The following is a 42430-nucleotide window of genomic DNA, read 5'->3' as shown; positions in this document are numbered from 1 at the left end:
CGGTACCGATACGGCCGGTACCGATACGGCCGGTACCGATACGGCCGGTACCGATACGGCCGGTACCGATACGGCCGTTCACGAGCCGGTCGCTCCCCCGGCTCCCCCGGCTCCGCCGGCCCCCGAGTCCGGTGAGCCCAAGCAGCCCTTCGTCCGCAGACTGTGGCGGGGCCGGCCCGAGGACCCGCGCTGGGCGCGCCCCTCGTTCCTGGGCCTGCTGCTCGCGACCGCCGCGCTCTACCTCTACAACCTGAGCGCCTCCGGCTACTCCAACTCCTTCTACTCGGCGGCCGTCCAGGCGGGCAGCAAGTCCTGGAAGGCGATGTTCTTCGGCTCGCTGGACGCGAGCAACGCCATCACCGTCGACAAGCCCTCGGCCTTCCTGTGGCCGATGGAGATCGCGGCCCGGATCTTCGGCCTGAACTCGTGGACGATCCTCACGCCCGAGGTCCTCATGGGCGTCGGCACCGTCGCGGTCGTCTACGCCTCCGTGCGCCGCCGGTTCAGCCCCGGGGCCGGTCTGATCGCGGGCGCCGTGCTCGCGCTCACTCCGGTCGCGGCGCTGATGTTCCGGTTCAACAACCCGGACGCGATGCTGGCGCTGCTGATGGCGCTGGCCTGCTACTTCGTGGTCCGTGCCCTGGAGGACGGCCGTACGAAGTGGCTGGTGTGGGCCGGTGTCGCGATCGGTTTCGCGTTCCTCGCCAAGACCCTGCAGGCCTTCGTGATCCTGCCGTCGCTGGCGATCGTGTACGCGGTCTGCGCGCCGGTGAACCTGAAGAAGCGCTTCGGCCAACTGGCCCTCGCGACGGGCGCGATGGTCGTGGCCGGCGGCTGGTGGGTGGCGATCGTCGAGCTGTGGCCGGCGTCGTCCCGCCCGTACATCGGCGGCTCGCAGAACAACAGCTTCCTGGAGCTGACCTTCGGCTACAACGGCCTCGGCCGCATCAACGGCGAGGAGACCGGCAGCGTCGGCGGCGGCGGAGGCGCGGGCGGCACCGGACAGTGGGGCGAGACCGGCTGGGACCGGATGTTCAACTCCGAGATCGGCGCCCAGATCTCCTGGCTGCTGCCCGCCGCGCTGATCCTGCTGGTCGCCGGTCTGGTGGCCACCCGGGGGCTCAAGCGGACGTCCGTGACCCGGAGTTCGTTCCTGGTGTGGGGCGGCTCGCTGCTGGTCACCATGGTGGTCTTCAGCTACATGGCGGGCATCTTCCACCAGTACTACACGATCGCCCTCGCTCCCTACATCGCGGCCGTCGTCGGCATGGGCTCGGCGACCCTGTGGGAGAAGCGGTCCGAGATGTGGGCGTCCCTCACGCTCGCGGCCGCGGTCGTGGCCGGCGCCGCCTGGGGATACGTCCTGCTCAACCGCACCCCGGACTACCTGCCCTGGCTGAAGTGGCTGGTGCTGATCGGCGGTCTGGTCGCCGCGCTCGGCCTGGTCTTCGTGGCCAGGCTCGGCCGGCAGCTGGCGCTCGCCGCGGCGGGCCTGGGCATCGTGGCCGCGCTGGCCGGCCCGGCGGCGTACACGCTGAGCACGGTGAACTCCGCGCACACCGGCTCCATCCCGACGGCCGGTCCGGCGGGCGCCAGCATGATGGGCGGCCGGGGCGGCGCTCCCGGCGGTGGCGGCATGGGCGGCGGCTTCCCGGGCGGCGGCCAGAACCAGCAGAACGGCAACGGGAACACGCAGGGCGGCAACGGGAACACGCAGGGCGGCACGCCCGGCGGCGGCACCGGTACGTTCCCCGGCGGGGGCACGCCCGGCCAGAACCAGCAGGGCAACGGCGTCCCCGGCGGCGGCCGGACCGGCGACGGCGGTCGCATGGGCGGCGGCGGAGGCATGGGCGGTCTGCTCAACGGCGCCACCGTCACCGACGAGGCCAAGAAGCTGCTGGAGACCGACGCCGACCAGTACACCTGGGCCGCGGCGGCCATCGGCGCCCAGAACGCCGCGAGCTACCAGCTCTCCACCGGCGACCCGGTGATGGCGATCGGCGGCTTCAACGGCACCGACCCGTCGCCGACGCTGGCCCAGTTCAAGCAGTACGTGACGGACGGCAAGATCCACTACTTCATCTCGTCGGGCACCGGCGGCGGCATGGGCGGCAGCAGCGACGGCACGTCCTCGCAGATCACCACCTGGGTCGAGGCCACCTTCAAGAAGGTGACGGTCGGCTCGGCCACGTTCTACGACCTGACGCAGAAGGCGTAGCAGAGGCGTAGCAGAGGCGTAAAGGACCGGATCGGCGGGGAAGGGCGGTGGCCGCGGCCACCGCCCTTCCCCGTATCTCTGTATCTCCGTTGTACGCCGTATAGGAACTGTTCTACGGTGTACAGCATGACGACGTCCCCCCAGGAACAGACCCCTGCGCAGACGCAACAGACGGGCGGCCACCCCCAGCGCTGGCTGATCCTCGGTGTCATCTGCCTCGCACAGCTCACCGTGCTGCTCGACAACACCGTCCTGAACGTCGCGATCCCCTCCCTCACCCGGGAGTTGGGCGCGGCCACCTCCGACATCCAGTGGATGATCAACGCGTACTCGCTGGTGCAGTCCGGCCTGCTGCTCACCGCGGGCAGCGCCGCCGACCGCTACGGCCGCAAGAAGATGCTGGTGGCGGGACTGGTCCTGTTCGGCGTGGGCTCGCTGGTGGCCGGCCTCGCGGACTCCACCGCCCAGTTGATCGCGGCGCGGGCCGGCATGGGCGTCGGCGGCGCGCTGCTGATGACCACCACGCTCGCCGTGGCGATGCAGATCTTCGCCCCCGAGGAACAGCCGAGGGCGATCGGCATCTGGGCCGCGGTGAACTCGCTGGGGTTCGCGACCGGACCGCTCATCGGCGGCTTCATGCTGAACCACTTCTGGTGGGGAGCGATCTTCCTGATCAACCTGCCGGTCGCGGCGCTGGGCCTGGTGGCGGTCGTGGCACTCGTCCCCGAGTCCAAGGCTGCAACTTCCCGGGGGACGACCCCCGGACCCCCGGTGCAGGGCGACCGGCCCGACCTGCTGGGCGCCCTCCTGTCGACCATCGGCATGGCCTCGCTCGTGTTCGCGATCATCTCCGGGCCGGAGCACGGCTGGACCTCCGGCCGGGTGCTGATGACGGCGACCGTGGCGGTCGTGGTGCTGGCCGCCTTCGGGTACTGGGAGAGCCGGATCCCCTACCCCATGCTCGACATGCACTTCTTCAGGAACCAGCGCTTCACGGGAGCGGTCGCCGGCGCGGTACTGATCACCTTCGGCATGGGCGGGTCGCTCTTCCTGCTCACCCAGCACATGCAGTTCGTCCTCGGGTACGGCCCCCTGGAGGCGGGGCTGCGTACGGCACCGCTCGCCCTGGTGATCGTGGCGCTGAACTTCACCGGTGTGTCGGCGAAGTGGTCGACCAGGCTGGGCACTCCCGTGTCGATCGGGCTGGGCATGACGGTGATGGCGGCGGGCCTCGCCTCGATCGCCACGATCTCCTCCGGGGGTTATGGCGGGACGCTGCTGGGGTTGCTGCTCATCGGTGCGGGGGCCGCGATCGCCAGCCCTGCGATGGCGCACGCGATCATGAGTGCGATACCGCCGGAGAAGGCCGGGGTCGGGGCGGGGATCAACGGCACGGTGGCGGAGTTCGGGCAGGGGCTGGGGGTTGCGGTGCTCGGGGCTGTGCTCAACTCCAGGTTCGCCGCGTTGATTCCGGTAGCGGCTTCCTCGTTGCCGGCCGCGCTTGCCTCGGCGGGGTCGGCTGAGGAGAAGGCTCGGATCACGGATGCGTTTGCCTCCGGGCTGGAGAGCAGTCAGTTGGTGGGGGCGGTGGCTGTGTTGCTTGGAGGGGTGGTCGCGGCGGCGTTGCTGCGCAGGGCAGAGCGGGCAGACTCCGCCTAAGAGCTCGGATGGTTCCGTTGTCGGGCGGCTGCGGGTCCGTTGTGGCTGATCGCGCCCACGCGGCGGAGCCGCACATGTCACAGCCCCGCGCCCCTGGAGGGGCGCTTAGCATGACCGGCAATTAGTAAGTCTAGGAAGGTGCGCCATGGCGAAGACGGCCCGGGCGGCGGCGCGGACCAGCGTGTGGCTGGAGGGCAGGGCGCGTCGCGGCGGGCGGGGCGGTGGGCAGCCCTCCGGGCTCGACCGCGACCGGATCACCGAGGTCACCGTGCGGCTGCTGGACGCGGAGGGGCTGGCCAAGTTCTCCATGCGGCGGCTGGCCGCCGAGCTGAACGTCACGGCGATGTCCGTCTACTGGTACGTCGACACCAAGGACGACCTCCTCGAACTCGCCACGGACGCGGTGATGCGGGAGTTGGAGCTGCCGGATCCGGCGGCCGACGAGGACTGGCGCGGCCAACTGCGCACACTGGCCCAGGGGTACCGGGCCATGCTGGTCCGCCACCCTTGGCTGTCCCCGCTGGCCGGACGCTTCCTCAACATCGGCCCCAACTACCTGGCCTTCTCCCGGGTCGTCCAGCAGGTCATCCGCAAGACAGGTCTGCCCGTGCACCGGCTGACCGGGGCCATCTCGGCCGTCTTCCAGTTCGTCTACGGCTACGGCACGCTCGAGGGCCACTTCTACAGCCGCGTGACGGACACCGGCATGACCCCGGACGAGTACTTCCGGTCCGCCGTGAACGAGGTCACGAAGTTCCCGGGCGCCACCGAGGTCATCCAGGAGTCGACGGAGATCATGGAGGCCCGAGGCGGCGACACGGTCCAGGAGATGATGGAGCGAGACTTCCAGTTCGCCCTGGACCTGCTGGTGGCGGGAATCGAGGCGATGGTGAAAAGGGCCGATGACCAAACGCCCTAACGGGCGCGGGGCTGTGACATTCTGCGGCTCCGCCGCGTGGGCGCGAGCAACCCCACACAACCCGCAGCCGCCCGACAACAGAACCCCCCGAGCTCCTAGGCGCCGTCCCCCGAAGCAAGCCGAGCCGGAAAACCGCCGGTGGCAACCGGCCCCCACCGCTCCGGCGTCACCCGGATGATCGACTTCCCCTGCTTCAGCATCGCCGCCCGGTACTCGTCCCAGTCCGGATGCTCACCGGCGATGTTCCGGTAGTACTCCACGAGCGGCTCGACGGACTCGGGCGGGTCGATGACCTCGGCCGTGCCGTCGATCTGGACCCACGCCCCGTCCCAGTCGTCGCTGAGCACGATGAGGCTGACCCGGGGATCCCGCTTGGCGTTGCGGGTCTTGGCGCGCTCGGGGTAGGTCGAGACGACGATCCGTCCCGAGTCGTCGACCCCGCAGGTCAGCGGCGAGCCCTGGGGGCTGCCGTCGGACCGGCGGGTGAGCAGGATGGCGTGGTGCCGGGGTCGTACGAAGTCCAGCAGCTCGTCCAGTGATACGGCCGTGTTGGTCGCGATGTTCGGTGCCATGGGCCCAGCCTAGGACTCCGGGCCGCCGCGCCCGGGACGCAGGCTCACCTCTCCAGCGCCTCGGCGAGGTTGTCGTACACCGGAACGTCCCGCCGCACCCCGGTCAGCTCCAGGACGCGGCAGGCCACCCCGTGGGGCGCTGCCACCACCCGGACCCGCGTCCGGGGCTGGAGGACGCGGCGCACCTCGTCGACGAGTCGGACGCCCTGGGAGTCCATGAAGTGGGTCCCGGTGAGGTCCAGGACCAGCAGCCGCAGGCGGTCGGCGCGGGCGTCCGCGGCGGACATGATGCGGTGGTACAGGTCCTCCGCGTTGCAGAGGTCGATCTCCGGGGGCAGGGCGATCACGGTGCAGCCGGGCAGATCACGCAGCTCGCACGGATTCGGGATGAAGGTCACGGCAACTCACCTGGCAGACGTCCGTCCGGATTCCGGGGAGGCCACTTCCTGACCTGTCGCCCCCCATTGCATCACGCGGACGAGGGCGCCCGAAAGTGCCTGCGCCCCGGCTTCAGCCGGGCGTCACCTCGACGCAACAGAGCAGATAAAGTGCTGTCCGTCCTGTGCTCGCAGTCGGGAATGTGCTGCGGAGCTCTCCTGCGCACGGCCGTCGGTCGTGCATGCCGAAGAGGTTCGTGGTGGCTGCGTCCGAGTTTCCTGATTTGCCCCGTTTTCCTGCCGGTTTCGAGTTGGCGGAAGCCCTGACGGTGGCGGCTCAGCAACTGCACGACACCATCACTCCGCACAGCACGATGCGTGCCGCGGTCCGGCTGGCCGTCCACATCCTGCCCGGCGCCGAGCACGCGGGCATCTCCGTCATGGAGCGCACCCAGCACCGCCGTACGGTCGCCTGGACCGACGAGGTCGTGCGCGCGGCCGAGTCCGGGCACCCGGGCCGCGAGCAGGACCCGTACTGGGAGGGCCTGTGGACCGCGCCCGTCCTGCGGGTCGAGGACAGCGAGGCCGACGACGGCGGGACCGTGCTGTCGGAGCTGGGCCTGCGCTCGGCGCTGTCGCTGCGGCTGCGCGCCGACCGCCGCCGCCTCACCGTGCTCACGGCGTACGCCCGCAAGCCGCGCGCCTTCGACGAGGCCGGCGTCCGCATCGGCCGCCTGTTCACCGCGCACGTCAGTCTCGCCCTCGACTCCGCGACCGTACGGGAGCAGTTGACGGAGGCCATGCGCACCCGGGACCTGATCGGACAGGCCACCGGGATCCTGATGGAGCGCATGGACATGGACGCGGCGGAGGCCTTCGAGTCCCTGGTCAAGGCCTCGCAGCGGGAGAACGTCAAGCTGCGCGACCTGGCCCGCCGCATCGTCGATGCGAACAACACCCCATGAGCGGCCGGAGCGGCCAGGCGTTAACGGGCGTTGACGGGATAACCGTACGTCCATGAGCCCTGACACGCCCGACACGCTGGAAATGGCCATCGTGCGCAGCAGCGGCCTCGACACGCTGCTGCGCGATCTGACCGACCGTGCCGTCGAGGCGGTGCCCGGCGCCGCCGCCTGCAGCATCACCGTGCGCCGGGCCGACCGCCTGCTGACCCTGGCGGGCAGCCGCGGTCTGCCCAGCGGCCTCGACCAGCGGCAGTACGAGAACGGCTCGGGGCCGTGCGTGGAGGCCGCCGAGACCAACGCCGAGCAGTACGCCCCCGACCTGGAGACGGAGACGCGCTGGCCCACCTACACGTCGTACGCCCTCTCCGCCGGCGTGTGCTGTGTGCTGGCGCTGCCGATCGACGTCGAGGGCGAGAGAGGCGCCGCCCTCAACCTCTACGGCGTCCAGAGCGGCGCGCTGGGCCGGGGCCGGGACGCGGCCCGGGCCTTCGCCGCCCGGGTGGGCGACGCGATCAACGTCGCCCTGCGCGTCGAGCGCCGCCGCGAGTCGACCGCCGACGTGCGCACCGCCCTGCTCTCCCGCAGCGTCATCGACCAGGCGATCGGCATCCTCATGGCCCAGGAGCGGATCGACGCCCGCATCGCCCTGCAACGCCTGCGCCGCGTCTCCATGGACCACAACGTCAAACTCCGGGACCTGTGCACCGACTTGGTGGCACGGGTGAGCGGCGGCGACGGCCGCAGGCCCTGACGCCTTCCGGCAGTTCGCCCGGACACCTGCGGGGCCCCGCCCGCACCGCCTAGCGTGAGCCGCATGAGCGCGGAAGAGCTCAACCCCGAGGAACAGTGGCCGCTGCCACCCGCCTGGATGTGGGACTGCGCCGAGTGCATCCGCCGGTACGAGGCGATGAAGCACGTGCAGGCCGTCATCGCCGGGCTGACCGCGGAGGATCCCGGCGTCGACTGGGACGTCACGGACAGCATCGTCGCCACGCAGACCGACCTCAGCCGGCACCTCGCCGACGCGCACCGCGAGTCCCTGCCGGACTGGGACCCCGCGTGCGAGACCTGCGCCGACCACCAGGCGTCCGTGGAGCGGCTGGAGAAGCGGTCGCCGGATCTGCTGCCGGGCGCGGTGATGGCGGCCGAGGAGCACCGGGCCCGCCATCTGTTCGCGCCGCCCCGCATCGTCGGCCTCATGTGACCCGGCGCGGCTAGGGCCTGTCCGGCGGATCATGCCGCAGACGCGGGGTCTGGTGCGCCCATCTGCGGCGTTGTCGTCGGTTGTCGACTCCCCCACGCTCGAACAACCTCGCGCGGGGGGACCCCCGTCGCGTCGACGCCCTCCTCCGCCTTGCAGCTGGACGCACCAGACCCCGCTCACCTGCGTTGATTAGGCGCCGCCGATTTCCTGCGACCTGATCCGCCGGACAGGCCCTAGGCCTGCGGGAGCGAATCGCCCTGCACCGCCTGGATGTCCAGCTCCACCTTGAGCGTCGTACCGATGGCCGAGATGCCCGCCTGGACGACCTGGTTGTAGTCCATGGCGAAGTCCTCGCGCCGCAGTTGGGCCGTTGCCCGGAAGGCCGCCCGGGTGCCGCCCCACGGGTCGGATCCGGTGCCGAGGTAGGCCAGGTCCAGGTCGACCGGGCGTACGACTCCGTGCAGCGCCAGCTCTCCGTGGACCGTCCAGCGGTCGGAACCGGCCGCCGTCAGCCCCGCGGAACGGTAGGTGATCTCCGGGAAGCGCTCCACGTCGAGGAAGTCCGCGGACTTCAGGTGGGTGTCCCGCATGCCGTTGCCGGTGTCGATGGACGCGGCCCGGATGACCGCCTCCACCCGGGACTTGGTCACGTCGTCGGGGGCGACCTCGATCGAGGCCGCGAAGTCGGTGAACCGTCCGTGCACGCTGGAGATGCCCAGGTGCTGGGCCACCGCGGCCACACTGGAGTGCGCGGGGTCGACGGTCCAGGGTCCCGGCGGCGGCAGCTCGGTGCCGCCCTGCCGGGCCAGTGTCACCGTGCCGACCTCGGCCCGCCCGCTCGCGGTCACGAGGGCGCTCGCGGCGGCGGGCGCGTACCCGACCGCGGTGACGATGACGGTGTACGCCCCCGGCGTGAGCGCGGTCGCGTCGCGCACGACGCCGTCCCCGTCGGCTTCGGCACGCAGCACCTGCGAGCCGGTCATGTCGGTCACCGTGACGACCGCGTGCGACACGGCCCATCCGTCCCGCGTACGGATCTTCGCGGTCAGTCCCATCGTGGGCAACTCCTCACAAGAGACCGGCCCGTGGGGGTGCGCACCTCCGCTCAGAGCGCGCACACCGCCACGGGCCGGAGCTGAACTACTCGCCGGGGTGCGCGAGTTCGATGTCGTGGTCGTCGACCCCGCGGCCGTCGACCGTCAGGGCGGTCGCCACCGGCGGGTACCCCGTCGCGATGACGGTGTAGTCCCCGCCGTCCAGGTCGGTGAAGGCATACGCCCCGTCCGACCCGGTGGTGGCGGTGCCGACCACGTTGCCCGCCGCGTCCACGAGCGTGACCCGTGCGTCGGCGAGGGGACCGTGCGGCGCCCGTACGACACCCTGGAGCTGGGCTCCGGCGTCGAGGTCGACCTCGATCCGGGTGACCCCGGTGCCGCCGACCTCGACGGGCAGGGCACGCGGCCGGTACCCGGCGGCGTTCACGGCGACGGTCACCGTCCCGGGAATCAGCTCGGCGAAGGAGAACTCGCCCTGCTCGCCGGTGGAGACGGTGGCCAGCAGGTCACCGCGCACGTCCGTCACGATCACCATGGCGTCCTTGACGGGCAGCCCGCTCTGCGCGGCTCGCACGACCCCGCCGAGCCCGCTGGTGCCGCTGAGCAGGATGTCGTACGGCACCGGCTCGTCGCCCACGACCACGGTGGACGCCTGCGGCTGGAACCCGTCGGCGGAGGCGATCAGGACGTACGACCCGGTACCGGGCGCGTCCACCGCGTAGGAGCCGTCGGCCTGCGCGACCGACCGGCCGAGCTGGCGTCCTCCCAGCGAGATCAGCGTGACGGCGGCCTGCGGGACGGGCGCGCTCTCGGCGCCGCGGACATGGCCGTGGACCGGAATTCCACCGGACACCGGTGCGGACTCCCTTTCCATGGTGGCGACGGCCGTGAGCCTCTGCGTGCCCTGCGGACCGGCTTCGGTGCTCGTCTCGGCGACGGCGGACCGGCTCGGGATCCTCTCCCCGGCCGGGGCCTCGACCGCGGCCGGGGCCACCGGAACCTCGGTCTCGGCCTTGGCCGCAGCGGCCTGGGCCAGCCCGCCCGAGGTCCGCAGCGGGACCTCCTTGATGAACAGCGTGACGAGGAAGGCGAGCAGCGCGAGCGGCGCGGCGATCAGGAAGACGTCCGCGATGCCGTGGCCGTACGCGCTCTCCATCACGGTGCGCAGCGGACCGGGCAGGCTGTCCATGTCCGGGATGCTGCTGCTGGAGCTCGAACTGGCGGCGGCGGCCGCGTACTTGGGGTCGAGGGTGGTGAGGCCGTCCTTGGCGTAGTCGGTGATCCGGTTGGCCATGACCGCGCCCAGCGCCGAGACGCCGACCGCACCGCCGAGGGACCGGAAGAACGTCACCGTGGAGCTGGCGGCGCCGAGGTCGGACGGGGCCACCTGGTTCTGCGTGCACAGCACCAGGTTCTGCATCATCATGCCGACGCCGAGGCCGAGCAGCGCCATGAAGATCGCGACGTGCCAGTACTCGGTGTCGTAGCGGATGGTGCCGAGCAGACCGAGCCCCGCCGTCAGCAGCACACCACCCGCGAGCAGCCAGGCCTTCCAGCGGCCGGTCTTGGTGATGACCTGCCCGGAGACCGTCGACGCGAGGAACAGCCCGCCGATCATCGGGATGGTCATCACACCGGACATCGTCGGGGACTTGTCGCGGGCCAGCTGGAAGTACTGGCTGAAGAAGACCGTGCCGGTGAACATCGCGACACCCACGAAGAGCGAGGCGATGGAGGACAGGGTGATGGTGCGGTTGCGGAACAGCCGCAGCGGGATGATCGGCTCGGCGGCCTTGGACTCGACGAGCACGAACAGCAGCCCGAGCACGACCGAGCCGCCGACCATCGCGTACGTCTGCCACGACAGCCACGCGTACTTGTCACCGGCGAAGGTGACCCAGACCAGCAGCAGCGAGACCGCGGCGGAGATGAGGAACGCGCCGCCCCAGTCGACCTTCACCTCCCGCTTCACGACGGGCAGGTGCAGGGTCTTCTGCAGCACGATCAGCGCGATGACCGCGAACGGCACACCGACGTAGAAGCACCAACGCCAGCCGAGCCAGCTGGTGTCCGTGATGACACCGCCGAGCAGCGGGCCGCCGACGGTGGCGATGGCGAAGGTCGCGCCGAGGTAGCCGGAGTACCGTCCGCGCTCACGCGGGGCGATCATCGCGGCCATCACGATCTGCGCGAGGGCGGAGAGCCCGCCCACGCCGATGCCCTGGACGACACGGCAGGCGATCAGCATGCCGGCGTTCTGCGAGAGCCCGGCGGCCGCCGAGCCCAGCACATAGATGATCAGGGCGATCTGGACGAGCGCCTTCTTGCTGTACAGGTCGGAGAGCTTGCCCCACAGGGGCGTGGCCGCGGTCATGGAGAGCAGCGCGGCGGTGACGACCCAGGTGTAGGCGGACTGGCCGCCGCCCAGGTCGCCGATGATCTCGGGCAGGGCGTTGGTGACGATGGTCGACGACAGGATCGCGACGAACATGCCGAGCAACAGCCCGGACAGCGCCTCCATGATCTGCCGGTGCGTCATCGGCGCGCCGTCGGAGGACCCACCTCCGTGCTTGGCGTGAGCCCGCACACCGGCTGGTGTGGTCGTTGCCATGGGCTTCCTTCTCTTACGTGGTGGTCGCGGGTGTACGGGGGGACTGCTCGAGCACGGGAGCGGTGGGTGGCCGGGGCTCGGTGTCGGAGGGGAGCGGGGCGTGCGGGGCGTGCGGGACGCGGCAGTCGTCGAAGCTGGCCCTGAGCCGTGCCATCAGCACGGTCAGCTGGGCCACCTCGTCGTCGCTCCAGTCGCTCAGCCGCTCGGCGAGCATCCGGCAGGTCCGCCGGGACATCTCCGCCAGTTGTGCGCGACCTTCGGGGGTGAGGCGCAGGATGCGGGAGCGCTTGTCCGCCGGGTCGGGGGAGCGGTCGATCCAGCCGCGCTCGGCCACATGGGCCACATGCCTGCTGGTGACCGACATGTCCACGGCGAGCAGTTCCGCGAGCTTGCTCATGCGCATGTCCCCGTGGCGGCCCAGCAGCGTCAGCACGGCGGCGGAGCCGCTCGGGCAGTCGGACGGCATGATCCGCCCCAACTCCCTCTTCACAGCGCCGAAGGCGCTGAACTGACGGATCAGCTCCTCGTACTGCGCCTGCTCGGCCATCACACCTCCCGTATTCGTTGCTTAGGGCAACCATAGAAGTGGTTGGTTGTTACAGGCAAACGAGAAGGGGGTGGTCGCGGCCAAAAACTTGGCAAAGGCAAGTATTACGAACGTAAACACACAGGTAAGGGGATGCGGTGCGGACCCGGAGCCCGCACTTGGGCCACACCCCCGGATTCGCTAGGGTCTCGGGGCATGGCTAACACGCAGGGCCCCCAGGGCAACCACGACCCCGCCGGCAGCACCCAGATGTTCCGCGCGTTCGTCGACGAGGCCCCTCAGGGCCGGCAGCAGCAGGCGGCAGCATCGGGCGGTCCCCGCCTCGGCCTGATCATCGGGATCGTCGCCGCGGTGGTGATCGTCGCGGCGGTGGCCTGGCTGGCGCTGAAGTAACGCAGGCAGGGCGAGCGGGGCCAGGCCCTCCTCCCCCTGGACTACTTCCACTGGACGGACACGTCCCGCGTCTCCACATGCATGCCCCACGGCACGCGCCAGGCGTCGACGCACACGGTCCAGGTCTTTTCCCTGCGCACGCCGGCCCCGATCGGCACCGGAAGCTTCTCGGCGGACTCGATCGTCGCCCAGTCGACACCGAGTGCGCCGATGACGTGCGTCCCGAAGGTCACGGTGCCCGAACGCACCGCGCTCTGCCCCGTGTTGTGGAGGGCGAGGGTCACGTCCTCGCACCAGCGCTTGTCCGTGGCCTGGCGCACGGGTTCGCCGACGCGGAGTGCGGCGGGGCCGTTCGGTGCCGTGGGGCGCACGGTGGGCGTCGATGACACCGATGGACCGGCCGTCGTACGACCGGACTTGGCGCCCTCGGCCGAAGGCGCGGGCGGGCTGCCGCTGCCCTCCCTCGGGCCGACCGGGAGGGTGGTCCCGGCACTCTCCGAAGGGGTGCGCACGGCAGGCGAGTCGGGGCCGGACGGCGTCTCGTCGAGCGGTACCAGCGTCACTTCACCCGTCGGCGCCACCGCCGTACCGGAGCCCGGGGGCGGACCGCCCGCCGCGCCCGTGGCGACATAACCGCCACCACCTCCGCCCCCGCACGCGGCCAGCACCGCGCCCAGACAGACGACGGCCGCCGACGCGCCCAACAGGGCGCCCCGACGGCCATGTGTCCATCCGGAACGTGTCGCTCGAAGCATCGCGCCATGGTGGCTGACACCCCGTCAAATAGGAAGCCTCGTGCGGAGCTTCCGTCAGTCCGAGATCAGGCCTTCCCGCAGCTGCGAAAGCGTCCGCGTCAGCAGCCGGGAGACGTGCATCTGGGAGATGCCGACCTCCTCGCCGATCTGCGACTGGGTCATGTTGGCGAAGAACCGCAGCATGATGATCCGGCGCTCGCGGGGCGGCAGCTTGGCCAGCAGGGGCTTGAGCGACTCCCGGTACTCCACGCCCTCCAGAGCCGTGTCCTCGTAGCCGAGGCGGTCCGCGAGGGAGCCCTCGCCGCCGTCGTCCTCCGGTGCCGGGGAGTCGAGCGAGGAGGCGGTGTACGCGTTGCCGACCGCGAGGCCGTCGACGACGTCCTCCTCCGAAACGCCGAGCACGACGGCGAGTTCGGGGACGGTCGGGGAGCGGTCCAGCTTCTGGGAGAGCTCGTCGCTGGCCTTGGTGAGGGCGAGCCGCAGTTCCTGGAGGCGGCGCGGGACGCGGACCGACCAGGAGGTGTCGCGGAAGAACCGCTTGATCTCGCCGACCACCGTCGGCATCGCGAACGTCGGGAACTCGACGCCCCGTTCGCAGTCGAAGCGGTCGATCGCCTTGATCAGGCCGATCGTGCCGACTTGGACGATGTCCTCCATCGGCTCGTTGCGGGAGCGGAAGCGGGCGGCCGCGTAGCGCACCAGCGGGAGGTTGAGCTCGATGAGGGTGTCCCGTACGTACGCGCGCTCGGGGCTGGTCTCGTCGAGTGCGGCGAGCCGCAGGAAGAGGGAGCGGGACAGGGTGCGTGTGTCGAGAGCTCCCGAGGTCGGGAGGGCCGGGGCCGGCGCGGCCTCGACGGCCGTTACGTCGTCGAGCGCGGGCGCGGGCTCGCTCTTCGTGAGCGTGAGCACCTTCGAGCTGCCCTGGTCTGCGGACATGCCACCCCCTTTGGGTCGCGGGACGGTACGGCGAACGCTCCGTCGAGGAACATCAGCCTTCACCTGAATACCGGAGCCGAAGCCACGGCAAACGCTCTTCCGGCAGAATGTCACATGTCGGCAACACGCTGTAGTGACATGTCGACATGCGAGACGCGAATACGCCCTGGATGAAGGGGGTCTGACGGTATTTCGGAGCACAAAGGCCGGGATCCGCGCTGGTGAGCGATTCAGCCCTGCCGGTGACGACTCGATCCTTTACTCGATTAGGCGTCGATCAGGCGTCGATCCGGTTCGCGGAACGCAGTCGCTGGAAGCTACGCGCGAGTAGCCGCGAGACATGCATCTGGGAGACGCCGAGTTCCGCGCTGATCTGTGACTGGGTGAGATTGCTGTAGTAGCGCAGCAGCAGAATTCGCTGTTCCCGCTCCGGCAACTGCACCAGCAGATGCCGTACGAGATCCCGGTGCTCCACGCCGTCCAGGGCCGGGTCCTCGTAGCCGAGCCGGTCCAGCAGCCCCGGCAGCCCGTCGCCCTCCTGGGCGGCCTCCAGAGAGGTGGCGTGGTACGACCGTCCGGCCTCGATGCAGGACAGCACGTCCTCCTCGGTGATGCGCAGCCGCTCGGAGATCTCGGCGGTCGTCGGGGTGCGCCCGAAGGCGGTCGTCAGGTCCTCGGTCGCGCCGTTGACCTGCACCCACAGCTCGTGCAGCCGGCGCGGAACGTGGACCGTACGGACGTTGTCGCGGAAGTACCGCTTGATCTCGCCGACGACGGTGGGCATCGCGAACGTCGGGAACTGCACGCCCCGGTCCGGGTCGAAGCGGTCGATGGCGTTGATGAGCCCGATGGTGCCGACCTGGATGACGTCCTCCATCGGCTCGTTGCGGGAGCGGAAGCGGGCGGCCGCGTAGCGCACGAGCGGGAGGTTGGCCTCGATGAGCGCCCCGCGCACCCGGGTGTGCTCCGGCGTGCCCGGCTGCATGCCCTTGAGCTGGCCGAAGAGCACCTGCGTGAGCGCCCGGGTGTCGGCGCCGCGGCTGCGCTGGGGTGCGGCCGGCGTTGCTTCGACGACCTCGACGACCTCGACGACTTCCTGGGGCGGCGCAGTACTGGCCGACACGGTCAACGCCACCTCTTCATCGGTCTGCATCGGACTTCATCGATCAACTCATCCGTCAAAAGCGGTCATAGCATCACAAGACATGTGCACTGTGTGCAAGCACCCCATAACGCCGTGTTGAGGGAAGGATCGGTGCACAAGACGCGAAAGAGCCCCCCGCCGTTCCGGCGGAGGGCTCACAGAGGCGAGGGCTCAGTACTCGTAGTCGGCGATCACCCAGGTGGCGAACTCGTGCCACAGGGTCACGCCCGCCTGGTGGTCCGGGTGCTCGACGTACCGGCGCAGCGCGGCCACGTCGTCGAAGCCGGAGTTGATGGCGAAGTCGTAGGCGATGGGGCGGTCGCTGAGGTTCCAGCCCAGCTCCCAGAAGCGGATCTCGGGGATCCTGCCGTCGAGTGCGCGGAAGGCCTCGACGCCCTTCACGACCCTCGGGTCGTCGCGCTCGACGCCCTCGTTGAGCTTGAAGAGGACGAGGTGGCGGATCATGTGCGCTCCCAGCTACTTGGCCCCGTCGGCGAGCCACGTGAAGAAGTCACCGATGGACTTGGCGGCGTCCGATATGCCCTCGAAGGCTATCTGGACGTAGTCGGCCGCCTTCTCCGGGTCCGTGATGATCACGTAGAGCACGAAGACCACGAGACCGTAGACGGCGACCTTCTTCGCATTCACCGCCATCGCGGCCTCCCTGTTCCCCTGTCACTGTTGCGCCGACGAGCGCACATGATCGCACGAAGGGCCCCGTCTGACGACGGGGCCCTTCTGAAGCGGTAGCGGAGGGATTTGAACCCTCGGTGACTTGCGCCACACTCGCTTTCGAGGCGAGCTCCTTCGGCCGCTCGGACACGCTACCGAGGGAGACCTTACAGCAAGGTGCGGCGTGGTTTGAAATCCGTTTCCCGGTCCGCTCCCGGGCTCACGACGCCCGTCAGCGGGAACGGAAGAAGTCGGTGAGGAGCCCGGCGCACTCTTCGGCGAGCACGCCTTCGATCACCTCGGGGCGGTGGTTGAGCCGCCGGTCGCGGACGACGTCCCAGAGGGAGCCGGCCGCGCCCGCCTTCTCGTCGCGGGCGCCGTAGACCACCCGGTCCACACGGGACTGCACGATCGCGCCCGCGCACATCGTGCAGGGTTCCAGCGTCACGACGAGGGTGCAGCCGGTCAGCCGCCATTCGCCCAGCTCGGCTGCGGCCCGGCGGATCGCCAGCACCTCCGCGTGCGCGGTCGGGTCGCCGGTGACCTCGCGTTCGTTGTGTCCGGCCGCGAGCACGGTCGTGCCGTCCGGGCCCAGTACGACCGCGCCCACCGGCACGTCCGGGCCGGCCCGCCCGGCCTCGTCCAGGGCGAGCCGCATCGCGGCCCGCCAGCGGTCGCGTACCGGGTCGGGTGTCGTTCCCGCGGTCGGTGAGGTCAGCGGACGGCCTCCAGGACCTCCGAGGCGCCGAGGGCCTCGGCGATCTCGGTGACCGCGTCCTGAGACAGCGACTTCAGCTCCTTCTCGCTGACGCCGAGGTCGTCCAGGATCTGGATGTCGCCGACGGGGCCGTGCGGCACGAGTTCGCCGGGGCCGGCGGTCGCTGCCTCCTCCTCGTCGTCCTCATCCTCGTCCTCGCCGTCCTCGGTGCCGTCGAGGTCGAGGGCGTCGAGGTCGGGCTCGTCGTCGTCCGGATCCCTGCCGAGCAGTTCGTCGGTGAGCAGGATCTCGCCGTACGAACTGCGGGCGGCGGCTGCGGCGTCCGAGACGTAGATACGCGGGTCCTCCTCACCGTCGATGCGGACGACGCCGAACCAGGCGTCCTCCTGCTCGATCAGCACGAGCACCGTGTCCTCGTCGGGAGAGGCTTCCCGGGCCAGGTCGGCCAGATCCGACAGGGTCTCCACATCGTCGAGCTCTGTGTCGCTCGCTTCCCACCCGTCTTCGGTGCGCGCGAGCAGTGCGGCGAAGTACACCGTGACTCTCCCACTGGTCATAGGCGTGCCGGTTGGGGGTCCCCCCGGCGGAGGTTGCGGGCGGGGAGAGCTGTGCTCCGAGCCCACCCACTCGGAATCGTGGCAGAAACATGGCGCTCAGGGGACGTCTTCGGCTCCCTGTGTGTCCGGCTGCCGCCGATCTCATGGCAGCCGAGGGCCCGTCGAGGTCTCACCAGCGCACTCGTTGCCGCCAACAGCGGATCGTACGCGGCCTTCTTGAGCGTCCGCGCACGGCCACCCGCACAACGCGCGACGGCCCCGCGATCTTCCAACTCGGCTGCCCGGTCGGCGTGTCCCTGCCCTTGCCGAGGGCTTACCGGGGCCTTACCGGCACCCGTCTACCAGCGGAACGTCCGCATCCGCATCGCGTGCCGCAGGCGGGCCGTCTTGGCGCGGCGGGGCTGGACCCGGTCCCGCAGTTCCCGGGCCTCGGCGAGGTCGCGCAGGAACTGGGCGCGGCGGCGTCGGCGCTCGGCGTCGGTCCGTTCGGCCGACGCGTCCTGTCGGGTGTCGCGGTCAGGCAGGTCAGGCATAGGTACACCACCCTGGTACGTCCTTTCCACGTTCCCCCTGATGGGGGGTTTGATGCCGACGCACGGGTTAACGGAGCGCGGCACTGTTCCCGGTTACTGTTAGCGCCATGCGCCTCCACGTCGTCGACCACCCTCTGGTCGCCCACAAGCTCACCACGCTGCGCGACCAGCGCACCGACTCCGCGACCTTCCGCCGTCTCGCCGACGAGCTGGTCACCCTGCTCGCCTACGAGGCCACGCGTGACGTGCGTACCGAGCAGGTCGACATCACGACACCGGTCGCCTCGACCACGGGCGTCAAGCTCTCCCATCCGCGCCCCCTGGTCGTCCCGATCCTGCGGGCGGGCCTCGGCATGCTGGAGGGCATGGTCCGGCTGCTGCCCACCGCCGAGGTGGGCTTCATGGGCATGATCCGCGACGAGGAGACGCTCCAGGCCTCCACGTACGCCACGCGCATGCCGGAGGACCTCTCCGGCCGCCAGGTGTACGTCCTGGACCCGATGCTCGCCACCGGCGGCACCCTGGTCGCGGCGATCCGCGAGCTGATCAAGCGCGGCGCGGACGACGTCACCGCCGTGGTCCTGCTCGCCGCCCCCGAGGGCGTCGAGGTCATGGAGCGCGAGCTCGCGGGCACCCCGGTCACGGTCGTCACCGCCTCGGTCGACGAGCGCCTGAACGAGCACGGCTACATCGTGCCGGGCCTGGGCGACGCGGGGGACCGGATGTACGGGCTGGCCGACTAGGTCTCCAGCACGTCGTTACGTAGTTACGTCGTTAATCGGTACTCCGGTACGACCCTCAGCAGCTCTTCTTCGACGAGGTGGACGTCGGCTGGGGCGCGGCCAGCTTGGCCAGCGCCCTGTCGGCGTCCGCCTTGCTGTTCAGGTCCTTGAAGGCGTTGCCGATGACCAGGTCGAGCTCGGTGCCCTTGCGGGCGGCGTCCGTGCGGCGCTCGGCCGTGGAGAGCTGGGTCGCGAGGACCGGCAGTGAGGTGTTCAGGGAGGAGGCGGGGCCGAGGAGTACCCCGGTGCCCTTGACCTTCTTGTCGTACTCCTTGGGCGCGTTGCCGACGTCCCCGATCTTGAAGCCGCGCTTCTTCAGCTCGTCCGCGGTCTTCTTGGCGAGGCCGCTGCGGGGCGTCGCGTTGAACACGTTGACCGTGATCCGGGAGGGCCTGACCGCGGCCGCGGCGCCGGCGGACGCGGAGGCCGACGGGGTCGCCCGGGTGGCGCAGTCCGCCTTGGAACCGGCCGCGGCGGCCTTCTTGCCGCCGGTGAAGACGTCGATGAGCTGCAGGGTGCCCCAGCCGACCAGTCCGAGCGCGGCGACGCAGGCCACCAGCCCGATCAGGAACCTGCCGCGCCGCCGGGGCCGGCGCATGCGGGGGTACTTGTCTCCCTTGATCCGGTACTGGCCGCCCATGCCGGGGGGAGTCAGCATGCTCATGAGCGCAGCGTAGTGCGCTCGGGCGATGATGCCTACTAGATGATCATTGGACGCGGTGCAGGAGGACCCGAAAGGGCCAACCCGTTACCGGCAGGCGGCTCAGTCGAGTTCGAGCACGCGCGCGTGCAGCACCTGGCGCTGCTGGAGAGCCGCGCGCACCGCGCGGTGCAGGCCGTCCTCGAGATACAGGTCGCCCTGCCACTTCACGACGTGCGCGAAGAGGTCGCCGTAGAACGTGGAGTCCTCGGCGAGCAGGGTTTCCAGGTCGAGCTGGCCCTTGGTCGTCACCAGCTGATCGAGGCGGACCGGGCGCGGTGCGACGTCCGCCCACTGCCGGGTGCTTTCCCGGCCGTGGTCGGGGTACGGCCGGCCGTTTCCGATGCGCTTGAAGATCACACGGAAAGCCTACCGGTCATGACCTTCCGGGCGCAGCCATGGAGACGGAGTGCGAGGCTGGAAAAGACGCCGTAAAACAGGTCAAACGGGAACAGGGGCCTGAGATGAGTGACAGCGAAACCGTTTCTCCTGCCGCCGCTTCCGAGGCGCCGGGGAGCGCTCCCGCCCTCCCGGCCGAGGCTCTGAGGATCGCCTCCGGGTACGCCTTCACGGGCCCCGCCCTCGATCTGGGCGCCCTCCTCTGGGACGGGACCTGTCTGCCGGACGCGCAGATCCGCATCCCCTTGCCCATGCTCAACCGGCACGGCCTGGTCGCGGGCGCCACCGGCACCGGCAAGACCAAGACTCTCCAGCTGATCGCCGAGCAGCTGTCGGCGCAGGGTGTGCCCGTCTTCCTCGCGGACATCAAGGGCGACCTCTCGGGGATCTCGGCACCCGGGGTCGAGAACGACCGGGTCCGCTCCCGCGCCTCGGAGGTGCACCAGCGGTGGACGCCCTCCGGCTTCCCCGCCGAGTTCTACGCCCTGGGCGGACTGGGCCACGGCATCCCCGTGCGGGCCACGGTCACCAGCTTCGGCCCCGTGCTGCTGTCCAAGGTGCTCCGGTTGAACCGGACCCAGGAGCAGTCCCTCGGCCTGGTCTTCCACTACGCGGACCAGAAGGGCCTGGAGTTGGTCGACCTCAAGGACCTGCGGGCCGTCGTCGCCTTCCTCACCTCCGACGAGGGCAGGCCCGAGCTGAAGAGCATCGGCGGGCTGTCCACGGCGACGGCCGGCGTGATCCTCCGGTCCCTCACCGCCTTCGAGGCGCAGGGCATGGCCGACTTCTTCGGGGAGCCCGAGTTCGACACCGGCGAGTTCCTGCGGACGGCCGCGGACGGCCGCGGGACGGTGTCGGTCCTCGAACTGCCCGCCGTACAGGACAAGCCGCAGCTCTTCTCGACCTTCCTGATGTGGCTGCTGGCCGACCTCTTCCACGACCTCCCCGAGGTCGGCGACGCGGACCGGCCGAAGCTGGTCTTCTTCTTCGACGAGGCGCATCTGTTGTTCGACGACGCGTCGGAGGCGTTCCTGGACTCGATCACGCAGACCGTACGGCTCATTCGTTCGAAGGGCGTCGGCGTCTTCTTCGTGACGCAGACGCCGAAGGACGTCCCCGCCGACGTGCTCGCCCAGCTCGGCAACCGCGTCCAGCACGCGCTGCGCGCCTTCACCCCGGACGACCAGAAGGCGCTGAAGGCGACGGTGAAGACTTTCCCGAACTCCGCCTACGACCTCGAGGAGCTGCTCACCGGGCTGGGCACGGGGGAGGCCGTGGTGACGGTGCTGAGCGAGAAGGGCGCCCCGACCCCGGTCGCCGCCACCCGGCTGCGCGCCCCCGAGTCCCTGATGGGCCCGGTCGAGGCGACGGCCCTGGACGAGGCGGTCCGGTCGTCGGCGCTGCACGCGCGGTATGCACAGGCTGTGGACAGGGAGTCGGCGTACGAGAGGCTGAACGCCGCGCGCGGGGCGAAGGGCCCCGACGAGATGCGCGCCGCGCCGAAACCGAAAGCCAAGGCCGAGGCCAGGGCCAGGGCCAGGGCCAGGGCCAGGACCGAGGGCAGGACCGAAACCGAAAGCAGGCCCGAGGAAGCACCCTCCGTCGTCGAACAGGTCGTCGGCAGCGGCATGTTCAAGTCCCTCGCCCGCTCGGTCGGCACCCAGATCGGGCGCGAGATCACCCGCTCCCTCTTCGGCACGGCACGGCGGAGGCGGTAGGACTTCGCGAGACCTCCACCTCCGCCGACGGGTCAGCGGCCCTGTTCCTTCGGGGGCCGCTGCGGCTTCGGTTCCTTCGCCTCGGGTTTCGGTGCGTTGCGGGCGGCCTCGGCGCGCAGGAGGGCGCGCAGGACCGCGTACGGGTCGATTGCCATGTCGGTGTTCCTTGTTCCTTGCGTTTCTCGGTTCTCGGTTTCCTTGCGTCGTGCTGATGGACCGGAGGGCGGGAGCCGGTTCTGTCAGCAGCGCAGGACCACCGAACGCAGGGCGCGGAGAGCGGGCGGGGTGCGCGGCGGGACGGGCAGGAGCCGGGCGGCCGGGGTGGCGGGCACCGCGTCCGGGAAGGGCGCGGGCCGCAGCGGTGCGACGGGACGGCCGGATCCCCGGGTGACCGGTCGCAGCACGGTGTCCAGGACGTCGTACTCGAAGACCGCCGAGCCGACCTCGGCCGCCACCGCGGAGGCGGGCATCGCCTGTGCGCCGGCGTGCGCGCCCGGCACGAACAGGGCGAGCAGCAGGACGAGCACCCGCGGCCAGGCACGCCGACGGGCGGGTCCGAGGGCTGTTCCTGCGGCGGTGCTCACGGGAAGTCATCTCCCCGCGCGGCGCACGCGATTCATCCCGCCGGCGGCGAGAACCACCCGCTCGGCCTACACCCCGGGCCCGCCGGGCCACCCGGATGGCGGCTACTTCCCGGCGGCCTTCGCGGCCTTCGCCGCCGCCTTCATCTCCTGCTTGTGCGCGCGGACCTTGGTCAGCGACTCCGGTCCGGTGATGTCGGCGACGGAACGGAAGGACTTCGGCTCGCCGTAGGCGCCCGCGGCCTCGCGCCAGCCCTTGGGCTGCACGCCGAGCTGCTTGCCGAGCAGGGCGAGGAAGATCTGGGCCTTCTGCTTGCCGAAGCCGGGCAGCTCCCCGAGGCGTCGCAGCAGTTCCGGCCCGTCGGCCACGCCCTTCCAGACGAGCTCGGCGTTCCCGTCGTAGTGCTCGACGAGGTACTGGCACAGCTGCTGGACGCGCTTGGCCATCGACCCCGGGTAGCGGTGCACGGCCGGCTTCTCCGACAGGAGCGCGGCGAAGGCCTCCGGGTCCTGCGCGGCGATCTCGTGCGCGTCCAGGTCGTCGGCGCCGAGCCGGTCCGCGATCGTGCGGGGTCCCTTGAACGCCCACTCCATCGGAACCTGCTGGTCCAGCAGCATCCCGACCAGCGCGGCGAGCGGGGAGCGCCCGAGGAGTTCGTCGGCCTCGGGGTCCTGGGCGAGATGAAGAGTGACGTCCATGCCCCGATCATCGCGCGTGCGCGGTCAGCCCGCCCGCCAGTACCCCAGCGCGTGCACCCGCTGCTTGGGCAGCCCGAGCTCCTTGCGGACGTACGACGACAGGGTCCGGGTCGTCGCCGTGTCGCAGGCGATCCAGACGTACGGCTCCGGGCTGGCCTTCAGGAGGTCGGGCAGGGTCTCCTTGACCTGGGCGACGAGGTGGGCGCCGGAGTCCTGCCGGGGCACGGGGCGTACGTCGTGCCGGGCGGGGGCGGTGCGGAAGGGGAGGCCGTCCAGGGCCTCCGTGCTCTCGAACCAGACGGTCGCCGGGGCGGGAGCGAGCGCGTCGAGGAGGGAGTTGAGCGCGGGCAGCGAGGCCGGGTCGCCGATCGCGAAGACGTGCGAGGGCTCGGGGTCGGGCCGCCGGAAGTCGGTGCCGTGCACGGTCGCCTCGATGGTGTCGCCGGGCTTCGCCGTGCGCGCCCAGTCGCTGGCGCACCCCTCGTGGAGCGCGAACTCCAGGCTGAAGGTGCCGGCCGCGGGGTCGGGGTCGACCAGGGTGTAGGCCCGCTGGTGCGGTGTGCCCGCGTTGTCGAACCAGAGCCGCACCCACATCGTCGGGTGGACGCCGGTCGCCGCCAGCATGCCGCCGTCGGTGAGGTGGACGCGACGGTAGTGCCCGGTGACGTCCTCCGCGCCGGTCACGGTGAAGACGAAGTCCTTCGCACGCAGCAGTTTGAGGACCGCGCCCTCCCAGCCGTGCCCCTGCCCCATCGCGTCTTCACCCTTCGCGTACGATTCCATCACCATTTACTTAGGCAAGCCTAACCTAAAGACAGAAGGGGCACAGGGGTGATCACCGAGATCTACCGCGACGCCTGGGGCATCCCCCACCTCCGCGCCGGCAGCGCGCGTGCACTCGCCCGTGCCCAGGGCCTGGTCACCGCCCGCGACCGGGCCTGGCAGCTGGAGGTCGAGCGGCACCGCGCACAGGGCACCTCGGCCGCCTTCCTCGGCACCGAGGCCCTCGCCTGGGACCGGTTCGCGAGACGGGCCCGCCTCGACGACACGGCCGCACGCTGCTTCACCGCACTGGAGAGACAGGACCCGGAGACGGCCGACTGGGTGCGGGCGTACGTCGAGGGCGTGAACGAGGGGCTCGCGCGCACCGAGGCACCCGAGTTCGCCCGGGTCGGCCTCGCTCCCGGCCGCTGGGAGCCCTGGACCCCGCTCGGCGTCTGGCTCGCCACGCACATCCTCTTCGCCGGCTTCCCCGCCAAGCTCTGGCGCGAGCAGGTCGTCCGGCACCTGGGAGCGGACGCCGTCCGGCTGTTCGCCACCGACGGCCCCGGCACCTTGGGCAGCAACGGCTGGCTGGTCGGCGGCGAGCGCACCACCACCGGCGCGGCGGTCATCGCCGGCGACCCGCACCGCTTCATCGAGGACCCCGGCGTCTACCAGCAGATCCACCTGTCCTGCCCGGAGTTCGACGTCGTCGGCCTCGCCGTCCCCGGTATCCCCGGCATCGCCCACTTCGGCCACACCGGCACGGTCGCCTGGGCCATCACCAACGCCATGGCCGACTACCAGGACCTCTACCGCGAGCGCCTGCGCCGCACCGGCGCCGGCATCGAGGCCCTCGGCCCGGACGGCGTCTGGCGCCGGGCCGCCCGGCACACGGAGACCGTGGAGGTGGCGGGGGAGGAGCCGGTCGAGGTCGAGGTGATCGAGACCGACCGCGGGCCGGTGATCATCGGCGGTCCCGAAGGTCTCCCGGAAGGCCTCGACGACGGTGTGCTCGACGACTCCGGCGCGCTGGACGACTCCGTCACGCCCCTCGCCGTCAGCCTCCGCTACCCGCCCCGCGTCACCGGGGACCTCGGCTTCGGCGCCCTGCTCCCCCTGCTGCGGGCCCGCACGGTGGGCGAGGTGGACCAGGCCTTCGACGGATGGGCCGAGCCCGTGAACGTCGTCCAGGCCGCCGACACCGAGGGCGGCCTGCTGCACCGCGTCGCGGGCCGGGTGCCGCTGCGCTCCGAGGCCAACCGCACCCGCCTGGTCCCCGCCTGGGAACCCGGCCACGACTGGCTCGGCCGGCACGAGACGCCCCGCGCCGGTCTCACCGACGGCATCGCCGTGATGGCCAACCAGCGCGGCCCGGCGGCCCCCCTCGGCGTCGAGTTCGCCGCGACCCACCGCGCCGACCGGATCACCGCCCTCCTCAGGGAGAAGGACCGCTGGTCGCCCGCCGACATGCCGGTGATCCACATGGACACCCATCTCGCCTCCGCCGTACCGCTGCTGGACCACCTGGAAGCGCTGGACGGCCTGACCCCCGAGGCCGCGGCCATCCGGGACGCCCTCCTGCGCTGGGACCGCCACATGGACGCCGGCAGCGGCGACGCGGCCGGGTACGCGGCGGTGCGCGGTGCGGTCGTACGGCATCTCGCGGCGCACCCGGCGTTCGCCGCGCTGACCTCTCCCCCTGCCTACCCGGAGGTCTTCCTGCCGTGGCTCGCGCTCGTCCCACGGGTGGGCTTCGCGCTGGAACACCTGCTGCGGGCCGAGGAGTTGTACGGCATCGACCGCGCGGAGGTCGTGCGCGCGGCCGTGGAGGAGGTGGCGGCCTCGGGCGACCTGCCCGCCACCTGGGGTGACACCCACCGCCTGGCCCCCTGGCGGGCGCTGACCGGCACGTCGTACGAGGAGCCCGGCCTGTCCGGCGATCACGACTGCGTGCTGTGCACCTCCCCCGTGCCCGGCTGGACCGATCTGAGTGCGCGCGGCCCGGCGGCCCGTTACGTGTGGGACCTGGCCCGGCGCGAGGACAGCCTCTGGGTGGTCCCGTTCGGCGCCTCGGGCGTCCCCGGCTCGGCCCATCACCGTGACCAACTCCCCTTGTGGCTCAAGGGTGATCTCGTACCGGTCGTCACCGACTGGACCCTGATGAAGAAGGAGACCGATGTCTGAGGCGTACGCCCCCACCCGCGAGCCCGTCCACGAGCAGACCGTCGACGGCTTCGGCACCGTCCGCCTCCTGCCCCTCGACGCGCACGCCGACGCCGAGGTCGTCCACGCCTGGGTGAGCGAGGAGCGGGCCTCCTTCTGGGGCATGACCGGGCTGAGCAAGGAGCAGGTCGAGGAGATCTACGCGCACCTGGACACCCTCGGCACCCACCACGCCTACCTGGTGGAGAAGGACGGCGAACCGGTCGCACTCCTCCAGACCTACGAGCCGGAGGCGGACCGCGTCAGCGAGTGCTACGAGGTGCGGCCCGGCGACATAGGCGTCCACGTGCTGCTGGCGCCCGCCGGACAGGAGGGCGCGCGTCCCGGCTGGTCCTCGGCGCTGCTGACCGCCGTCACCTCGTACGTGCTGCTCGGCCTGGACCGCACCCGGGTCGTCGTCGACCCCGACGTGCGCAACGAGAAGGCGATCGCGCGCTTCCTGAAGCAGGGCTTCGAGGCGGGCCCGGTCGTCGTCCTGCCGGAGATAGACATCCCGGACGTGTTCCTGTCCGAGAAGCACGCTCAACTCGCCTTCCTGAGCCGGGAGGTAGCCTTCCCGGCATGACACCGGACGACCTCGTCGCCCACTACGGTCTGGAGCCCATCCCCCGCGAGGGCGGGCTCTTCCGACGCACGTGGGCAGGACCGGAAGGCACGGACGGCCGCCCTCAGGGAACGGCGATAGTCGTCCTTCTGACCTCGGACGACTACTCGGCCCTGCACCGCCTGCCCCACGACGAGATCTGGCACTTCTACCTGGGCGCCCCGCTGGAACTCCTCCTCCTGGCCCCCGACGGGACGTCGAGCACGCCCGTCCTGGGCCCGGACGTCCTCGGCGGCCAGCACCCCCAGTTGACCGTCCCCGCTGGCACCTGGATGGGCGCACGGGTGGCCGCGGGCGGCGAGTGGACCTTCTTCGGCTGCACGATGGCCCCCGGATTCACCTACGAGGACTACGAGCACGGGAACGCGGCCGAGCTGACGGCGCGTTACCCGGCCGAGGCCGCCCGGATCGCGGGACTGTGCCGTCCATGAGACTCCTCGAAGGGCATGTGGCGCTGGTCACCGGCGCGGGCGGCGGCATCGGACGGGGCATCGCCCTGCGGTTCGCCGAGGAGGGCGCGGCGGTGGCCCTGCACTGCCGTACGGCGGTGCAGGCGGCGAGTGACGTGGCCTCCCGCATCCGGGACCTGGGCGGGCGGGCCGTCGTGCTCCAGGCGGATCTGGCCGACGAGGACGCCTGCCGGGGCCTGGTGCGGGAGGCCTCGGAATGGGGCGGGGGCCGGCTGACGGCCCTGGTCAACAACGCGGGCGTCCAGCCGACGCGGGCGCTGGCCGGGATGACGGTGGCTCAGTGGCGGGCGGTCGTGGACACGAACCTGTCGAGCGTGTTCGCGTGCACGCAGGCGGCGGTGGAGGTGATGCGGGAGTCGGGAGCGGGAGGGGGAGGGGGAACGGGAAGGGTCTCCGATTCCGGCTCCGGTTCCAGCTCCGGCTCCGGTTCCAGCTCCGGCTCCGGTTCCAGCTCCAGCTCCAGCTCCGGCTCCGGTTCCGGCTCCGGCTCCGGCTCCGGTTCCGGCTCCGTGACGCATATCGCGTCCATCGAGGCGAGTCACCCGGCCCTCGATCACGCCCACTACTCCGCCTCCAAGGCGGCCGTGGTGATGCACGCCCGGGCGGCGGCCCTCGAGTACGGCCCCTACGGCATCCGCGTCAACACCGTCTCGCCCGGGTTGATCGACCGGGAGGGGCTGGCCGAGGCCTGGCCGGAGGGCGTACGGCGATGGGAACGGGCGGCGCCGCTCGGGCGGCTGGGGCGCCCGGAGGACGTGGGCGACGCCTGCGTGTTCCTGGCGTCGCCGCTCGCGTCCTGGATCACCGGGCAGAACCTGGTGGTGGATGGCGGGGTGACGGCACGGCCCACGTGGTGAGCGGCGCCACGGCCTGCTCCGTGAGCACTCCGGGGTCGGTATCCGTATCTTTCCGGAGGCGGCGAGTCCACAGACGGAGAAGAAGAGACGTGGAGCGTGACGGTGAGCACAGGTCAGGTCTCAGGGCAGACCGACAACGCCGGGGACTTCAAGGGCTGGTGCTGCTGGGCACCGTGCTGGTCCTGCTCCTCCTCGGCAGCGCGGGACCCGCGTCGGCCCACGCCGCCCTCCGCGACACCGACCCCAAGGACGGAACCGTCCTCAAGTCGGCCCCCCGCCACCTCACCCTCACCTTCACCGAGTCCGTAGGCCTGCTCGAGGACTCCTTCCGCGTCCTGGACCCCGACAACCACCGGCTGCGCCTGGACCGGGCCGAGCACGCGCCCGAGGGTTCCGACACGGCCCGCGTCACCCTGCCCGCGAAGCTCGCCGAGGGCACGTACGTGGTGGCCTGGCGGGTGGTGTCGGCGGACAGCCACCCGGTCTCGGGCGCGTTCACCTTCTCGGTGGGCAAGCCCTCCGTCACCACGGCGACGGTGGACACGGGCCCGGTCGAGAACCCGGTCACGGCCGGCCTCTACAACATCGCCCGCTACCTCGCGTATCTGGCCGCGGCCCTGCTGATCGGCACGGCGGTCTTCATGGCGGCCTGCCGCCCCCCGGACCCGGCCCCCCTGCGCAGGCTCCTGCGGGCGGGCTGGTGGACCCTGGCGGCGGCGACCGTGGCCCTCATGCTGCTGCGCGCCCCGTACGAGTCGGGCGCGGCCCCCGCCTTCGCCCCCTCGGCCTTCACCGACACCCTGACCACCCGCCCGGGCCTGGTCCTGCTGGCCCGCCTGGCGCTGCTCGTACCGGCGGCCCTCTTCGTCGTACGACTCCTGCGGCCCAAGCCGCTGCCCTCCGCCTGGCTCGCCTCGGGCGCCGCCCTCTGTGTCGGCCTCGCGCTGACGTGGGCCGCCGGCGAGCACGCGTCGGCCGGCATCCAGGTGCCGGTGGCGATGACGTCGTCCGTTCTGCACGTGCTGGCGATGGCGGTGTGGCTGGGCGGCCTGACGGCGCTGCTGACCACGCTGTACAAGTCGTCGTCGGCCGTCCCGCCAGTGGTGGTCAGGAGCTTCTCCCGCCTGGCCTTCTGGTCGGTGACCGTCCTGGTCGTCACCGGCGTCTACCAGTCCTGGCGCGGCCTCGGCTCCTGGACCGCCCTCACCGACACCACGTACGGCCGCCTCCTGGTCGCCAAGCTCATCGCGGTGCTGCTCCTGCTGGTCATGGCGGACATGTCACGGCGATGGACGGCGCGGCTGGCGCAGGTGGAGGCGGCCGTACCCGAGCGGGTGCCGGAGCCGGTGGGCGGCCCACCGCTGCCGCCTTCGGAACCCGCCACCGCCGCCTCCACCTTGCCCCCTGCTCATGCAGGCCTGCGCCGCTCCGTACTGGCCGAAGTCGCCGTCGGCGTAGTGGTCATGGTGCTCACGACCGTCCTCACCGGCACCCTCCCGGGCCGAGCGGCCGCCGAGGCCGCCGAGGCCGCCGAAACGGCGTCGACGACCGGCCTGGCCACCGCGTCCGTCACGACCATCCCCTTCGCCGTCGGCACCGCCCGCGGCAAGGTGCAGATCACCCTCGATCCGGGCCGCACCGGCGACAACTCGGTCGAGGCCGTGGTCCTCACCCCCGACGGCGGCCTGGCCACCGTCCCGGAACTCCGCCTCTCTTTCACGCTCCCCGCCCAGGACCTCGGCCCGATCGACGCCGAAGTCACCGACAAGGGCGGCTACTGGGGCACGAGTTCGCTCAACCTCCCCATCGCCGGCGACTGGATGATGAAGGTGACGGTCCGGGTCTCGGAGATCGACCAGGTGAGCGAGTCGAAGACGGTGAAGATCGTGGGCTGATCGTGGACTTGGTCGCTTTAGCTCGATCGTGTGATGGTCCGCTTGCAGGCTTGCGGCGCCTTGGGCCGTCCGGGTTAACGTGATCGTGCGATCTGGGACGCCGAGTCGGCGCCAGCGTGCGGGGCCCCTGCTCCACCGGAGTGATGGTTCAGGGCCTCCCCGTCGCCGCTGGCCGTGCTCGTCTGGCCAGGTCGTACAGGGAACTGGCCTCCCGGGATCGGACCGCGCACAGGATGCGTGCCGCCGCCCCGGGGCCGAGTACGCCGGGGGCCTGGGGGTCCCTCCGGACGAAGTCTGGGGGAGCGCCCAAGACCGTTCGGGGCGTGCGGCTGAATGGGCTCACTCCTGCTCAGTCCAAAGGAACGGTGACGGGCGGTATGGAGGACGGCAGCGTGCCGGCCATGTCGACCCCGACGGCGGCGAAGCCGAGGCGGGTGAGGGGCGCACGGGTCGCCTCCTCCCGTTCCTCCCGCCACCACGCCGGGTGCCGGAACTCCACGGCGACCGGCCGGCCCGCCGTCCGCACCGCGCACTCCTCCAGAAACGCCTCGGCCCGCGCCCCCGGCCGAAACCACGGCGGAAACTGAAACAGCACGCTCCCGAGCCGCCCCGCCGCCCGCAACGGCCCGATCCCGTCGGCGAACCGCGCCCACACCTCGTCGAGGACGGCAGGATGCCCGGCGTCGGCGGGAAGTCCGTCCGGCAGGGCACGCTCCTTGGTCGGATGCCCGGTGAGCAGCGAGAACGCCTTCACGTCGAACACGAACCCGTCCGGCGTCCGCTCGACCCACAACCGGCTGTTCCGCTCCCCGGGCAGGGCGTAGTAGCCGGAGTCGACCTCCACGACGGGAAACCGCTCGGCGTAATACCGCAACCGCCCCTCGGCGTCCCGCCGCCCGACCGGATACCAACCACTGCCGACGAGCGCACGATCGGTCCAGGAACAGGTCCCGACGAGGATGTCACCCATGGGGGAGCGGTTACCCAACCGCCGGGGAGGGACGCGGTGCAGGACGCGGTGCAGGACACTGTGAGGACTGACTCGGGAAGGAATCCGGAATGATCATCTTCGGCACCAAGGGATACCTGTACCAGCTCGCGATACTGACGCTGGTGTGCGGCCAGTGCGGCAACCCCGCCGCGCACACGCTCCGGAAGCGCGTCACGAAGTTCACGCTGTTCTTCGTGCCGCTGTTTCCGCTCTCGACGAAGTACGCGACGCAGTGCACCTTCTGCGGCGCGGAACAGAAGGTCACCCAGGAACAGGCGGAGCAGCTGCAGGCCCAGTCCGCGGGCGGGCACGGCGGTCAGCCGTACGGGCAGCCGCAGCAGCAGCCGTACCAGTCCTGACAAATACAGCTGTCTAGGCGGCGGGTTCGGCGGTCCAGGTGACGTGCGGGGGCGTGATCCGTGCGCACAGGGGGCCGCCACACGCGTCGGTCAGGCCGAGACGTGCGACCAGCAGGCCGTCGGGTGCGGCGGCGGCGAGTACGTCGGCGGGGACGGCGTCGAGCATGAGCTTGCCGCGGCGGAACATCGTGAAGAGGCCGGCCTCGTCGACCGTGCCCCACGACAGATAGATGAACCGGTGCCCCAGACGGTTCTGCACATAAGGGCCCTGCACCTCGATGCCGGTCGGCGAGGTGACCGCCGTGCACTCCAGGGTCCAGGTCGCGGACGCGGCGTCGCCCCGCTGCGGGTCGAGCAGCTCGGCCGGACGGTCGCGGCGTTGCACGGCGACGTGGATGTTGCCGTAGGCGGGGGCGGAGCCGTCGGCGGGGGCCGGGCGGGTGAGGCCGGGCAGGTCGAAGGCGTCGATACGGATGCGCATGCGGGCCATCATCCGCTGCCCGCCGCGATGATCGGGTTCTGCGGACATCTCCTCGTGCAGGGCTCTGAGCCCAACCCTCGCGTCGAGCGCCTCATATACCGCAAATGTGAGGATCGGCAGGGTTCAGTCGGAGATCGGCTGGATACTCGTGCGGCATGACACGGACGATGAGAAGGCATGGAAGGCACCGCACCGGGCACGCCGCGGCCGACCGGCAGGCCGACACCGTGCGTGCCCCGGATGCCGGGCCGGACGAACAGGTGGAGCGGCAGGAGCCGGACAGCCCGACCGACCTGCCCAAACGCTCCTGGGGGACGGTGCTGAAAGGCACCTTGAAGGAGTTCAAGAGGGATGAGCTGACCGACCGGGCCGCGGCGCTGACCTACTACGGGATTCTGGCGCTGTTCCCGGCCTTGCTGGCGCTCGTCTCCCTGCTGGGGATCGTCGGCCAGTCGGCGACGCAGCAGGTGCTGGACAACATCCAGAAGCTCGCCCCGGGCGCGGCGCGGGATGTCCTCACCAACGCGGTCCGGCAGATGCAGGGCAACGCCGGACTCGGCTCGATCATGGCGATCGTGGGTCTGGTGCTCGCGGTGTGGTCGGCCTCCGGCTATGTCGCCGCGTTCATCAGGAGCGCCAACGCGGTCTACGACGTCCCCGAGGGGCGCCCGGTGTGGAAGGTGCTGCCGGTGCGGGTCGGCGTGACCGTGGCGCTGATGGTCATGGCCGTGATCAGTGCGCTGATCGTGGTGTTCACCGGCGGCCTCGCACGGGAGATCGGCACGGCGCTCGGAGTCGGCGACACCGGGCTGACGGTGTGGTCGATCGCGAAGTGGCCGGTGCTGGTGGTCCTGGTCACGATCATGATCGCGATCCTGTACTGGGCGACCCCGAACGCGAGGGTCCGCGGCTTCCGCTGGATCACGCCGGGCAGTTTCCTGGCACTGGTGATCTGGATGATCGCCTCGGCGGGGTTCGCGTTCTACGTGGCGAACTTCGGCTCGTACAACAAGACCTACGGTGCTGTCGCCGGCGTGATCATTTTCCTGGTGTGGCTGTGGATCACGAATCTGGCGATTCTGCTCGGCCTGGAATTCGACGCGGAGCTGGCTCGCCAGCGGGCTGTCGCGGGCGGTCATCCGGCCGGGAAGGAGCCGTACGTCCAGCCGCGCGACACCCGGAAGTGGGACGAGGAGGACCGTCGCCGCCTTGAATCCTGAAGGCGGCGGATCACCACGGCGGATCACCACGGTGGATCACCGCCGGTGGCTGTGCCGGTGTCAGAGGGCTCTGGACGGGAAGTCGCCTGGTCATGGGAGCGATGGGTCGACTGGTCATGGGAGCGATGGCGAGCCTGCGCGACCGGGATCACAGGATGGCGAGGCGCACGATCGCGTCGGGACCGCGCTGGCTGCGGCGGGTCGCGCCCGCGGTGGAGGAGGCGGCCGAGCACACCAAGCTGTGGTGGGCGGCGGCCGGGGCGATGGCCGCCGTCGGCGGATGGCGTGGCCGTACGGCCGCCGCCGCGGGGGTGGCGGCGATGGCGACGGCCGAGGTGCTGTCCAACGGGGTCGCCAAGCAGTTGTACCGGCGGCGCCGCCCGCCGCGGGAGTGGGTGCCGCCGGACGATCTGCGTGACCGGCCGGACAGCTCGTCCTTCCCCTCCGGGCACACGGCCGCCGCCTTCGGCTTCGCCGGGGCCGTCGCGACGGTGTGGCCGGCCGCCGGTGCCGCCTGCGGGGCCTCGGCGGTGACGGTGGCCACGCAACGGGTGCACAGCGGCGCGCACTACCCCACCGACGTGGCCGCCGGCGGCGCGATCGGACTGGCCGCGGCCGCGCTGGTACGGGCCGTACCGCGGCTGCTGCGGCGATACGTGCTCTGACCGCGGCGATACGTGCTCTGGCACGTCCGGCTGCCGACGGATGCGCTGTCGGCAGCCGCTGCTCTTTACCACGCCCAACTGTGGCTTGATTGTGCGCAAGGCCCTGCGTTCGTTAATTCTCAGAAAACTCTTCTACAACCTTCCGCCTCATGCGCCTGTCTCTTCAGCGCAGGGATGTGTTCGGGTGCGTGAAGAGGAGCTCAGAAGTGACCGTGCGTTCTTTTGCCCGGCGGATGGGGCCGCGAGTCGAGCAGAAGGCCGCCGAAAGGGTGTGGCAGCTGCGCACGATGCGGCGGCGCCGCAGGGCAGCGGTCACGGACCCGGTGCTCCGTCCGGTGGCGGTGCGCGGCCAGCACCTCTACGGACGGATCGTGACCCGGTTCAGCGCCGCTGAGGCGGCCGCCGCCAACCTCGGCCTGGTCGTCGCCGCGCTGGAGCAGGAAGGCATCCCGTACTTCCTCGTACGGGCCTCCCGTACGCGCCACACGGTCGGCGTGAACGCCGTCGACCGGGAGCGTTTCCTCGCCACCCTCGAAGCGCAGAACGCCGGGAGGGCGGTGTTCATCGGCAGACCGCAGTCCGGCGGGAAGCTCAAGCACCCCGCCCTGTTCATGGACGGTGTCCTGCCGGCCGCGCTGCGTACGGCCCCCGTCCTGCGCATCGGGGAGAACCAGCTCGGCCCCTCGGGCCAGCTGCTCGCCGGGCCGCAGCTCGCCTGCGACGTCGAGTTCTGGGAGGACGGGGCACAGCTCCTCGCCTCCGACGACGGGCCTCGGCGCCTGGCCAAGGTGCAGCCGCAGGCGTCCGAGGACGTCTTCGCCGAGTCCCTCGTCGCGCCGCGGAACAACGGCATCACGGACGTGCTGCCGGTGTCCGAGCAGAAGCCGGCCACGGTGCGGATCGGCGACCGGGAGCTGCCGAGCTTCGTCCCGCTCACCCTGCCGACCGTGAACGACGTGACCTTCCCCGTCGACGTCGTCTACACCTGGGTGAACGGCGAGGAGCCGGACATGCGCGCCAAGCGCGCCCGGTACCAGGAGCGCGGCACCGCCGAGATCCTGGACAAGGAGACCAACGCCTCCCGCTACACCAGCCATGACGAGCTGAAGTACTCGCTGCGCTCGCTCGCGATGTACGCCGACTTCGTCCGGCACATCTACATCGTGACCGACGGCCAGAAGCCGCACTGGCTCGACGACCGGGCGCCGGGGATCACGGTCGTCGACCACCGCGACATCTTCCCCGAGGGCGTCCTGCCGGTGTTCAACTCGCACGCGATCGAGACCCGGCTGCACCACATCCCCGGCCTGTCGGAGCACTACCTCTACTTCAACGACGACGTGTTCGTCGGCCGCCGGGTCACCGCGGAGCACTTCTTCCACGGCAGCGGTCTGATGAAGGTCCCGGTGTCCCCGCTCAAGATAGGCGTCGGCAAGCCGCACGCCGAGGAGACGGCCACCAACTCCGCGAGCAAGAACGTCCGCCGGCTGCTGCTGGAGAAGTTCGGGCGGATGACGACGAACAACTTCATGCACACCCCGCTGCCGCAGCAGCGAGAGACACTGCAGGCCATCGAGGAGCTCTTCGCGGAGGGCGTCCGCCGGACCACGGCGTCCCGCTTCCGCTCGCCGCAGGACATCGCCATGACGGCCCCGCTGCTCTACCAGTACGCGCTGATGACCGGCCGCGGCGTGCCGGGGAAGTACAGCTTCCGGTACGTGAACATCAGCCGCCCGGACGCCGATCGGCGCCTGGACGACCTGCGCCGCAGCCGCCGCTTCGACTTCTTCTGCCTCAACGACGTCGACGTGCCGCCCGAGGAGCGGGAGCAGGTCGGCGTCCGGATGAACGAGTTCCTGGAGGACTACTTCCCCTTCGCGAGCCCCTTCGAGAAGCAGAAGTAACGGGGCTGGGGGGCGTGGACATGGGGGGCATGGGGGGCATGGGGGCTATGGGGGGCATGGACATCCGTCACCGTTTCGCGGCGCCTGCGGGCATGCGGGCCGTCCGGGACCTTCTGGTGCGCCTGGGGCTCTGGCTGTCGGCCCGGCTCTGGTCGCTGCGTGCGGCCCGGGCCCGACGACGCCTGCGGGCCGCCGTCCCCGGACTGCACCGGGCCGCCTTCGGACCGACGCGGCTGTACGGCCGTACGGTCGCCGGCTACACCGCGGCGGACGCCGTCGAAGCCGATCTCGAGCGGGTGTGCACCCTGCTGGAAGGGCTCGGCGTCCGGTACTTCCTGGTCCCCGCCGACCACGGACACGGCGCGCCGCGGCAGGTCATCGGCGTCGAGGAGACCTACCGCGACGCGGTTCTCACCGGGGCCGCCCAGCGCTTCGCCGGCACCGTCGGGTATGTCGGCGCCGTCGGACCGGACGGCGCCCTGACGCACGCGGTGCTGTGGGCCGACGGGAAGCTGCCGCGGGCGCTGAGGCGGGCCGCGGTGCTCCGTACCGGCGTGGTCCGCCTCGGCCCCGGGGGACAGGTGCTCACCGGTCTCGAGACGGGCTGCGACATCGAGTTCTGGCGTCACGCACGGGACCTCGGCACCGCCCCGGGCACGGATCCCTCCTGGCTCACCGTGCCCGGCAGCCGGTTGCCGGACGTCTTCGCCCCGGCGCTCGTCGCCCCGCGCCGCAACCCCGTGTCGGAAGTGCTCCCGGTGGCGGCGCAGCAGCCGGCCGCGGTGGCGGGCCGCCGCCGCAGCGTGCCGACGTTCGCCCCGTTCGCCGAGCCGGGCATCGACGAGGTGCGCTTCCCCGTCGACGCCGTGTACACCTGGGTCGACGGGGACGACCCGACGATGGCCGCGAAGCGCCGCGCCCATCAGGCGCTCTCCGACAACGTCATCGCCCCGCGCGAGACCGGCGCCTCCCGCTACACCAGCCATGACGAACTCAAGTACGCCCTGCGCTCGCTGGAGATGTACGCCGGATTCGTCCGGCACGTCTACCTCGTGACCGACTCCCAGATCCCCGCCTGGCTGGACCCGGACGCGGAGGGCCTGACCGTGGTCGACCACCGGGACATCCTCCCGGCCGACGCGCTGCCCGTCTTCAACTCGCACGCGATAGAGAGCCGGCTGCACCACATCCCCGGCCTGTCGGAGCACTACCTCTACTTCAACGACGACGTCTTCATCAATCGCCCGGTACGGGCCGAGCACTTCTTCCACGGCAACGGCATCGCCCGGATCCCGCTGTCCCCGCTGAAACTCGGCGTCGGCGCCCCCCACCCGCTGGAGCCGGCCCCGAACTCCGCCGGCAAGAACGCCCGCGAGGTGATCAGGCGCTTCCACGGCAGACACATCACGCACAAGTCGCTGCACACCCCGCATCCCCAACTGCTGTCGGTCATGCGGGAGATGGAGAGCCTCGGAGTCGAGGAACTCGAACGGACCTCCTACTCGCGCTTCCGCTCCACCTCCGACGTCGCTCCGGCGTCCACGCTCCACCACCACTGGGCGATCGCGACCGGCCGGGCCGTCCCGGCCGACTACCGCTTCCGCTACGTCCAACTGGGCACACCGGACATGCGCCGCCGCCTGGCCCGCCTCGCGGCCGGCGAGGACGTCGACTTCTTCTGCCTCAACGATGTGGACACCGCCCCGGCGGCCAGGTCGGCGGCCCAGGCCACCATCCGCGCCTTCCTGGAGCGGAAGTACCCGTTCCCGAGCCGCTTCGAAGGAGCGCCCCGGGTCGCCGCGCCCTCGGTCGCGCCGCTCACGGCGAGAGTGCCGACGCAGCCGATGCGGGAGGAGGCGTGGCGTCGCGACTGACGGTGCTCGGCCGGAACCGTGGCGTCCGTCCCGTGACTTCATGACCTCATGACCTACAAGCCATGACCGCGTGACTTCATGACCTCTGTCGACGATTTCATTCGGGCACGCTCATGACGCTGTGGATGCGGGAGAGGGTGAAGACGCGCTCGGCGTCCCTGAGGTGGCACCAGGCTTCGAGGTAGGGCGGGTCGAGCATGAGGCGGCTCAGGGTACGCACGGTCCGGTTGCCCGAAGTGGCGACGTACTCGACGGTGATGGCCCGACCGGCATCGATGGCGTGGGCGAGCTGACGGACATCGCCGTACGGCAGGTGCTTCGCCCACCCTGCGACGATCTCCTCGGTGTCCGTGGCGTAGGGCACCCCTCCGTCGAAGGGCGCCGGATCGGGCGTCGTGGGCGGGGCGGCCAGCAGCCGGTCCGCCAGGGTGTGGGAGTCGACGGTGGCGGATGCCTGCGCCGCGCGCGGGCCGGCGATCAGGCCCCTGCCCTTCGCGCGGCCGTCGCTGTCGCTGCCGCGCGGAGCCGGAACGGGAGCGGTGGCCCGCCGAGGCCGGACCTTTTCGACGCGTACCGTGCCCTCGGCCGTCTCGGCGACAGGGGCGTATCCCTCGGCCCGGAGCGCGGCGACAGTCGTGTCCAGTGGGCTGCGGCTGATCAGCACCGTCGGCGCCAGCTGCCGTAGCCCGAGCTTGGCGAGCTTGCGGTGGGCGGCGAGCTCCGCCAGAAGCGCGGGCTCGTCGCCGTGCAGGACGCAGGCGGCGGGGGCGACGCGCACCCGACCGTGGCCGCGCGCGGTGTCGGCGATCAGGTACGACAGCGGCTGTGGCAGAGGACCGGCGGCGACCGCGGTCAGGTCGGCTTCGATGTCCTCGGGGACGCGGCCGGCGTCCAGGGCCCGCCGGATGCTGCCGGCGCTGAACCGCCACACCGATGCCGTGCCGCTGGTCTCCCGGTCGGCGACGGAGTCCAGGAGCGCGGCCAGCCGCGTGGATGGTGTGCCGGTGACGACGGCGGTGAGGTCGGCGCCGATCCGGGCCGCGGCGGTGGCCGAAGGCAGCAGCCGCCGGCACTCGATGCCAAGCCCCTCCGTGTCGCCGGTCCGCAGGTGGACGCCGAGGGCGGACAGGGCACCCCGAGCGAGTACGCCGAGGAGTTCGGCCTCACGGATCACGGAGGCGAACGGCGTTCCGTCCTGGGGCGAGGAATCGGCGAGCGGGCGGTGCCAGGCGATCAGGGGCCCCAACTCCGAAGCGACCTTCACACCCTGCCCTGCCGGGAGCTGCGCGGCTGCGGCGAACAGCCCGTGGCGGGCCTGCACGCAGCCGCCGCAGGGCGGTGCTCCCCCGAGAGCGGGCAGCGCCTTGTCGTCCTCGTCATGCGCCTGGGTGGGTGTGAGCGGCAGGTCCCGCCATGCCTGAAGCAGTACGGCGAACTGCTCCTGGGGTTCCTGTTCCGCCCAGGCGTCGTACGCCTCGGTGGCCGCCACCCGATCGCCGTCCCGACCCAGCAGCCCCGCGGCGTACGAGGTCTCCAGGGTGAGGCGTACGACGGCGTCGTCAGCCTGGGCGGCCCTGCCGATCCGGGCCAGCTCACGCGCACCGATCCCGCCGGACTTCAGCCGGGCCGGCGCCGCCGCCGAGCAGGCCGACAGGACCGAGGAGGCACGGGCAGCGAACGCCGCGGCCGCAGCCGACGCCTCGCGGTCCACCTCCGCCGGGGTGACAGACGCCAGTCCCGCGGAAGGCGGGACGGGTTGGAACGGCGCGTGCCAGCCGGGCCCGCGCAGCGCGAGCGCCACCTCGGCAGGCATCCGGGCCGGACCGTAACGGTGACGATCCTGGACCAGGAGTCCCCGTTCCGCCGCCCATCGAGCGCCGTCGGGTTCGCGGCCGGGGCCCGGGTGTCCGAACATGATGAACTGCGGGGTTTCCTCCGGCGCGGCAACCGCCCGGCGTTCGAGCAACTCCCGGGCCGCGGCAGGGGCCTTGGCGACCAGTGAGGCGATCAGCCCCGGGTCGCTGTGGTGTTCCACCAGTGCGGCCAGCCGCTGCGCCTTGCTGCCCGGCGACTTGAGGCCCAGTGCCAGCAGCATGCCGCGCAACTCGTCGGAGGTCGTGCCCGCGAGCAGTTCCTCGAGCGGGGCATCGAGCCCCAGGGGCGTGTCCCATGCCTGCCGCAGCGGTCCGGCCATGCGGAGCTTCCCCGAGCGGTCCGGCCAGACCAGAGCATGATCGGCCAGCACCTCCAGAACCGCCGCCGGCTCGCGGGTCGTTTCGTCGTCCGCCGCCCCCAGCAGCTCCGCCAGGGCATCGCGCGATGCGGGCACCCCCAGCGCCGCCAGCGCCTCGGCCACCTGGAGGTGCGGCAGCGCGAGCCGCGGCAGGACCAGTGCCACCGACCCCGGCCGCTGAAGCCGGTCCGCCAGTTCTCCCACCGACCGCGGCTCCGGAGGGGCCACGGCGTCCCTCCGCGCCCCGAGCACGCGTGCCAGACGAGAGGCGTCAAGGCTGCCCAGCCATGTCGCCAGCGTTGAACGGGACTTCATGTGAGTGCACCTCGTCGAACCAGGAAGCGTCGCGGCGCGCGGCAGCCCCGGCGCCGGGTTCAAGGATGGCGTATCTGGCTGAGGGACGAGGGCCGGGTGAGATCGTGTACCCCCTTGGGGCCGGCGCACCACGGAAGCGCGGTCAGTACCGGGCAGGTACAGGCGGTCACCACCGTAACCGGCCGTCGTCTCCGCGATCTCCGTGCACTCGAAGGGCTGAAGCTTCTGAGAACCAGCTCGCGGGTTCCCTCTCAGTCAATAGCTTTCCGCCGAGGGGGCTGCATGACGAGAAAGCACACTTCAGGGACGCGACCCGCGCTGTGGTTCATCCTTGGCTCCACCTTGTTCGTGAGTAGCGCTGCGCTACTGGGTGTCACCGTGACGGTCAACAGCAGGGCGGGTTTGCCCGCCTCGGACCCGTCGATCAATTGGCCCGGCCCACGGCCCACCGGCCGGATCAGCATCATGCCGTCCGGCCCTCCGCAGGTGAGCTGGAGACCAACAGACGAAGGCTCCACCGGCGACCCCACGGACACGATTCCGCCGAGATACGTCACGTTGGAGCCGAACAGCCCGGATACACCCCGCGCTCTACCCGTGGTCACCCAGACAGTCCTGGTGTTCGGCCGCGACGAGCCCGACGGGTCGGACACCACGGCTACGGTGTCCGCGATCGGGAGTCTTCTTGCCGGAATGGCAGCCACCGCCTCCTTTGCCCACGGAATCGCGATCCGCCGCCGAGCTCAGGAAGACCGCACGCCTGATGCCGATCCGGATCCCGCCCCTGAGCCGGATGCCTCCGCCTGACTCATGAAGCACAGCCGAGCATCCTTCACCCTGCCCAGAGCCCGCATCCTCGTGCAGCCGTAGCCATCACGGAAGCGCGGCCACAGCCCATTGGCGTGCGCTGGCTCAAAAAATCGAACACATGCTTGAATTTGGTCATGCGACCATTCCCGGACGACCAAGCCCAGGCGCAGCAGGAGTGGAGCGCCACCTACCGACAGCTCGCCGAGCGGCCCGGCCGTAGCGAGCTGCGCCGGCGCCTGAACCGGCTGTCGGCTCACCTGTTCTTCCATCTCTATGGGCAGCATCGGCAGCAGCGGCAGCATTGGCACCCAAGCCCCGCAGCACGGTGGGCGCTGCGTGACGTGGAACAGCGAGACGGGGACGTGAGTGAGCTGCTTCACCAATGACGTCCTGGAATGCGGGGCCACATGTCCCGGATGATCCTGAAGGCCTGTCCGGACCGATTCGCGTGATCGTGCACCCGCCGTCGCCCACAGGCGGCCGACGCGTGCGCGTGGACGGCGAGATCCTGGGGCTGGCCCACAACGTGGCCGACGTCGCGGAGTTCCTCCGCCGAGCCGGGTTGGAGGTCGACCCGCCGGACGTGGCGGGATCACCGTGGATCGACTGGCGCGGAGTGGGGCCTGAACGCTGGGACGCGGGGACGAGCAGCTGACACACCGAAGGCAACATGCCTTGAAAGCAAGGGCTATGTGACCACTCGATGCGTACTCGCCGCGGTCTCAGCTTCCCAAGCTGATCGCGCTGCACGGCGCTGGGCTGTCGCTCTCTCAGCTGCGGGCGTCGTACTTTTCGCGCGCTGCCAACACCGCTTCGATGTGGTCCTCGGCCCAGCGGCCCAGTGCCTGCAGGGGCATGTGCAGCGTGCGGCCCAGTGCGGTCAGCTCGTACTCGACCCGGGGCGGCACCTCGGCGTACACGTGGCGGGTGACGAGGCCGTCTCGCTCCAGGTCCCGCAGAGTGTCGGTGAGGACCTTGGCGCTGATGCCGTCGACGGTTGAGCGCAGGTCCCGGAAGCGCATCCTGCCGCCGCTGAGCGCGATGACGACCATGGCGGTCCACTTATTGGCGATGCGGGCCAGCGACGTACGGGAGGGGCAGGTCGCCGTCATCACGTCGAACTCCGGATGCTGTGGCATGCGTCACACCGGTCCATTGGTTACGTTGAGGTGACTGGTTACCGATGGTGAGTATAGGGCTCCAGCAGCAAGAACTCGACGAAGGAGAGAATCACCATGGAGTCCAACACGCTCACCGTCGCCCGCCGCTACGTCGACGCCGTGTCCGCCAAGGACTTCGCCGCAGTCGCAGGCCTGTTCGCCGACGACATCGTGTGGCACCAGCCCGGCGACAACGCGGTCTCCGGCACCCACAACGGCGGAGCGGCTGTAGGCGAGATGCTCGCCACGCAGATGACCGCCACAGAGGGAACCTTCGAACTCCAACTGACCGGCGCCCCCATGGTCAACGGCGCGCTGGTCGCGATCCCCATCCACTTCTCGGCCAAGCGCGCCGGCAATGAGATGTCGATGGACGGGGTCGACGTGTTGAGGGTCAAGGGCGACAAGATCGCGGAGGTATGGCTGTTCTCCGCCGACCAGCAGGCCGAGGACGCCTTCTGGGGCGCCGGCTGAATGCCCTGCGGCCCTGGCGGACTCGTTGGAGCCGCTGCCTAACGCAGTGGAGTGGCCGGTGCTGTAGTAGGTCGAGCCCTATGGGCGACGCACCGCCGAGCACCTGCCGCTCCGAGCACGGAGGTCGCCCGGTGGCGGTGGGCGAAGGCCAGTCGGCCCCTGCGTGATCGGCACGCTCACCTCGGCCGCAGCCCGTCTCAGTTCCCGTCTCATTCAGTCCCGTTCATGGCTGTTCATGGCTGTTCAGAGAAAACCGCACGCCGGACGCGACGTACGGGCCGTCCGCCCATGAACCCAGGTGAACGCCCCTGCACGCGCCTCAACTCCTCACCACCACTGTTGGAAAGCGTGTTGGGGGCAACCCCTCACGAGTTCGAATCTCGTATCCTCCGCCAGTGCCTCACCGGGCACGATGT

At 70.9% G+C, this 42430-nt stretch carries 44 protein-coding genes, 1 tRNA gene and 1 pseudogene; 22 read left to right on the top strand and 24 right to left on the bottom strand.

Translation table 11 applies throughout. The features are described from left to right. The 3 genes from AC5P09_RS38500 to AC5P09_RS38490 form a co-directional block, all read left to right on the top strand. A partial coding sequence (locus tag AC5P09_RS38500; protein WP_493878338.1) for a glycosyltransferase family 39 protein occupies positions 1–2218 on the top strand: 2218 nt, incomplete at its 5' end. Between the two features lie 126 nt (positions 2219–2344). Continuing rightward, positions 2345–3877, top strand: a complete 1533-nt coding sequence (locus AC5P09_RS38495; protein ID WP_493878337.1) for an MFS transporter — start codon at positions 2345–2347, stop codon at positions 3875–3877. 145 nt (positions 3878–4022) lie between these two features. Beyond that, positions 4023–4796 carry a TetR/AcrR family transcriptional regulator gene (locus tag AC5P09_RS38490; protein ID WP_493878336.1) on the top strand — a complete coding sequence of 258 codons (774 nt, stop codon included), beginning with the start codon at positions 4023–4025 and terminating at the stop codon, positions 4794–4796. A gap of 95 nt (positions 4797–4891) precedes the next feature. Here the strand turns inward: AC5P09_RS38490 and AC5P09_RS38485 are convergent, their stop codons facing one another. Further along, entirely contained in the window at positions 4892–5368 is a 477-nt protein-coding gene (locus tag AC5P09_RS38485; protein ID WP_307675931.1) for a PPOX class F420-dependent oxidoreductase, read from the bottom strand. Positions 5369–5412: 44 nt separating this feature from the next. Next, positions 5413–5766 (bottom strand): STAS domain-containing protein, encoded by a 354-nt coding sequence (locus AC5P09_RS38480; RefSeq protein ID WP_493878335.1) that lies wholly within the window; start codon positions 5764–5766, stop codon positions 5413–5415. Between the two features lie 221 nt (positions 5767–5987). Between AC5P09_RS38480 and AC5P09_RS38475 the strand changes: the two genes are divergently transcribed. The 3 genes from AC5P09_RS38475 (at position 5988) to AC5P09_RS38465 (ending at position 7914) form a co-directional block, all read left to right on the top strand. Beyond that, on the top strand, positions 5988–6710 hold the full coding sequence (locus AC5P09_RS38475) for an ANTAR domain-containing protein (protein ID WP_493878334.1): 723 nt from the start codon (positions 5988–5990) through the stop codon (positions 6708–6710). A gap of 52 nt (positions 6711–6762) precedes the next feature. Beyond that, positions 6763–7461 (top strand): ANTAR domain-containing protein, encoded by a 699-nt coding sequence (locus AC5P09_RS38470; RefSeq protein WP_493878333.1) that lies wholly within the window; start codon positions 6763–6765, stop codon positions 7459–7461. A gap of 63 nt (positions 7462–7524) precedes the next feature. After that, the gene (locus AC5P09_RS38465) at positions 7525–7914 is read left to right on the top strand and encodes a hypothetical protein (protein WP_493878332.1); all 390 of its coding nucleotides are present in this window, start codon (positions 7525–7527) and stop codon (positions 7912–7914) included. A gap of 233 nt (positions 7915–8147) precedes the next feature. Here AC5P09_RS38465 and AC5P09_RS38460 read toward each other — a convergent pair whose 3' ends face one another. From AC5P09_RS38460 to AC5P09_RS38450, 3 genes are all read right to left on the bottom strand, one after another. Further along, entirely contained in the window at positions 8148–8969 is an 822-nt protein-coding gene (locus AC5P09_RS38460; RefSeq protein WP_493878331.1) for a YceI family protein, read from the bottom strand. Between the two features lie 85 nt (positions 8970–9054). Beyond that, positions 9055–11508 carry an MFS transporter gene (locus AC5P09_RS38455; protein ID WP_493878355.1) on the bottom strand — a complete coding sequence of 818 codons (2454 nt, stop codon included), beginning with the start codon at positions 11506–11508 and terminating at the stop codon, positions 9055–9057. Between the two features lie 85 nt (positions 11509–11593). Continuing rightward, the gene (locus AC5P09_RS38450; RefSeq protein WP_493878330.1) at positions 11594–12127 is read right to left on the bottom strand and encodes a MarR family winged helix-turn-helix transcriptional regulator; all 534 of its coding nucleotides are present in this window, start codon (positions 12125–12127) and stop codon (positions 11594–11596) included. Between the two features lie 195 nt (positions 12128–12322). Here AC5P09_RS38450 and AC5P09_RS38445 point away from each other — a divergent pair, with 195 nt between their 5' ends. Beyond that, positions 12323–12520: a hypothetical protein gene (locus tag AC5P09_RS38445; protein ID WP_266436974.1), complete on the top strand. Its 198-nt coding sequence runs from the start codon at positions 12323–12325 to the stop codon at positions 12518–12520. 41 nt (positions 12521–12561) lie between these two features. On the opposite strand, the gene AC5P09_RS38440 is transcribed toward AC5P09_RS38445, so the two are convergent. The 9 genes from AC5P09_RS38440 to AC5P09_RS38400 form a co-directional block, all read right to left on the bottom strand. After that, positions 12562–13275 carry a hypothetical protein gene (locus AC5P09_RS38440; RefSeq protein ID WP_493878329.1) on the bottom strand — a complete coding sequence of 238 codons (714 nt, stop codon included), beginning with the start codon at positions 13273–13275 and terminating at the stop codon, positions 12562–12564. 54 nt (positions 13276–13329) lie between these two features. Further along, positions 13330–14211, bottom strand: a complete 882-nt coding sequence (locus tag AC5P09_RS38435; protein ID WP_493878328.1) for an RNA polymerase sigma factor SigF — start codon at positions 14209–14211, stop codon at positions 13330–13332. Between the two features lie 277 nt (positions 14212–14488). Then, complete coding sequence (locus tag AC5P09_RS38430) at positions 14489–15364, bottom strand: RNA polymerase sigma factor SigF (protein WP_493878327.1); 876 nt, start codon at positions 15362–15364, stop codon at positions 14489–14491. A gap of 162 nt (positions 15365–15526) precedes the next feature. Further along, on the bottom strand, positions 15527–15820 hold the full coding sequence (locus AC5P09_RS38425) for a Dabb family protein (protein ID WP_266436983.1): 294 nt from the start codon (positions 15818–15820) through the stop codon (positions 15527–15529). Positions 15821–15832: 12 nt separating this feature from the next. Then, complete coding sequence (locus AC5P09_RS38420; RefSeq protein ID WP_493878326.1) at positions 15833–16009, bottom strand: hypothetical protein; 177 nt, start codon at positions 16007–16009, stop codon at positions 15833–15835. Positions 16010–16099: 90 nt separating this feature from the next. Continuing rightward, a tRNA-Ser gene (locus AC5P09_RS38415) sits at positions 16100–16184 on the bottom strand. A gap of 75 nt (positions 16185–16259) precedes the next feature. Next, complete coding sequence (tadA, locus tag AC5P09_RS38410) at positions 16260–16685, bottom strand: tRNA adenosine(34) deaminase TadA (protein ID WP_493878325.1); 426 nt, start codon at positions 16683–16685, stop codon at positions 16260–16262. A gap of 56 nt (positions 16686–16741) precedes the next feature. After that, positions 16742–17281: a tRNA adenosine deaminase-associated protein gene (locus AC5P09_RS38405; RefSeq protein ID WP_493878354.1), complete on the bottom strand. Its 540-nt coding sequence runs from the start codon at positions 17279–17281 to the stop codon at positions 16742–16744. A 359-nt stretch (positions 17282–17640) separates the two neighbouring features. After that, positions 17641–17835: a hypothetical protein gene (locus AC5P09_RS38400; protein WP_307675917.1), complete on the bottom strand. Its 195-nt coding sequence runs from the start codon at positions 17833–17835 to the stop codon at positions 17641–17643. A gap of 107 nt (positions 17836–17942) precedes the next feature. Here AC5P09_RS38400 and upp point away from each other — a divergent pair, with 107 nt between their 5' ends. Further along, the gene (gene upp / locus AC5P09_RS38395; RefSeq protein WP_493878324.1) at positions 17943–18578 is read left to right on the top strand and encodes a uracil phosphoribosyltransferase; all 636 of its coding nucleotides are present in this window, start codon (positions 17943–17945) and stop codon (positions 18576–18578) included. Between the two features lie 55 nt (positions 18579–18633). On the opposite strand, the gene AC5P09_RS38390 is transcribed toward upp, so the two are convergent. Together AC5P09_RS38390 and AC5P09_RS38385 are read right to left on the bottom strand one after the other, a co-directional pair. After that, positions 18634–19281, bottom strand: coding sequence for a LytR C-terminal domain-containing protein (locus tag AC5P09_RS38390; RefSeq protein WP_493878323.1), 648 nt, complete (start codon positions 19279–19281; stop codon positions 18634–18636). Between the two features lie 99 nt (positions 19282–19380). Continuing rightward, positions 19381–19677: a type II toxin-antitoxin system VapB family antitoxin gene (locus AC5P09_RS38385; protein WP_003999914.1), complete on the bottom strand. Its 297-nt coding sequence runs from the start codon at positions 19675–19677 to the stop codon at positions 19381–19383. Positions 19678–19781: 104 nt separating this feature from the next. Here AC5P09_RS38385 and AC5P09_RS38380 point away from each other — a divergent pair, with 104 nt between their 5' ends. Beyond that, positions 19782–21434, top strand: coding sequence for a helicase HerA-like domain-containing protein (locus AC5P09_RS38380; protein WP_493878322.1), 1653 nt, complete (start codon positions 19782–19784; stop codon positions 21432–21434). A gap of 32 nt (positions 21435–21466) precedes the next feature. On the opposite strand, the gene AC5P09_RS38375 is transcribed toward AC5P09_RS38380, so the two are convergent. The 4 genes from AC5P09_RS38375 to AC5P09_RS38360 form a co-directional block, all read right to left on the bottom strand. Then, positions 21467–21589 (bottom strand): hypothetical protein, encoded by a 123-nt coding sequence (locus AC5P09_RS38375; RefSeq protein ID WP_493878321.1) that lies wholly within the window; start codon positions 21587–21589, stop codon positions 21467–21469. An 84-nt stretch (positions 21590–21673) separates the two neighbouring features. Beyond that, complete coding sequence (locus AC5P09_RS38370) at positions 21674–22018, bottom strand: hypothetical protein (protein ID WP_493878320.1); 345 nt, start codon at positions 22016–22018, stop codon at positions 21674–21676. A 102-nt stretch (positions 22019–22120) separates the two neighbouring features. Next, the gene (locus tag AC5P09_RS38365) at positions 22121–22714 is read right to left on the bottom strand and encodes an HhH-GPD-type base excision DNA repair protein (protein ID WP_266437001.1); all 594 of its coding nucleotides are present in this window, start codon (positions 22712–22714) and stop codon (positions 22121–22123) included. A gap of 24 nt (positions 22715–22738) precedes the next feature. Then, positions 22739–23467 (bottom strand): siderophore-interacting protein, encoded by a 729-nt coding sequence (locus AC5P09_RS38360; protein WP_493878353.1) that lies wholly within the window; start codon positions 23465–23467, stop codon positions 22739–22741. A gap of 78 nt (positions 23468–23545) precedes the next feature. Here AC5P09_RS38360 and AC5P09_RS38355 point away from each other — a divergent pair, with 78 nt between their 5' ends. The 5 genes from AC5P09_RS38355 (at position 23546) to AC5P09_RS38335 (ending at position 29528) form a co-directional block, all read left to right on the top strand. Then, the gene (locus AC5P09_RS38355) at positions 23546–25663 is read left to right on the top strand and encodes a penicillin acylase family protein (protein ID WP_493878319.1); all 2118 of its coding nucleotides are present in this window, start codon (positions 23546–23548) and stop codon (positions 25661–25663) included. Then, a complete protein-coding gene (locus AC5P09_RS38350) occupies positions 25656–26267 on the top strand; it encodes a GNAT family N-acetyltransferase (protein ID WP_493878318.1) in 612 nt (203 codons plus the stop codon). The genes AC5P09_RS38355 and AC5P09_RS38350 overlap by 8 nt, the downstream gene beginning before the upstream one ends. After that, positions 26264–26737, top strand: coding sequence for a cupin domain-containing protein (locus AC5P09_RS38345; RefSeq protein ID WP_493878317.1), 474 nt, complete (start codon positions 26264–26266; stop codon positions 26735–26737). The genes AC5P09_RS38350 and AC5P09_RS38345 overlap by 4 nt, the downstream gene beginning before the upstream one ends. Beyond that, a complete protein-coding gene (locus tag AC5P09_RS38340; protein ID WP_493878316.1) occupies positions 26734–27633 on the top strand; it encodes an SDR family NAD(P)-dependent oxidoreductase in 900 nt (299 codons plus the stop codon). Before AC5P09_RS38345 ends, AC5P09_RS38340 begins: the two co-directional genes overlap by 4 nt. Positions 27634–27791: 158 nt before the next feature. Next, complete coding sequence (locus AC5P09_RS38335) at positions 27792–29528, top strand: copper resistance CopC/CopD family protein (RefSeq protein ID WP_493878315.1); 1737 nt, start codon at positions 27792–27794, stop codon at positions 29526–29528. Positions 29529–29892: 364 nt separating this feature from the next. On the opposite strand, the pseudogene AC5P09_RS38330 reads toward AC5P09_RS38335, so the two are convergent. Further along, positions 29893–30498, bottom strand: a pseudogene (locus AC5P09_RS38330) (DUF72 domain-containing protein); the annotation flags it as partial. Between the two features lie 89 nt (positions 30499–30587). Here AC5P09_RS38330 and AC5P09_RS38325 point away from each other — a divergent pair. Then, the gene (locus tag AC5P09_RS38325) at positions 30588–30878 is read left to right on the top strand and encodes a zinc-ribbon domain-containing protein (protein WP_307675903.1); all 291 of its coding nucleotides are present in this window, start codon (positions 30588–30590) and stop codon (positions 30876–30878) included. A 13-nt stretch (positions 30879–30891) separates the two neighbouring features. Here AC5P09_RS38325 and AC5P09_RS38320 read toward each other — a convergent pair whose 3' ends face one another. Continuing rightward, positions 30892–31371: a DUF5990 family protein gene (locus AC5P09_RS38320; protein WP_493878352.1), complete on the bottom strand. Its 480-nt coding sequence runs from the start codon at positions 31369–31371 to the stop codon at positions 30892–30894. 143 nt (positions 31372–31514) lie between these two features. Here AC5P09_RS38320 and AC5P09_RS38315 point away from each other — a divergent pair, with 143 nt between their 5' ends. The 4 genes from AC5P09_RS38315 to AC5P09_RS38300 all read left to right on the top strand — a co-directional run bounded on the left by AC5P09_RS38315 (position 31515) and on the right by AC5P09_RS38300 (position 37022). Continuing rightward, positions 31515–32579 (top strand): YihY/virulence factor BrkB family protein, encoded by a 1065-nt coding sequence (locus tag AC5P09_RS38315; protein ID WP_493878314.1) that lies wholly within the window; start codon positions 31515–31517, stop codon positions 32577–32579. A gap of 155 nt (positions 32580–32734) precedes the next feature. Beyond that, the gene (locus AC5P09_RS38310; RefSeq protein WP_493878313.1) at positions 32735–33244 is read left to right on the top strand and encodes a phosphatase PAP2 family protein; all 510 of its coding nucleotides are present in this window, start codon (positions 32735–32737) and stop codon (positions 33242–33244) included. A 206-nt stretch (positions 33245–33450) separates the two neighbouring features. Then, positions 33451–35148 (top strand): stealth family protein, encoded by a 1698-nt coding sequence (locus tag AC5P09_RS38305; RefSeq protein ID WP_493878312.1) that lies wholly within the window; start codon positions 33451–33453, stop codon positions 35146–35148. Between the two features lie 56 nt (positions 35149–35204). Continuing rightward, entirely contained in the window at positions 35205–37022 is a 1818-nt protein-coding gene (locus AC5P09_RS38300; protein ID WP_493878311.1) for a stealth family protein, read from the top strand. A gap of 97 nt (positions 37023–37119) precedes the next feature. On the opposite strand, the gene AC5P09_RS38295 is transcribed toward AC5P09_RS38300, so the two are convergent. Continuing rightward, positions 37120–39570 carry a helicase C-terminal domain-containing protein gene (locus tag AC5P09_RS38295; protein ID WP_493878310.1) on the bottom strand — a complete coding sequence of 817 codons (2451 nt, stop codon included), beginning with the start codon at positions 39568–39570 and terminating at the stop codon, positions 37120–37122. Between the two features lie 597 nt (positions 39571–40167). Here AC5P09_RS38295 and AC5P09_RS38290 point away from each other — a divergent pair. Both AC5P09_RS38290 and AC5P09_RS38285 read left to right on the top strand, forming a co-directional pair. Next, on the top strand, positions 40168–40377 hold the full coding sequence (locus tag AC5P09_RS38290; protein ID WP_493878309.1) for a hypothetical protein: 210 nt from the start codon (positions 40168–40170) through the stop codon (positions 40375–40377). Positions 40378–40810: 433 nt separating this feature from the next. Next, the gene (locus AC5P09_RS38285; protein ID WP_493878351.1) at positions 40811–41035 is read left to right on the top strand and encodes a hypothetical protein; all 225 of its coding nucleotides are present in this window, start codon (positions 40811–40813) and stop codon (positions 41033–41035) included. Between the two features lie 115 nt (positions 41036–41150). Here AC5P09_RS38285 and AC5P09_RS38280 read toward each other — a convergent pair whose 3' ends face one another. Next, positions 41151–41519: a winged helix-turn-helix transcriptional regulator gene (locus AC5P09_RS38280; protein ID WP_493878308.1), complete on the bottom strand. Its 369-nt coding sequence runs from the start codon at positions 41517–41519 to the stop codon at positions 41151–41153. 96 nt (positions 41520–41615) lie between these two features. Here AC5P09_RS38280 and AC5P09_RS38275 point away from each other — a divergent pair, with 96 nt between their 5' ends. Next, on the top strand, positions 41616–42014 hold the full coding sequence (locus AC5P09_RS38275; protein WP_493878307.1) for a nuclear transport factor 2 family protein: 399 nt from the start codon (positions 41616–41618) through the stop codon (positions 42012–42014). Positions 42015–42430 lie beyond the last annotated feature (416 nt).

The sequence above is a fragment of the Streptomyces sp. a15 genome (assembly GCF_059026085.1).
This window is presented reverse-complemented; position numbering and strand designations above follow the sequence as displayed.

Excerpts from the sequence above, each read along its gene's own strand:
- AC5P09_RS38495 (WP_493878337.1), top strand. The coding sequence starts at position 2,345 with ATGACGACGTCCCCCCAGGAACAGACCCCTGCGCAGACGCAACAGACG.
- AC5P09_RS38490 (WP_493878336.1), top strand. The coding sequence starts at position 4,023 with ATGGCGAAGACGGCCCGGGCGGCGGCGCGGACCAGCGTGTGGCTGGAG.
- AC5P09_RS38485 (WP_307675931.1), bottom strand. The coding sequence starts at position 5,368 with ATGGCACCGAACATCGCGACCAACACGGCCGTATCACTGGACGAGCTG.
- AC5P09_RS38475 (WP_493878334.1), top strand. The coding sequence starts at position 5,988 with ATGCCGAAGAGGTTCGTGGTGGCTGCGTCCGAGTTTCCTGATTTGCCC.
- AC5P09_RS38470 (WP_493878333.1), top strand. The coding sequence starts at position 6,763 with ATGAGCCCTGACACGCCCGACACGCTGGAAATGGCCATCGTGCGCAGC.
- AC5P09_RS38465 (WP_493878332.1), top strand. The coding sequence starts at position 7,525 with ATGAGCGCGGAAGAGCTCAACCCCGAGGAACAGTGGCCGCTGCCACCC.
- AC5P09_RS38460 (WP_493878331.1), bottom strand. The coding sequence starts at position 8,969 with ATGGGACTGACCGCGAAGATCCGTACGCGGGACGGATGGGCCGTGTCG.
- AC5P09_RS38455 (WP_493878355.1), bottom strand. The coding sequence starts at position 11,508 with ATGACGCACCGGCAGATCATGGAGGCGCTGTCCGGGCTGTTGCTCGGC.
- AC5P09_RS38450 (WP_493878330.1), bottom strand. The coding sequence starts at position 12,127 with ATGGCCGAGCAGGCGCAGTACGAGGAGCTGATCCGTCAGTTCAGCGCC.
- AC5P09_RS38445 (WP_266436974.1), top strand. The coding sequence starts at position 12,323 with ATGGCTAACACGCAGGGCCCCCAGGGCAACCACGACCCCGCCGGCAGC.
- AC5P09_RS38440 (WP_493878329.1), bottom strand. The coding sequence starts at position 13,275 with ATGCTTCGAGCGACACGTTCCGGATGGACACATGGCCGTCGGGGCGCC.
- AC5P09_RS38435 (WP_493878328.1), bottom strand. The coding sequence starts at position 14,211 with ATGTCCGCAGACCAGGGCAGCTCGAAGGTGCTCACGCTCACGAAGAGC.
- AC5P09_RS38430 (WP_493878327.1), bottom strand. The coding sequence starts at position 15,364 with ATGCAGACCGATGAAGAGGTGGCGTTGACCGTGTCGGCCAGTACTGCG.
- AC5P09_RS38425 (WP_266436983.1), bottom strand. The coding sequence starts at position 15,820 with ATGATCCGCCACCTCGTCCTCTTCAAGCTCAACGAGGGCGTCGAGCGC.
- AC5P09_RS38420 (WP_493878326.1), bottom strand. The coding sequence starts at position 16,009 with ATGGCGGTGAATGCGAAGAAGGTCGCCGTCTACGGTCTCGTGGTCTTC.
- tadA (WP_493878325.1), bottom strand. The coding sequence starts at position 16,685 with ATGCGGCTCGCCCTGGACGAGGCCGGGCGGGCCGGCCCGGACGTGCCG.
- AC5P09_RS38400 (WP_307675917.1), bottom strand. The coding sequence starts at position 17,835 with ATGCCTGACCTGCCTGACCGCGACACCCGACAGGACGCGTCGGCCGAA.
- upp (WP_493878324.1), top strand. The coding sequence starts at position 17,943 with ATGCGCCTCCACGTCGTCGACCACCCTCTGGTCGCCCACAAGCTCACC.
- AC5P09_RS38390 (WP_493878323.1), bottom strand. The coding sequence starts at position 19,281 with ATGAGCATGCTGACTCCCCCCGGCATGGGCGGCCAGTACCGGATCAAG.
- AC5P09_RS38380 (WP_493878322.1), top strand. The coding sequence starts at position 19,782 with ATGAGTGACAGCGAAACCGTTTCTCCTGCCGCCGCTTCCGAGGCGCCG.
- AC5P09_RS38375 (WP_493878321.1), bottom strand. The coding sequence starts at position 21,589 with ATGGCAATCGACCCGTACGCGGTCCTGCGCGCCCTCCTGCGCGCCGAG.
- AC5P09_RS38365 (WP_266437001.1), bottom strand. The coding sequence starts at position 22,714 with ATGGACGTCACTCTTCATCTCGCCCAGGACCCCGAGGCCGACGAACTC.
- AC5P09_RS38360 (WP_493878353.1), bottom strand. The coding sequence starts at position 23,467 with ATGGGGCAGGGGCACGGCTGGGAGGGCGCGGTCCTCAAACTGCTGCGT.
- AC5P09_RS38350 (WP_493878318.1), top strand. The coding sequence starts at position 25,656 with ATGTCTGAGGCGTACGCCCCCACCCGCGAGCCCGTCCACGAGCAGACC.
- AC5P09_RS38345 (WP_493878317.1), top strand. The coding sequence starts at position 26,264 with ATGACACCGGACGACCTCGTCGCCCACTACGGTCTGGAGCCCATCCCC.
- AC5P09_RS38340 (WP_493878316.1), top strand. The coding sequence starts at position 26,734 with ATGAGACTCCTCGAAGGGCATGTGGCGCTGGTCACCGGCGCGGGCGGC.
- AC5P09_RS38325 (WP_307675903.1), top strand. The coding sequence starts at position 30,588 with ATGATCATCTTCGGCACCAAGGGATACCTGTACCAGCTCGCGATACTG.
- AC5P09_RS38320 (WP_493878352.1), bottom strand. The coding sequence starts at position 31,371 with ATGATGGCCCGCATGCGCATCCGTATCGACGCCTTCGACCTGCCCGGC.
- AC5P09_RS38315 (WP_493878314.1), top strand. The coding sequence starts at position 31,515 with ATGACACGGACGATGAGAAGGCATGGAAGGCACCGCACCGGGCACGCC.
- AC5P09_RS38310 (WP_493878313.1), top strand. The coding sequence starts at position 32,735 with ATGGCGAGGCGCACGATCGCGTCGGGACCGCGCTGGCTGCGGCGGGTC.
- AC5P09_RS38300 (WP_493878311.1), top strand. The coding sequence starts at position 35,205 with ATGGACATCCGTCACCGTTTCGCGGCGCCTGCGGGCATGCGGGCCGTC.
- AC5P09_RS38295 (WP_493878310.1), bottom strand. The coding sequence starts at position 39,570 with ATGAAGTCCCGTTCAACGCTGGCGACATGGCTGGGCAGCCTTGACGCC.
- AC5P09_RS38280 (WP_493878308.1), bottom strand. The coding sequence starts at position 41,519 with ATGCCACAGCATCCGGAGTTCGACGTGATGACGGCGACCTGCCCCTCC.
- AC5P09_RS38275 (WP_493878307.1), top strand. The coding sequence starts at position 41,616 with ATGGAGTCCAACACGCTCACCGTCGCCCGCCGCTACGTCGACGCCGTG.